This is a genomic window from Streptomyces sp. NPDC001156 (genome assembly GCF_053598275.1).
Window position 1 is genome coordinate 1 of the sequence record NZ_JBSFJX010000007.1, and the last position, 55,318, is coordinate 55,318.

General features: G+C 72.0%; 53 protein-coding genes and 1 pseudogene (1 of these 54 cut by a window edge). 26 read left to right on the forward strand and 28 right to left on the reverse strand.

Annotated features, from left to right (window positions below; all coding sequences use genetic code 11):
* Both ACWDA7_RS05740 and ACWDA7_RS05745 read left to right on the forward strand, forming a co-directional pair.
* Positions 1-207, forward strand: a pseudogene (locus ACWDA7_RS05740) (NF041680 family putative transposase); the annotation flags it as partial.
* A gap of 23 nt (positions 208-230) precedes the next feature.
* Positions 231-365 (forward strand): hypothetical protein, encoded by a 135-nt coding sequence (locus ACWDA7_RS05745; protein WP_450602924.1) that lies wholly within the window; start codon positions 231-233, stop codon positions 363-365.
* A gap of 73 nt (positions 366-438) precedes the next feature.
* Here the strand turns inward: ACWDA7_RS05745 and ACWDA7_RS05750 are convergent, their stop codons facing one another.
* From ACWDA7_RS05750 to ACWDA7_RS05765, 4 genes are read right to left on the reverse strand one after another with little or no spacing between them, the layout of a single operon-like run.
* Entirely contained in the window at positions 439-837 is a 399-nt protein-coding gene (locus tag ACWDA7_RS05750; RefSeq protein WP_450602925.1) for a hypothetical protein, read from the reverse strand.
* Positions 837-1,121 carry a hypothetical protein gene (locus ACWDA7_RS05755; RefSeq protein ID WP_450602926.1) on the reverse strand — a complete coding sequence of 95 codons (285 nt, stop codon included), beginning with the start codon at positions 1,119-1,121 and terminating at the stop codon, positions 837-839. Before ACWDA7_RS05755 ends, ACWDA7_RS05750 begins: the two co-directional genes overlap by 1 nt.
* Positions 1,122-1,162: 41 nt before the next feature.
* On the reverse strand, positions 1,163-1,537 hold the full coding sequence (locus ACWDA7_RS05760) for a PIN domain-containing protein (protein ID WP_432929260.1): 375 nt from the start codon (positions 1,535-1,537) through the stop codon (positions 1,163-1,165).
* The gene (locus ACWDA7_RS05765) at positions 1,537-1,779 is read right to left on the reverse strand and encodes a type II toxin-antitoxin system Phd/YefM family antitoxin (protein WP_355131919.1); all 243 of its coding nucleotides are present in this window, start codon (positions 1,777-1,779) and stop codon (positions 1,537-1,539) included. Before ACWDA7_RS05765 ends, ACWDA7_RS05760 begins: the two co-directional genes overlap by 1 nt.
* A gap of 212 nt (positions 1,780-1,991) precedes the next feature.
* On the opposite strand from ACWDA7_RS05765, the gene ACWDA7_RS05770 reads away from it, so the two are divergent.
* Entirely contained in the window at positions 1,992-3,461 is a 1,470-nt protein-coding gene (locus ACWDA7_RS05770; RefSeq protein WP_450602927.1) for an O-antigen ligase family protein, read from the forward strand.
* On the opposite strand, the gene ACWDA7_RS05775 is transcribed toward ACWDA7_RS05770, so the two are convergent.
* Complete coding sequence (locus ACWDA7_RS05775; protein WP_450602928.1) at positions 3,368-4,969, reverse strand: FadD3 family acyl-CoA ligase; 1,602 nt, start codon at positions 4,967-4,969, stop codon at positions 3,368-3,370. The two genes, ACWDA7_RS05770 and ACWDA7_RS05775, sit on opposite strands and share 94 nt — an antisense overlap.
* Positions 4,970-5,075: 106 nt before the next feature.
* Between ACWDA7_RS05775 and ACWDA7_RS05780 the strand changes: the two genes are divergently transcribed.
* The 3 genes from ACWDA7_RS05780 to ACWDA7_RS05790 are packed head-to-tail and all read left to right on the forward strand — an operon-like array spanning position 5,076 to position 7,481.
* Entirely contained in the window at positions 5,076-6,239 is a 1,164-nt protein-coding gene (locus ACWDA7_RS05780) for a lipid-transfer protein (RefSeq protein ID WP_450602929.1), read from the forward strand.
* Between the two features lie 37 nt (positions 6,240-6,276).
* Positions 6,277-6,705, forward strand: a complete 429-nt coding sequence (locus ACWDA7_RS05785) for a Zn-ribbon domain-containing OB-fold protein (RefSeq protein ID WP_450602930.1) — start codon at positions 6,277-6,279, stop codon at positions 6,703-6,705.
* Positions 6,702-7,481 carry an enoyl-CoA hydratase/isomerase family protein gene (locus ACWDA7_RS05790; RefSeq protein WP_450602931.1) on the forward strand — a complete coding sequence of 260 codons (780 nt, stop codon included), beginning with the start codon at positions 6,702-6,704 and terminating at the stop codon, positions 7,479-7,481. The genes ACWDA7_RS05785 and ACWDA7_RS05790 overlap by 4 nt, the downstream gene beginning before the upstream one ends.
* 284 nt (positions 7,482-7,765) lie before the next feature.
* On the opposite strand, the gene ACWDA7_RS05795 is transcribed toward ACWDA7_RS05790, so the two are convergent.
* A complete protein-coding gene (locus ACWDA7_RS05795) occupies positions 7,766-10,093 on the reverse strand; it encodes an outer membrane protein assembly factor BamB family protein (protein ID WP_450602932.1) in 2,328 nt (775 codons plus the stop codon).
* A gap of 950 nt (positions 10,094-11,043) precedes the next feature.
* Here ACWDA7_RS05795 and ACWDA7_RS05800 point away from each other — a divergent pair.
* Positions 11,044-11,691: a TetR family transcriptional regulator gene (locus tag ACWDA7_RS05800; RefSeq protein ID WP_359394072.1), complete on the forward strand. Its 648-nt coding sequence runs from the start codon at positions 11,044-11,046 to the stop codon at positions 11,689-11,691.
* 116 nt (positions 11,692-11,807) lie between these two features.
* Here the strand turns inward: ACWDA7_RS05800 and ACWDA7_RS05805 are convergent, their stop codons facing one another.
* Positions 11,808-12,269 carry an Lrp/AsnC family transcriptional regulator gene (locus tag ACWDA7_RS05805; RefSeq protein ID WP_450602933.1) on the reverse strand — a complete coding sequence of 154 codons (462 nt, stop codon included), beginning with the start codon at positions 12,267-12,269 and terminating at the stop codon, positions 11,808-11,810.
* A gap of 82 nt (positions 12,270-12,351) precedes the next feature.
* Between ACWDA7_RS05805 and ACWDA7_RS05810 the strand changes: the two genes are divergently transcribed.
* The gene (locus tag ACWDA7_RS05810) at positions 12,352-12,978 is read left to right on the forward strand and encodes a LysE family translocator (protein ID WP_450602934.1); all 627 of its coding nucleotides are present in this window, start codon (positions 12,352-12,354) and stop codon (positions 12,976-12,978) included.
* Between the two features lie 9 nt (positions 12,979-12,987).
* Here the strand turns inward: ACWDA7_RS05810 and ACWDA7_RS05815 are convergent, their stop codons facing one another.
* The gene (locus tag ACWDA7_RS05815; protein ID WP_450602935.1) at positions 12,988-13,461 is read right to left on the reverse strand and encodes a nitroreductase family deazaflavin-dependent oxidoreductase; all 474 of its coding nucleotides are present in this window, start codon (positions 13,459-13,461) and stop codon (positions 12,988-12,990) included.
* On the reverse strand, positions 13,458-14,633 hold the full coding sequence (locus ACWDA7_RS05820) for an acyl-CoA dehydrogenase family protein (protein ID WP_450602936.1): 1,176 nt from the start codon (positions 14,631-14,633) through the stop codon (positions 13,458-13,460). The genes ACWDA7_RS05815 and ACWDA7_RS05820 overlap by 4 nt, the downstream gene beginning before the upstream one ends.
* 95 nt (positions 14,634-14,728) lie before the next feature.
* Between ACWDA7_RS05820 and ACWDA7_RS05825 the strand changes: the two genes are divergently transcribed.
* Positions 14,729-15,901: a thiolase C-terminal domain-containing protein gene (locus tag ACWDA7_RS05825; RefSeq protein ID WP_450602937.1), complete on the forward strand. Its 1,173-nt coding sequence runs from the start codon at positions 14,729-14,731 to the stop codon at positions 15,899-15,901.
* A gap of 100 nt (positions 15,902-16,001) precedes the next feature.
* Positions 16,002-16,667, forward strand: coding sequence for a pyridoxine/pyridoxamine 5'-phosphate oxidase (locus ACWDA7_RS05830; protein ID WP_450602938.1), 666 nt, complete (start codon positions 16,002-16,004; stop codon positions 16,665-16,667).
* A gap of 148 nt (positions 16,668-16,815) precedes the next feature.
* Here the strand turns inward: ACWDA7_RS05830 and ACWDA7_RS05835 are convergent, their stop codons facing one another.
* The 3 genes from ACWDA7_RS05835 to ACWDA7_RS05845 all read right to left on the reverse strand — a co-directional run bounded on the left by ACWDA7_RS05835 (position 16,816) and on the right by ACWDA7_RS05845 (position 18,373).
* Positions 16,816-17,424: a GNAT family N-acetyltransferase gene (locus tag ACWDA7_RS05835; RefSeq protein ID WP_450602939.1), complete on the reverse strand. Its 609-nt coding sequence runs from the start codon at positions 17,422-17,424 to the stop codon at positions 16,816-16,818.
* Positions 17,425-17,501: 77 nt separating this feature from the next.
* Positions 17,502-17,924: a Zn-ribbon domain-containing OB-fold protein gene (locus tag ACWDA7_RS05840; RefSeq protein ID WP_450602940.1), complete on the reverse strand. Its 423-nt coding sequence runs from the start codon at positions 17,922-17,924 to the stop codon at positions 17,502-17,504.
* A complete protein-coding gene (locus ACWDA7_RS05845) occupies positions 17,921-18,373 on the reverse strand; it encodes a DoxX family protein (protein WP_450602941.1) in 453 nt (150 codons plus the stop codon). The genes ACWDA7_RS05840 and ACWDA7_RS05845 overlap by 4 nt, the downstream gene beginning before the upstream one ends.
* 339 nt (positions 18,374-18,712) lie before the next feature.
* Here ACWDA7_RS05845 and ACWDA7_RS05850 point away from each other — a divergent pair, with 339 nt between their 5' ends.
* The 3 genes from ACWDA7_RS05850 to ACWDA7_RS05860 all read left to right on the forward strand — a co-directional run bounded on the left by ACWDA7_RS05850 (position 18,713) and on the right by ACWDA7_RS05860 (position 23,110).
* The gene (locus tag ACWDA7_RS05850) at positions 18,713-19,912 is read left to right on the forward strand and encodes a flavin-containing monooxygenase (RefSeq protein WP_450602942.1); all 1,200 of its coding nucleotides are present in this window, start codon (positions 18,713-18,715) and stop codon (positions 19,910-19,912) included.
* A gap of 184 nt (positions 19,913-20,096) precedes the next feature.
* Positions 20,097-22,322 (forward strand): acetate--CoA ligase family protein, encoded by a 2,226-nt coding sequence (locus ACWDA7_RS05855; RefSeq protein WP_450602943.1) that lies wholly within the window; start codon positions 20,097-20,099, stop codon positions 22,320-22,322.
* Positions 22,319-23,110 carry an enoyl-CoA hydratase/isomerase family protein gene (locus ACWDA7_RS05860; protein WP_450602944.1) on the forward strand — a complete coding sequence of 264 codons (792 nt, stop codon included), beginning with the start codon at positions 22,319-22,321 and terminating at the stop codon, positions 23,108-23,110. Before ACWDA7_RS05855 ends, ACWDA7_RS05860 begins: the two co-directional genes overlap by 4 nt.
* Before the next feature lie 3 nt (positions 23,111-23,113).
* Here ACWDA7_RS05860 and ACWDA7_RS05865 read toward each other — a convergent pair whose 3' ends face one another.
* On the reverse strand, positions 23,114-23,284 hold the full coding sequence (locus ACWDA7_RS05865) for a hypothetical protein (protein WP_450602945.1): 171 nt from the start codon (positions 23,282-23,284) through the stop codon (positions 23,114-23,116).
* Positions 23,285-23,371: 87 nt separating this feature from the next.
* On the opposite strand from ACWDA7_RS05865, the gene ACWDA7_RS05870 reads away from it, so the two are divergent.
* Positions 23,372-23,986 (forward strand): flavin reductase family protein, encoded by a 615-nt coding sequence (locus ACWDA7_RS05870; RefSeq protein WP_450602946.1) that lies wholly within the window; start codon positions 23,372-23,374, stop codon positions 23,984-23,986.
* Positions 23,987-23,996: 10 nt separating this feature from the next.
* Here ACWDA7_RS05870 and ACWDA7_RS05875 read toward each other — a convergent pair whose 3' ends face one another.
* Complete coding sequence (locus ACWDA7_RS05875; RefSeq protein WP_450602947.1) at positions 23,997-25,307, reverse strand: MFS transporter; 1,311 nt, start codon at positions 25,305-25,307, stop codon at positions 23,997-23,999.
* Positions 25,308-25,378: 71 nt separating this feature from the next.
* On the opposite strand from ACWDA7_RS05875, the gene ACWDA7_RS05880 reads away from it, so the two are divergent.
* Positions 25,379-26,434, forward strand: a complete 1,056-nt coding sequence (locus tag ACWDA7_RS05880; protein ID WP_450602948.1) for a GlxA family transcriptional regulator — start codon at positions 25,379-25,381, stop codon at positions 26,432-26,434.
* 53 nt (positions 26,435-26,487) lie between these two features.
* Here ACWDA7_RS05880 and ACWDA7_RS05885 read toward each other — a convergent pair whose 3' ends face one another.
* From ACWDA7_RS05885 to ACWDA7_RS05895, 3 genes are all read right to left on the reverse strand, one after another.
* A complete protein-coding gene (locus tag ACWDA7_RS05885) occupies positions 26,488-27,537 on the reverse strand; it encodes a Zn-dependent alcohol dehydrogenase (protein ID WP_450603057.1) in 1,050 nt (349 codons plus the stop codon).
* 21 nt (positions 27,538-27,558) lie between these two features.
* Positions 27,559-28,713, reverse strand: coding sequence for an acyl-CoA dehydrogenase family protein (locus ACWDA7_RS05890; protein ID WP_450602949.1), 1,155 nt, complete (start codon positions 28,711-28,713; stop codon positions 27,559-27,561).
* 63 nt (positions 28,714-28,776) lie between these two features.
* The gene (locus ACWDA7_RS05895) at positions 28,777-29,688 is read right to left on the reverse strand and encodes an SDR family oxidoreductase (RefSeq protein ID WP_450602950.1); all 912 of its coding nucleotides are present in this window, start codon (positions 29,686-29,688) and stop codon (positions 28,777-28,779) included.
* 84 nt (positions 29,689-29,772) lie between these two features.
* On the opposite strand from ACWDA7_RS05895, the gene ACWDA7_RS05900 reads away from it, so the two are divergent.
* Positions 29,773-30,708 carry a cyclase family protein gene (locus ACWDA7_RS05900; protein ID WP_450602951.1) on the forward strand — a complete coding sequence of 312 codons (936 nt, stop codon included), beginning with the start codon at positions 29,773-29,775 and terminating at the stop codon, positions 30,706-30,708.
* A 438-nt stretch (positions 30,709-31,146) separates the two neighbouring features.
* On the opposite strand, the gene ACWDA7_RS05905 is transcribed toward ACWDA7_RS05900, so the two are convergent.
* From ACWDA7_RS05905 to ACWDA7_RS05920, 4 genes are all read right to left on the reverse strand, one after another.
* Positions 31,147-31,638: an ATP-binding protein gene (locus tag ACWDA7_RS05905; protein WP_450602952.1), complete on the reverse strand. Its 492-nt coding sequence runs from the start codon at positions 31,636-31,638 to the stop codon at positions 31,147-31,149.
* 477 nt (positions 31,639-32,115) lie between these two features.
* Positions 32,116-32,997, reverse strand: coding sequence for an acyl-CoA dehydrogenase family protein (locus ACWDA7_RS05910; protein ID WP_450603058.1), 882 nt, complete (start codon positions 32,995-32,997; stop codon positions 32,116-32,118).
* A gap of 5 nt (positions 32,998-33,002) precedes the next feature.
* Entirely contained in the window at positions 33,003-34,157 is a 1,155-nt protein-coding gene (locus tag ACWDA7_RS05915; protein ID WP_450602953.1) for an acyl-CoA dehydrogenase, read from the reverse strand.
* The gene (locus tag ACWDA7_RS05920; protein WP_450602954.1) at positions 34,157-35,356 is read right to left on the reverse strand and encodes an amidohydrolase family protein; all 1,200 of its coding nucleotides are present in this window, start codon (positions 35,354-35,356) and stop codon (positions 34,157-34,159) included. The genes ACWDA7_RS05915 and ACWDA7_RS05920 overlap by 1 nt, the downstream gene beginning before the upstream one ends.
* Positions 35,357-35,522: 166 nt before the next feature.
* On the opposite strand from ACWDA7_RS05920, the gene ACWDA7_RS05925 reads away from it, so the two are divergent.
* Positions 35,523-37,037, forward strand: a complete 1,515-nt coding sequence (locus ACWDA7_RS05925; RefSeq protein ID WP_450602955.1) for a class I adenylate-forming enzyme family protein — start codon at positions 35,523-35,525, stop codon at positions 37,035-37,037.
* Here ACWDA7_RS05925 and ACWDA7_RS05930 read toward each other — a convergent pair.
* The gene (locus ACWDA7_RS05930; RefSeq protein ID WP_450602956.1) at positions 37,016-37,528 is read right to left on the reverse strand and encodes an EF-hand domain-containing protein; all 513 of its coding nucleotides are present in this window, start codon (positions 37,526-37,528) and stop codon (positions 37,016-37,018) included. The two genes, ACWDA7_RS05925 and ACWDA7_RS05930, sit on opposite strands and share 22 nt — an antisense overlap.
* 240 nt (positions 37,529-37,768) lie before the next feature.
* Positions 37,769-38,149, reverse strand: a complete 381-nt coding sequence (locus ACWDA7_RS05935; protein WP_450602957.1) for an STAS domain-containing protein — start codon at positions 38,147-38,149, stop codon at positions 37,769-37,771.
* 359 nt (positions 38,150-38,508) lie between these two features.
* On the opposite strand from ACWDA7_RS05935, the gene ACWDA7_RS05940 reads away from it, so the two are divergent.
* Both ACWDA7_RS05940 and ACWDA7_RS05945 read left to right on the forward strand, forming a co-directional pair.
* On the forward strand, positions 38,509-39,090 hold the full coding sequence (locus ACWDA7_RS05940; RefSeq protein ID WP_450602958.1) for a sigma-70 family RNA polymerase sigma factor: 582 nt from the start codon (positions 38,509-38,511) through the stop codon (positions 39,088-39,090).
* Positions 39,084-40,460 carry a maleylpyruvate isomerase N-terminal domain-containing protein gene (locus ACWDA7_RS05945; protein ID WP_450602959.1) on the forward strand — a complete coding sequence of 459 codons (1,377 nt, stop codon included), beginning with the start codon at positions 39,084-39,086 and terminating at the stop codon, positions 40,458-40,460. The genes ACWDA7_RS05940 and ACWDA7_RS05945 overlap by 7 nt, the downstream gene beginning before the upstream one ends.
* Positions 40,461-40,469: 9 nt before the next feature.
* Here the strand turns inward: ACWDA7_RS05945 and purU are convergent, their stop codons facing one another.
* Both purU and ACWDA7_RS05955 read right to left on the reverse strand, forming a co-directional pair.
* Positions 40,470-41,351, reverse strand: coding sequence for a formyltetrahydrofolate deformylase (gene purU / locus ACWDA7_RS05950; RefSeq protein WP_450602960.1), 882 nt, complete (start codon positions 41,349-41,351; stop codon positions 40,470-40,472).
* 71 nt (positions 41,352-41,422) lie between these two features.
* Positions 41,423-41,923 carry an SCO4402 family protein gene (locus ACWDA7_RS05955; protein ID WP_432929320.1) on the reverse strand — a complete coding sequence of 167 codons (501 nt, stop codon included), beginning with the start codon at positions 41,921-41,923 and terminating at the stop codon, positions 41,423-41,425.
* 116 nt (positions 41,924-42,039) lie between these two features.
* On the opposite strand from ACWDA7_RS05955, the gene ACWDA7_RS05960 reads away from it, so the two are divergent.
* Positions 42,040-43,371 (forward strand): ABC transporter substrate-binding protein, encoded by a 1,332-nt coding sequence (locus ACWDA7_RS05960; RefSeq protein ID WP_450602961.1) that lies wholly within the window; start codon positions 42,040-42,042, stop codon positions 43,369-43,371.
* Positions 43,372-43,469: 98 nt separating this feature from the next.
* Here the strand turns inward: ACWDA7_RS05960 and ACWDA7_RS05965 are convergent, their stop codons facing one another.
* On the reverse strand, positions 43,470-45,104 hold the full coding sequence (locus ACWDA7_RS05965; RefSeq protein ID WP_450602962.1) for a hypothetical protein: 1,635 nt from the start codon (positions 45,102-45,104) through the stop codon (positions 43,470-43,472).
* 373 nt (positions 45,105-45,477) lie between these two features.
* Complete coding sequence (locus ACWDA7_RS05970; protein WP_450602963.1) at positions 45,478-46,863, reverse strand: transcriptional regulator; 1,386 nt, start codon at positions 46,861-46,863, stop codon at positions 45,478-45,480.
* Between the two features lie 404 nt (positions 46,864-47,267).
* Here ACWDA7_RS05970 and ACWDA7_RS05975 point away from each other — a divergent pair, with 404 nt between their 5' ends.
* From ACWDA7_RS05975 to ACWDA7_RS05990, 4 genes are all read left to right on the forward strand, one after another.
* Positions 47,268-47,921 carry a bifunctional DNA primase/polymerase gene (locus ACWDA7_RS05975; RefSeq protein ID WP_450602964.1) on the forward strand — a complete coding sequence of 218 codons (654 nt, stop codon included), beginning with the start codon at positions 47,268-47,270 and terminating at the stop codon, positions 47,919-47,921.
* Positions 47,922-48,043: 122 nt separating this feature from the next.
* Positions 48,044-48,835 carry an ATP-binding cassette domain-containing protein gene (locus ACWDA7_RS05980; protein WP_432929328.1) on the forward strand — a complete coding sequence of 264 codons (792 nt, stop codon included), beginning with the start codon at positions 48,044-48,046 and terminating at the stop codon, positions 48,833-48,835.
* Positions 48,832-50,424, forward strand: coding sequence for a transporter (locus ACWDA7_RS05985; protein ID WP_450602965.1), 1,593 nt, complete (start codon positions 48,832-48,834; stop codon positions 50,422-50,424). The genes ACWDA7_RS05980 and ACWDA7_RS05985 overlap by 4 nt, the downstream gene beginning before the upstream one ends.
* 166 nt (positions 50,425-50,590) lie before the next feature.
* Complete coding sequence (locus ACWDA7_RS05990; protein ID WP_450602966.1) at positions 50,591-51,976, forward strand: PAS domain-containing protein; 1,386 nt, start codon at positions 50,591-50,593, stop codon at positions 51,974-51,976.
* A 37-nt stretch (positions 51,977-52,013) separates the two neighbouring features.
* Here ACWDA7_RS05990 and ACWDA7_RS05995 read toward each other — a convergent pair whose 3' ends face one another.
* The gene (locus tag ACWDA7_RS05995; RefSeq protein WP_450602967.1) at positions 52,014-52,799 is read right to left on the reverse strand and encodes an SIS domain-containing protein; all 786 of its coding nucleotides are present in this window, start codon (positions 52,797-52,799) and stop codon (positions 52,014-52,016) included.
* A gap of 317 nt (positions 52,800-53,116) precedes the next feature.
* Here ACWDA7_RS05995 and ACWDA7_RS06000 point away from each other — a divergent pair, with 317 nt between their 5' ends.
* Both ACWDA7_RS06000 and ACWDA7_RS06005 read left to right on the forward strand, forming a co-directional pair.
* Complete coding sequence (locus ACWDA7_RS06000; protein ID WP_450602968.1) at positions 53,117-53,809, forward strand: metal-dependent transcriptional regulator; 693 nt, start codon at positions 53,117-53,119, stop codon at positions 53,807-53,809.
* 722 nt (positions 53,810-54,531) lie between these two features.
* A protein-coding gene (locus tag ACWDA7_RS06005) for an alpha/beta fold hydrolase (protein WP_450602970.1) crosses the window boundary here: on the forward strand, positions 54,532-55,318 show its 5' portion. 74 nt of this gene lie beyond the right edge of the window; only the first 787 of its 861 coding nucleotides appear in the window; it begins with the start codon at positions 54,532-54,534; its stop codon lies off the right edge, out of view.

Sequence of the window (55,318 nt, forward strand, 5' to 3'; positions counted from 1 at the left end):
ACCCCCGCCCGGGTCCGCCGGGGGTTCCGCCACCTCCGCGTGAAGACCGCCCGGCCCGCAGGAGTGCCCCAACCCTCCCGACCCGGGCCCGGACGCCCACCCGGCTCGAAGAACCGCAGGCCAGCACCACGACACGAGCCCGGGAAGACCGTGAAACGAGCCGAAACCCTCACCGAACACGTCCGCTTGAAACAGCAGCGAGGTTAAACATCAAGCTTAGAGGAGCTGGAATGACTCGTACCAAGAGGATCCTCGTGACCGCCGCGATGGTGGTGGGTGTCACTGCGGGTGCGACAGCCCCCGCCCTGGCTGACATGCACGCCACCGTGACGCCGGACAACACCCACATCACCGCGACGCCCTGATCCCGCACCGGCATTCCACGTCAGCGGGGCCGAGCCAAAGCTCGGCCCCACCGTCGCACACTCAAGGGCGCCGTCACAGCGGGACGACTCGAACCCCTTCCGCGCACAACTTCGTCATGTCGTCCTCGTCGGACGTGTACAGCACCACGTTCCCGCCCAGCCGGCCGGCGATCACCGCCAGCGCCGCGTCGATCGCGTACTTGTGACCATGCAGTCCGGTGTCCCGCAACAAGGCGATCGCGTCCTCGGCGACGTCCCGGGTGACCGGCTCGACGACGATGCGGGACATCGCCCACGCCCAGGCCGCGTGCTGAACCTGCCCGTGATACGCCTCGATGAGGGTCATGGAGCTGGTGACGACACGGATTCCGGAGCGGTGGGCGTCCTTGAGCCGGGCGAGCATCCTGCGGTCACCGCGCACCGCCTTGGACAGTCCCTCGCAGTCCAGTACGTAGCAGGTGACGGCGGCCATCAGCCCGCCATCGGGTACTGGGAGCCGTCGGACGGGCTGCCCTCACGAGCGGCGAAATACCGCTCATGCTCGCGCCGCTCCGTCTCGGCCTCGGCCAGCTCGGCCTCCGTGAGCAGACCGTGCTGCTCCTCCAGCCCGGCCACCAGGTCCCCCAGCCGGTCCTGCTCCCGCTGACGCTCTATCGCCCGCGTGACATAGGCGCTGAACCCGCCGGGCCCCACCTCACGGCGGACCTCCTCGGCAAGCTCCTCAGGCAGCGTCAGGGTGTACTTCTTGGTTGCCATACCACTCACCATACCTACGCCCGCCACCATCGGCCCGCCGGTCACACAGCCATGACCCGCACGTCGTACTCCGGGATCCACTTGTCCCGGGTCACCAGGGTCATGCCCTCGATCTGCGCCTGGGCGACCAGTATCCGGTCGAACGGATCACGGTGGTGCGCAGGCAGCCGGCCCGCCCTCACACCGTGCCCCGCCGTGACGGGCAAGCCGGTGAACTGGCTGTCGCGCACCCGCTCGGCCAGGTCCTCCGGGCCTTCGAGCTTCCCCAGCGACTGCTTGATCGCGATCTCCCACGGGGTCACCGCGCTCACGTACACGCCCGGCTCGGTGTCGAGCAGGTCCTTGACCTCGCCGGGCAGCTCCGGGGAGTCGTCCAGCCACCACAGCACCACGTGAGTATCGAGCAGCAGCCTCATCAGCGCATCCCGAAGGCGTCCGCGATGTCGTCCGGCAGCTCGTCGAAGTCGTCGTGGATGTGGATGTGCCCCCGGAGGGACCCTCGCCCGGTCCGCCTCACCTTCGGGCGGAGCGGGACCACCTTGGCCACCGGCTCCCCGGCCTTGCTGATCACGACTTCCTGCCCCGTGGCGACCTGTTCCAGGATGCGGGAGAAGTGGGTCTTGGCCTCGTGCACGTTGTACTGGCGGACGGGTTCCACGGCGACCTCACGATGTGGTCAGCGAACCAGCGGGTGGACTAACTGATGGACTAAGTGTAATCGACTCCCGTGAGCCGGACCAGGCGGCGCCACGGCGGCCCGGAGGAGGACAGCACGCGGAGAGCGGCGCCGAGCCCCGTCCGTTCACCCTGTGCGCCCTGTTCGCCCGCCCGACACCCATGCGTCGCACCCGGCGGCCACGCTCGGGTGTCATGGCATCCGACCGGAGTGCGTCGGCAGGCCCTGGGCTGTCGTCGGCGATCGTTCAGTTCCTTCCCCTCGCTGTGGTGGCCGTCGTGTTGCTGGACGGCGCCACCGACTTCTTTCCCGACGACCCGATCGTCGGCATCCTGACGCCGACGCGGCTTGCCCTGGTCATCGGGCTGATCGCCCTGGTCGTGCCCGTGCCGGGCCGGCGGCGGGCGCGGCTCGGGGACTTCCGCACGCGGCTGGATCTGCCCATCGCGCTCCTGCTCCTGGCCTCGGGGGCGACCACGTACGTCGGCGGGCATCCCACCGCGCCGCTGCGCGGCCTGCTGACCGTGATCGTCTGCTACTACCTGGTCGTCGGGGTGTGCCGTACCGCGCCCGGGTCGTGGCGGGCACTCGGGTTGCTCGCGCTGGCCGGGGTCGCGGCGGCCAGCACCACCGCCTTCTCCCAGGTGACCAACAAGACCCCGACCGGCTTCTGCCGCACCGGGCTGCTCACCGACGTCGCCTGCGACGCGGGCGGGGACGGTGTGCTGATCCGGGCCACCGGCACCTTCTCCAACCCGAACCTGCTGGCCGCCTTCCTGGTGCTCCTGCTGCCGTTCGCCCTGCTCGCCGCGGTGGCGATCGAAGAGCGCACGGCGCGCACCGCCATCGTCGTCCTGGTGGTCATCGGGTACGGGGCGCTGCTGACCACGTTCTCCCGCGGCGGGTACGTCGCCGGTGCCGCCGGGCTCCTGGTGCTCGCCGGGGCCTACTGGCTGGCGCCCCGGCTCGCCGAGCGGGCACAGCGGCGGTTGTTCGGCTTCCTGGGCATCGCGGCGCTGCTCGCCGCGGCCGCCGCCATCTGGGGCGTGTCCCGGGCCGGCAACGCACTGGGTGTGCGCGGCCAGGCATGGGCGGCGGCGCTCGAGGTCGCGGCCCACAACCCGCTGGGCGTCGGTCTTGGGCGGTCGGGCGTCGTCATATCCGCCACCGCGCCCGGCGACCGGGTCTTCGTCCACGCGCACAACCTGTGGCTGAACTGGCTGGTGGAGACCGGGCCGCTCGGTCTGCTCGCGATCGTCTCGGTGACCGTGATCGTCTGGTCCTCCGCGGCCCGCGCATCCCGCGCGAAGTCGGTCCTCGGGACCGTCGGACTGTCCGCGCTGACCGGGTTCTTCCTGGCGAGCATGCTGGATCACCCGGCCAACCTGGACCGGATCGACGAACTGTTCTGGTTGGTGCTCGCCGCGGTCATGGCCGAAGCCCCGGCCGGTTGGCGCCGTTCCGGCGCCTCCCCCGCTCCGGCCGCCACCGAGCCCACGCAGCCGCGGCACGGTACGCAACGCGTCGGGGCCGGCGCGGCCGTTCGCAGCGCCGCCGTGTCCGGTGCCGGTCATGACCGCCGCCTGAGCTCCCCCTTCACCACCTTGCCGCTCGCGTTCCGCGGCAGGTCCCGTACGAACTCCACCGCCCTCGGCACCTTGTAGTTCGCCATCTCGCGCCGGGACCAGGCGATCAGGTCGTCCCCCGTCAGCACCGCCCCGGGGCGGCGGACCACGTACGCCTTGCCGACCTCCCCGAGGCGGGCGTCGGGTACGCCGATGACCGCCACGTCGGCCACGGCCGGGTGCAGGCCGAGCAGTTGCTCTATCTCCGCCGGGTACGCGTTGAAGCCGCCGACGATGAACATGTCCTTGATGCGGTCCGTGATCCGGAGGTTCCCGGAGGCGTCCAGGACCCCCACGTCGCCCGTCCTCAGCCAGCCCTCCGGAGTCAGGACGTCCGCCGTGGCCCGCTCGTCCTCGAAATAGCCCCGCATGACGTTGAAGCCGCGGACCAGCACCTCTCCCGGCACACCCGGGCCGAGCGGTTCACCGTTCGTGTCCACCACCCGCACCTCCGTTCCCGGGATCGCCCGGCCCGAGGTCGTCGCGATGACCGAGGGCTCGTCCCCCCTGCGGCACATCGTCACGAAGCCGCTCGCCTCCGACAGGCCGTACGCCGTCAGGACCGTCTGCACGCCGATTTCGCCGCGTAGGCGTTCCACCAGGTGGAGCGGGATCACCGCCGCTCCCGTCACCACCAGGCGCAGAGCCGAGAGGTCATGGGCGTCCCTGGACGGGTGGTCCAGGAGGGACTGGTGGAGGGTCGGGGGGCCCGGCAGCACGGAGACCCGTTCGGCCGCGATGTTCGCCAGCACCGTGTCCACGTTGAACACCGGCTGCGGGATCATCGTCGCGCCTCGCATCAGGCACGCCAGCACCCCCGCCTTGTAGCCGAAGGTGTGGAAGAAGGGGTTCACGATCAGATAGCGGTCGCCCTGCCTCAGGCCCGCGAGGCCGGTCCAGATCTCGTAGGCCCGCAGCGACTGCCCGTGCGTGATCACGGCTCCCTTCGGGCGGCCCGTCGTGCCCGAGGTGAAGATGATGTCCGAGGGTGCGGCACCGGTGAGGGATACCGCCCGCTCCCCTGCCTCGGACGCGCCCACCCCCTCCCCGCTCGCCAGGAAGTCCTTCCAGGTGCGGAAGTCGGAGGGGGCGTCGTCCGCCAGGACCACCACCTGCTCCAGGTGCGGAAGGCCCGGGAGGGGGCCGTTGCCTGGTCCGGTCTGCGCGGCCCGCCGCAGCGAGGCGACGTACGACGTCCCCAGGAACGTGCCCGTCACGAAGAGCAGCTTCGCCCTGCTCCGCTCCAGTACGTACGCCGCTTCCGTTCCCTTGAAGCGCGTGTTGAGCGGGACCAGGACCGCGCCCGCCGACACCGCGCCGAGCGCGGAGACGATCCAGTCGAGGGTGTTGGGCGCGCAGATCGCCACGCGGTCGCCGGCCACGACGCCGTTCGCGATGCAGGCCGCCGCCGCGCGCTCCACCCGGGCGCCCAGTTCGGCGTACGAGATCCGGGTGCGGCCCTCGACCACCGCCTCGGCATCGCCGAAACGACGTGCGGCGCTCCGCACCAGTCCCGGAATGCTGCCCCACTCCACGTCACCGCGCACGGCCTGCCTCCCGCACACCCTGAAACCACGTAGCTGACTAACCGTCAGATTAACTGTACTCTGACGGACTGTCAGCAGCCCGTTCTCCGCACGGAGGTGTGCGCCCATGGCAACGACAGGGTTCAAAGGGCTCAAGGACGCCACCGCCGTCGTCGGCATCGGGCAGACCGCCTTCGCCCGCCGGCTCGCCGAGTCCGAGAAGACGCTGGCCTGTCGCGCCGTCCTCGCCGCCCTCGACGACGCAGGGATCGCGCCCGGCGAGGTCGACGCGCTCGCCTCGTACACCATGGAGGAGACCGACGAGGTCGAGGTGGCGAAGGCGGTCGGGCTGGGGGATCTGACCTTCTTCAGCAAGGTCGGGTACGGAGGCGGCGGCTCCTGCGCCACCGTCGCACACCTCGCCGCCGCCATCGCCACCGGGCAGGCGACCGTCGGCGTCGCCTGGCGGTCGCGCAAGCGCGGCAGCGGTCCCCGGCCGTGGCGGAACACGGCCGTGCAACTGCCCACTCCGGCCCAGTGGACGCGGCCCTTCGGGCTGCTCAGGCCGGTCGACGAGATCGGGATGCTCGCCCGTCGCTATATGCACGAGTACGGGGCGACCCGGGAGCACCTCTTCAACGTCGCGCTCGCCTGCCGCAACCGGGCCAACCAGAACCCCGCCGCGATCATGTACGAGCGGCCGCTGACGCGGGAGATGTACATGAGCTCCCGGTGGATCAGCGAGCCGCTGTGCCTCTTCGACAACTGCCTGGAGACGGACGGGGCGCTGGCCTGTGTCGTGGTCTCCGCCGAGCGCGCCCGCGACTGCCGACACCGTCCGGTGTACATCCACTCCGCCGCCCAGGGCCTGCCCTCCCAGCACCACGGGATGGTCAACTACTGGAACGACGACCCCCTCACCGGACCCGCCTGGACGGCCGCACGGCACCTGTGGAAGCACGCCGACTTCGCCCCGGACGACGTCGATGTCGCCCAGATCTACGACGCGTTCACGCCCCTCGTACCGCTCTCCCTCGAGGGGTACGGCTTCTGCGGCAGGGGGGAGGGCGGCGCCTTCACCGAGGGGGGCGCGCTGGAGATCGGCGGACGGCTGCCCCTCAACACCGGGGGCGGCGGGCTGTCCGAGGCGTACGTCCACGGCTTCAACCTCATCAACGAGAGCGTGAAGCAACTGCGGGGGACCAGTACCGCGCAGGTCCCGGGTGCCGCCACCTGTCTGGTCACCGCCGGTGAGGTGGTTCCCACCTCCGCCCTGCTGCTGAGGAACTGACCCGTGCCCGGTACCCCGTCGGCAAAGGAGCCGCCCCATGACCGACACCCTCCTCTCCCCCGTCCGTGACGAGGACGGCGCGCCCTTCTGGGAGTACGCCGCCCGCGGCGAACTGCGCGTCCAGGCCTGCGCCGACTGCGGCGAGCCGCGCTTCCCGCCCCGCCCCTGCTGCCCGCACTGCCGGTCGTTCACGACCGAGTGGCGGCTCACCGGCGGGAAGGGACGGATCTGGTCGTACGTCGCCCCGCATCCGCCGCTGCTCGCGGCCTACGCGGCGCAGGCGCCGTACAACGTGATCGTGGTGGAACTGGCCGAGACGCCCCGCATCCGGCTCGTCGGGAACCTCGTCACCGGCCCGGACGCGCCCCTGGACTCGGTGCCCCCCGACCGGATCCGCATCGGCGCGCGCGTGCAGGCCGTCTTCAGCCGTGACGGGCTGCCCCGCTGGGTTCTGGAGCGCGCGTGAACGGGGGACTGCGGGTCGACGCCGACAAGGAGAGCGGGGTCGCGGTCGTCACCCTCGACCGGCCGGCCAAGCTCAACGCCATCGATCTGCCGACCGCCTCGGAACTGGCCGCGTGCTGGCGGGCGTTGCGCTTCGACGACTCCGTCCGGGCCGTCGTCCTCACGGGCGCGGGTGAGCGCGCCTTCTGCACGGGGTTCGACCGCGACACGGAGGTACCGCAGCCCGACTCGCCCTACATGGTGGACGATCCGCTGCTTCGCATCGGGCCGAAGGCCAACGACCTGTGGAAGCCGGTTGTCGCCGCCGTGCGCGGCATCGCCTGCGGCGGGGCGTTCTACCTGCTCGGCGAGAGCGAGTTCATCGTGGCGGACCCGACCGCGGCCTTCTTCGACCCGCACACCACCTATGGGATGGTCAGCGCGTACGAGTCCGTCCACGCGGCCCACCGGATGCCGTACGGGGAGGCGGCACGGATGGCGCTGATGGGGACCGCCGAGCGGATCTCCGCCCAGCGGGCCTACGAGATCGGCCTGGTGTCCGAACTCACCCTTCCCGGTGGGGCGCTGGACGCGGCAGTGAGCTGCGCCGCCGTCATCGCCTCCTACCCGCCGACGGGAGTGCAGGGGACCGTACGGGCCCTGTGGGCAGCGAAGGAGGCGGCGCGGTCGCAGGCCTTCGCACAGGCGCCCTCGCTCATCGCGCTGGGGAACCTGCCGCCCGAGCGGCAGGCGGAGTTGTTCGCCCGGAGGCGGACGGGCGGGTACCGGGTGCGGTAGCGCACGCCAGTTGTCGGCGTAGGCGTCCGGATCGACCTCGACGTCCACCCCGAACTCGGCCGCGACCGCATTCGGGTTCCGGACCTCGACCGTGGCGTACGGGACCCGTGGGCCGCCGGCTGTAGGTGCCGCCACCGCTGCCGCCGGCGGCGACGTGATGGGGCGCTCCGCCGCGTTCGCCACCGCATGGCACGACGCGCGTACTCGGCGTAGCGTCTTCGATGACGGCCGCCGTCCGGTATCCCTTCCGTCAGGTCCCGTGCGACGGCCGTCCAGAGCCGCTCTCAGGCGGTCCGGGCGGTTCCCGTCCCCTTCTCCGCGTCGAGGGCGTACACACAGCGGTCCTTGCTGCAGGCGTACACCACGCCGTCCTTCACGACCGGCGCACCGGTGATCTCGCCACCGGTCGCCAGCTTCCAGCGCAGCCGGCCGTCGTCGGCCTTCAGTGTGTACAGCAGGTGGTCCGTGGAGCCGAAGTGGATACGGCCCTCCGCCACCGCCGGGGAGCCCACGATCTCGCCGCCGGCCTGGAAGCGCCACTTCGGGGTGCCCGTGACCGCGTCCAAGGTGTACAGACCCTTGCCGCTGCCCACGTGGACGTGCCCCGCCGCCACCAGGACCGGCTCGATCGCGGCCCGCGACTCGGTGGCGATCCGCCAGCGGTCACGGCCGTCCGTCGCGTCGAGGGCGTACACCGTTCCCAGGTAGTCCGCCAGGTAGATGCCGCCGCCCGTCACCGCGGGGCCCGGTACGAAGGTCGGCGGGCACAGGAACACCGCGGGCGCCTCGAAGTGCCAGCGCACCATGCCAGTCGCCACATCGACGGCCAGGACCCTGGTGCCGGCCGAGAGGTAGACATGGCCGTCCGTGGTGTGGGTCAGGCGCACCGGTACGCCGCCGCAGGAGGCCGCGTCCCCGATCGGGTACGACCAGCGTTCCTCGCCCGTGCGCGCCTCCAGGGCCCGCAGCCGCCCGTCCTTCCACACGTACACCGTGCCTTCGTGGACCACCGGCCCGGCTTCCGGCGACTCGAAGTCCGTCTGCGCGCCGGAGATCTCCCACAGTTTGCGGCCGCTGGACGCCTCCCACGCCTGGACGCCGCCGCCGCGGGTGCCGGTGACGACCGTGCCGCGGTCGGCCTTGAGGGAGTAGATCCAGCCGTCCATGGACAGCCGCCACAGGTCCGCGCCCTCGCGGGCGTCCAGGGCGAAGAGCGTGGGGCCGTCGGAGGCGTGGATACGGCCGTCCGCGACCGCCATCGACCAAGCCACGTCCCGCGTCTTGAAGCGGCGGCGACCGGTCGCCACGTCCAGGGCGTGCACCTCGAAGGAGGTGACGTAGACGAGGTCGCCGACGACCGACGGGGTGCCCCAGACATCGTTCGACATGCGGAAACGCCACGGGCGCCAGCCCGAGGCGGTCTCCGGGGGTGCGGCCGGCGGTGCGACCGTGGCGGCCACGCCGTTGACGCCGGGGCCCGGCCGGGACCAGGACGCGACGAGACCCGCCTCTGGGGGAGGCGCCTTCACCGCGGCGGCCCGGGCATCGGCGACCCGCGGCCCCGGCCCGATCGGCACGGCCGCGCCCGCGAGCCGCACCGGGCCGCCGTCGGGCGCGCCGGCCGGCACCGGGACCGGCACCGGGTCGTGCGAGGGCGGCGGGGGCACCGCCGGGCGCCCGCCGCCGCTGCGGCTGGCAGGCGGCTTCGCCGCCGGGCGGCCGCCACGGCGCGACTCGATCAGGCCGACGGCCTTCTCGGGGAGCCACGCCGACGCCGTACCGCTGTCGTCGGAACCGGAACCGAAGAGGTGGGGTGCGAGCTGGGCCTGGAGGTCCGCCGGGTTCGGGCGGCCGGTGGCCTCCATCTGCATGCAGGACTCGATGAGCGGACGCAGTTCGTCCGGGAGGCCCGACAGGTCCGGACCCTCACGCAGCAGCATGAAGACGGTCTCGACGGGGTTGGCGCCGTGGAAGGGCGGATGCCCGGTGGCCGCGAAGACGAGCATCGAGCCGAGCGAGAAGACGTCGCTCGCGCCGGTCACACTGCGCGAGTCCTTCGCCTGCTCGGGGGACATGTACGCGGGCGTACCGACGGCGACGTTGGTCATCGTCAGACGGGTGTTTGACACGCCGGAGGCGATACCGAAGTCGATCACGCGGGGGCCGTCCTCGACGACGAGGACGTTCGACGGCTTCAGGTCGCGGTGGACCAGGCCCGCGCCGTGGATGGACTGCAGCGCCTCCGCGACGCCCGCGGCCAGCCAGCGCACCGCCTGGGCCGGCAGCGGCCCGCACTCGGTCACTATCTCCTCGAGGGAGGGCGCGGGCACATACGCGGTGGCCAGCCACGGCACGGCCGCACGCGGGTCGGCGTCGACCACGGCGGCCGTGTAGAAGCCGGAGACCGCCCGTGCCGCCTCGACCTCGCGCGTGAAACGGACCCGGAAGAGCTGGTCCTCGGCGAGCTCGGTGCGCACCGTCTTGATCGCCACGCGCCGGCCGGACGCCGAGCGCGCGAGATAGACCAGCCCCATGCCGCCGGCACCCAGCCGTCCCAGCACCTCGAACGGCCCGATCCGCCGCGGATCGTGCTGTGTCAGCTGATCCACCACTTGCCTGCCACCTCCCCGTACGGGTCACGTCATCCGCCTTGTGCACGCGACCCCGTGCAGCGTCTCACCACCGCACCGCCGTGGCGGCACGCAGCCCGATTCTCCCTGTCCGCGCCACCGGTTGCGAACCCGGGGGCGGATCGGGGTGTCTCAGGACAAAACCATGCCGGACCGCTCCTCGGGAAGCATCCGCCCGCATGATGAAACGCGGGGCGGGCCCCCGAAGTGCCGCGCCACGGCTTCGGAGTGCCCGGCCACCGCTGCGGTAGGGCCGGAGGACGCCCTCTGGTTGTGCGTGACCACCACCACCCTTCCGTACGAGGTCTCGAACGGTGGTACCTGTCCTTCGCCGCCCGGCCGGCCCACCGCGCACAGGGGCGTCGGGGACGGCGCGGGGCGATCGAGAGTAAGGGAGGGCGTCCCGGGCGGGAAGACGTGCCGCTCGCCGGGGCCTGCACGCGCCGCATCGGTCTGAAGGGACCGGCTCGGGGGTGGTACGGCGCCGAGGGTGTCCAGGGATGGGCGGGACGAGGACGCCGGTGCCCGGATGTGCCCGATCTGCGCGGTCTGCACGGTGACGTCTGGCGTCACGATGTACGCGTGCGGCCAGTGAGCCTCCCCGCCCCTCCTGGGTACCAGCACGGCCACGGGTTCGCCATCCGAGCGCGGCCACCCGGAGGAGCATGCGGCCCGCACGGGACGCCTTCGGGCACGGGGCACCGTCAGGACTCCTGTCATCGCAGGAGACGGCTCCGCCGCCGGGGAGCGCCCGTTCCCATGTGACGGGGGGCGGATATTCGGCCATGACACCGGCTCGAGGGGCTCCAGGACCGCGGGATGCGTCCGCGTACCCCCTTCTCACAGGCCTCGGAAGCCGTCCACGGTACCCCCTGGTCCCCATTTGCAGTCGGCCGAATCGCGCTCCGATCACCCCTCGGTAAGCTGACGGCATGACAGGACAAGTGCGTACCGTCGACGGCCGCGTGGCCGGTCGGCGTGGGCAGGCGACCCGGCAGAAGCTGCTCGACTGCCTCAGCGAGATGCTCAGCTCCTCGCCCTACCGGGATGTCAAAGTCATTGACGTCGCCCGGAAGGCGGGGACGTCGCCGGCGACCTTCTACCAGTACTTCCCGGATGTCGAGGGCGCCGTCCTGGAGATCGCCGAGCAAATGGCCACCGAGGGCGCGGGGTTGACCGCGCTGCTCGAGGGACGCTCGTGGGTCGGCAAGGCGGGGTGGCAGACCTCTCAGGAACTCGTGGACGGGTTCCTGGAGTTCTGGCGCAAGCACGATGCGATCCTGCGCGTCGTCGACCTGGGGGCGGCCGAGGGCGACAAGCGCTTCTACAAACTCCGCATGAAGATCCTGAACTCCGTGAACAACTCTCTCGCGGACTCGATCACCGAACTCCAGTCCAAAGGCAAGGTCGACAAGGACGTGAACCCGGCGGCCGTGGCCGGCGCCCTCGTGGCGATGCTCGCATCCGTGGCCTCGCACCAGAAGGGCTTCCAGTCCTGGGGTGTCAAGCAGGCCGAACTCAAGCCGAACCTCGCCCTGTTGGTGCATCTGGGCGTCACCGGGAAGAAACCGACGAAGTAGCCCTCGCCGCGCGTTCCCCCTGACCTGGTCGGCTGTTCCAGCTCACGTTCTGTCATGCGGGCGGTGGTCCACTCCGGTGGGCCACCGCCCGCTGCCTGCGCCGGCCCACCGGGTCGTCATGCCCGCGTACCGGGCAGCGGGCGGTCCTCCACCACGTGCTTCATCACCAGAGTGGACGTCAGCCGCTGCACGCCCGGAAGGGTCGCCAGCCGCTCGTCGTAGAGCCGCTGGAAGGCGGCGAGGTCGGCGGTCGCGATCCGCAGCAGATAGTCGGGCTCGCCGAACAGCCGCTGCGCCTCCACGACGTGCTCCACCTCGCTCAGCGCCCGCTCGAACTCCGCGACGGTGTCCCGGTCCTCCTGCCGCATCGAGACGAAGACCAGCGCCTCGAAGTTCAGCCCGACGGCGGCGGGGTCCACGACGGCCCGGTAGCCGCGGATCGCGCCGCTCCGCTCCAGCTCGCGCAGCCGCCGGTGGCAGGGCGAGACGCTGAGCCGCACCCTCGCGGCGAGCTCGGTCACGGTCAGTCGCCCGTCCTGCTGCAGCTCGGCAAGGATTTTCTGATCCATGGAGTCCATGGGACAGATTCTTCCCCTGAAACTGCGATCAAGGGCAAATTTAAGGAACACTTTCGCGCCGAACGCGCCTAATGTCCCCGGCATGGATACGGGAGCGGTGTTGTCCTTTCTCGCCGTGGACCTGCTGCTGGTGTGCGTGCCGGGTGCCGACTGGGCGTACGTGATCGCGGCGGGCCTGCGAGCGGGGCCGGTGGTACCGGCGGTGGCCGGCCTGGTCGCCGGGTACGCGGTGCACACGGCCCTGGCGGTGGCGGGGCTCGCGGTCCTGGTGGCGGGGTCGCCGGGGCTGCTGACGGCGCTGACGGTGGCGGGAGCCGGGTACCTGGTGTGGCTGGGGTGGGGGGTGCTGCGCCGCCCCGGCGTTCCGGGGGCGGCCACCGGGGAACCGGCCGACGCCTCCTCGGCCCGTTTCTTCCGCCGTGGCGCCACGATCAGCGGGCTCAACCCCAAGGGTCTGCTGCTCTATCTCTCCGTACTGCCGCAGTTCCTCGTCACGAAGGGCGCACGGCTGCCGGTGGCGGCGCAGACGGGGGTGCTGGGCCTTACGCACATGGTGTGCTGCACGGCCGTCTACCTCACCGTCGGCGTCCTGGCCCGGGCCGTGCTGGGCGCACGCCCGGCCGCCGCCCGGGCGGTCACCCGGACGAGCGGGGCCGCGATGCTCGGCATCGGCACGTTTCTGCTGGTGGAGCGGCTGGCGACGCTCTGAGCGGTGCGCTCAGCGCCGTACGACCCGAAACAGCCGGATCTCCCGCTCCACCCGCGCCTGGTAGGTCGCGTACGGCGGCCAGAAGGCCGACACCGCCTTCCAGGCCGCAACCCGCTCCTCACCCTCCAGCAGATAAGCCGTGACCGGGATGTCCGCCCCCTTCCAGCTGACCTCGGCCTCGGGGCGGGTCAGGAGGTTCGCGGTCCAGGCGGGGTGGCCGGTGCGCCCGAAGTTGGACCCGACGAGGAGCCAGCTGCCGCTCTCCTCCGGCATGCACGCCAGGGGCGTCCGGCGCGGCAGCCCGCTCCTCGCGCCGGTGGACGTGAGGATCACACTCGGCAGCGTCTGCGCGCTGAGCAGGAACCTCCCCCGGGTCAGCCGGTGCACCGCACGGTCGAGCGCGGGCACGACGTGCGGCGCCACCTTCGCGAAGGCGCGTGTGGAGGACACCTTCTGCACGATCCGTACTCCCACGGCCGTCACACGGCCACCTCCCTGTGCTCGAACAGCCGGGCCACGTCGGCGGCGTGCGCCCGCAGCCGGTGCACGGGCCCGAACAGCAGCTCGTCCCCGGCCGCCCGCTTGAAGTACAGGTGGGCGTCGTGCTCCCAGGTGAACCCGATGCCGCCGTGCAGCTGGATCCCCTCGGCGGCGGCGGTCCTCAGTGCCTCCAGAGCCTGCGCGAGGGCGATCCCGCCCACACCCTTCTCGCCGTGTACGGTCGCCCAGGCCGCGTAGTAAGCCGCCGAACGCGCCGTCTGCACCCGCACATGCACATCGGCCAGCCGGTGCTTCACAGCCTGGAAGGACCCGATCGGCCGGCCGAACTGCTCCCGCTGCCCGACGTACTCGACGGTCCGTTCCAACGCCCGGTCGGCGGCTCCCACGGCCTCGCAGGCGAGGACGGCGGCGGCACGGTCCCCGAGGGCGGCGAGCGTCCCGGTCACATCGGCGCCGTCCTCTCCCAGCAATTCCGCCTCCACCTCGCGCAGTTGGACCCGGGCACAGGGGCGTGTGCAGTCCAGAGCGGTCTGCCGCGTGCGCTCCGCGCCTTCCCGTACGAGGAACAACAGCGTCCGCGACCGTGCGAACCCCCCGGCGTGGGCGGCCACCACCAGCAGCCCGGCACTGTGCCCGTCCAGTACCTGGTCCGCCTCCCCGTACAACCGCCAGACGCCGTCCGCCCGCCGCGCCTGAATGCCGCCGGCGCGTCCACCGCCTGCCCAGTCGCACCGGTTGTCGCCGACCAGGGCGAGGGCGGTGGCGAGGGCCGTGCCGGGTACGGCGACGGCGGCCGTCAGCTCACCGGAGGTGATCCGGGGCAGCAGCTCGGCACGCTGGCCGTCGGTACCGAGGGCGTGCAGCAGGGGTGCGGCGAGGACGGCCGTGGACAGCAGCGGGGAGGGGGCGAGAGCTCGCCCCACCTCCTCGCAGGCGAGGCCGAGTTCGGTGGTGGTGCAGCCGACACCGCCGTACGTCTGCGGGAGCGCCAGCCCGGGCAGACCGAGCTTCGCGAGGGTCGTCCACAGGGCGAGGTCGTACCCGGTGCCGGTCCGGACGGCGGCCCGGAGGTCCTGCGGCCCGCACACCCGGGCGAGCGCCTCCCGCACGGTACGGCGGATCTCGTCCTGTTCGACGGTGAAGCGGGCGTCCATGGGCGGCCTCCTTCGTCTGACGATCCGTCATGTTAGGACTGCGGGGTGCCCACGCACAGGCCCATCGCGCAGAAACCTGATGTACCGTCAGGTCCATGAGTGCTGTGACCGGCAGGCAGGCCGCGATCGTCGGCGTGGCGCTGTCCGACTGCGGCCGGGTCGACGAGGCGACGCCGTACGCTCTGCACGCCCAGGCCGCCCGTCGCGCCCTGGCCGACGCGGGCCTGGACCGCTCGGTGATCGACGGCTTCGCCTCGGCCGGGCTCGGCACGCTGGCACCCGCGGAGGTCGCGGAGTATCTCGGCCTCAGGCCCACCTGGGTCGACTCCACGTCCGTCGGCGGCTCCACCTGGGAGGTCATGGCGGCGCACGCGGCGGAGGCCATCGCGGCGGGCCACGCACGGGCGGTGCTCCTTGTCTACGGCTCGACGGCCCGTGCGGACATCCGGGCGGGCCGCCGCACCGGCACCCTGTCCTTCGGCGCCCGCGGACCCCTCCAGTTCGAGGCCCTCTACGGCCACACGCTCATCGCCAAGTACGCGATGGCGGCCCGCCGCCACATGCACGAGTACGGCACGACGATCGAGCAGCTGGCCGAGGTGGCGGTCCAAGCACGGGCCAACGCGGTGGCGAACCCGGAGGCGATGTTCCGTGACCCGATCACCGTCGACGAGGTCCTGTCCGGCCCGGTGATCGCGGATCCCTTCACCAAGCTGCACTGCTGCATACGGTCCGACGGCGGTGCGGCGGTGCTGCTGGCGGCGCGGGAGCTGGTACGGGACTGCCGTACGCGACCGGTGTGGGTCCTCGGGACCGGGGAGTACGTCTCGCACACGACGATGTCCGAGTGGCCGGACTTCACCGTCTCCCCGGCGGCGGTGAGCGGCCGTCTCGCCTTCGGGCGGGCGGGAGTGCGGCCGGAGGAGATCGACTTCGCGGAGCTCTACGACGCCTTCACGTACATGACGCTGGTGACGCTGGAGGACCTCGGCTTCTGTGCGAAGGGCGAGGGCGGCGCGTTCGTCGAGAAGGGACGGCTGCTGGTGCGGGGCGGGCAGCTGCCGGTGAACACGGACGGGGGTGGCCTGTCGGCCCAACACCCCGGGATGCGCGGGCTTTTCCTGCTGGTGGAGGCGGTGCGCCAGCTGCGCGGCGAGGCCGGGGACCGCCAGGTGCGGCTACGGGACGGCGCGTTGCCCTGGCTGGGTGTCGCCTCCGGCACGGGCGGCTGGTTCTGCTCGTCGGGGACGGTGGTGCTGGGGCGTTGAGCCCCGGGCGCCGCTCCGCCCCGATGCGGTCCCGGCCGCGCGGCTTGCTGATGGCGCGGCCTGCCCGGCGCCGTCGGGCCCGGGAGCGATACTCGAAGGCATGGGAACGGATCTTCACGAGCTGCTCAAGACCCTGCGGGTGTGGGACCCGCAGACCACCGAGCTGCCCGCCTTCGACCCGGCAGCGGCGCCCGAGGAGCCACTGGCCCTCTTCCGGGACTGGTTCGCGCAGGCGGTGGCGGCGGGGCAGACCGAACCACACACGATGTCGCTGGCGACGGCGGACCCGGACGGCACACCGGACGTCCGCACCGTGATGCTGCACGAGGCGGACAGGGACGGCTGGGCGTTCGCGACGCACGTGGGCAGCCGCAAGGGCCGCCAGCTGGCGGCGAGGCCGTATGCCGCCCTGGGTTTCTACTGGCCCGTCCAGGGCCGCCAGATCCGGGTGCGCGGCCCGGTAGTCCCCGCACCCGCGGAAGAGGGGCAGGCGGATCTGCACGCCCGGTCGACGGGCGCGCTGGCCGCGGCGCTCACCGGCCGCCAGAGCGAAGTGCTCGGCTCGACCGAGGAGTTGGCGCGGGCCTCGGAGGAGGCATGGGAGCGGGCACAGCGGGAGCCGGATGTCCCGGTCCCATCCTGGACGCTCTACCGCCTCCGGCCGGACGAGGTCGAGTTCTTCCAGGGTGACGCGACACGCCGGCACGTACGGCTCGCCTACCGCCGGACGCAAGAGGGGTGGGCGAAGGACCTGCTGTGGCCCTGACATGCGGCCCCTGTCACGGTGCGGAGTTGTTGCGGAACTCACGCTGCGTGATCGTCTTCATACCCTCTTCGTAGCCCTGCGTGTCTCGATGTGCTACGCCTGACCCAGCTCAACCCGGAGCCCTCGGACATCGGCGGAGTCTCGACGGCTACGGAATCTCCGGCTCCGGGTCGCTCGCGATCCGTGCGTGGAGATGGACGTCGCGGAAGACATCCTTGCGTCCCGCCTCGAACATCGCCCCGCGCAAGGTCCCCTCGAACGGGAAGCCGCACCGTTCCGCTACGCGGCAGGAGGCCTCGTGGCCGAGGGCATGGCCCAACTCCAGGCGGTTGAGGCCCAGGTCGGTCAGGGCCCAGCGGGCGGTGAGGGCGAGTGCGCGGGAGGCGACACCGCGACCGCGGGCCTCGGGAAGGATCCAGTAGCCGACGCGGGCGACGCGCAGGACGTGGTCGATCTCGTTGACGCCGATGTGCCCCAGCGTCCCACCGCCCTCCGCGTCCGTGATCCGGAACGAGGCGTTCGTGCCGTTCGCCACACCCGCCGCCTTCGACCACATCGACGCCAGGGCATCCTCCCAGTTGTCCACGGTCTTCAGCGGCGTGTTCCACTGCCGGAAGTCCGGATCGGTCAGCCCCCGCAGCCACGCCTCGACATGTTCCCGGGACCGGACGTCCCAGGAGCACAGCCGCAGACCGTGGCCGTGCAGTTCGCGGGAGGAGTCAGGGGGCGCCGGGGAGTTCCTCTTGACGTCGGTCATCAGGCCATTGAAACCCCTCATTCCCCGCTCCGCCCCTCGTTTTCGCGGCCGCACTCGCACGAGCGTCGTCCAACGCCTCACCGCCATGGCCGGAACACCGGCACCGACATGCCCCCGGCGCGGCGGAAGGCGACCTGCAGATCCATCCCCACCCGCAGCTCGGCTCCGTCGCACTCCACCACTTCCGTCATCATCCGCGGTCCCTCCGCGAGATCGACCACGGCCGCGGTGTAGGGCGTGCGGTCCGCGAAGGCGGGCAGATCGTTGCGGTGGACGACGGACCAGGTGTAAAGCGTGGCCCGGCCGCCGGCCTGCTCCCAGGTCACGTCCTCGCTCCAGCAGTGCGGGCAGAACTCCCGCGGATAGTGGTGCGCACGCCCGCACGCCGCGCAGCGGCGGATCAGCAACCGCCCCTCGGCCGCCGCTTCCCAGTACGTACGGGTGAAGGCGTCCTGTTCGGGGAGGTCGAAGCGGGGCGGGCCGCCCGGCGTCCCGGTCACCGGAACAACCCGAGCGCGCTGTCCACCGACCACGTCTGCCACGACATCCCGAACAACCCCACCGCCGAGATCAGCGCCATCATCGAGTTCTGTCCCTGCTCGGCCCAGTCGTGGATCATGAGCGTGAAATAGAGGACGTTCAGGAGCAGCCCGCCGACCAGGGCGACGGGCGTCAGGAAGCCCGCGACCAGGCCCAGCCCGAGCGCCAGTTCCGCGTACACGACCACGTACGCCATCGTCCGCGGCCGCGGTGCGACGAGCACGTCGAAGCCGCTGCGCACCGCCGTCCAGCGATGCTTGGCCGCGACGTCCGCGGCCCACGCGATCCCGGAGCCCCGCTCGAACCACGCCTTCTTGTCCTTGTGCCGCCAGCTCTCCAGCCACCACAGTCCGAGGCCGACGCGCAGCACGGCGAACCATTCCGCACCGGTGAGCCAGATCGTGTCCATGCTGCGCCGCCCTCCCGCCGTCCAGCTATCTGACGGTACGTCAGTTCAGCGCACCCGCGGTCCGTCCGCAAGGGACGGGTACGGCCTTACCCGGCCGCGCAGACGAACTCGGCCCGGAAGCCGTGCTGGACCGCGTCCCTCGGCCGCGCCGCCTCAGGTCGCGGCACCGGACATCAGCCCGACCCGTAGTCCGGGACGGCCGCGAGCCCCACCGATCGCCCACATCCGGTCCGTCTACGACACCGGCCCCACCCACTCCTCCTACAGCCGTGATCGATTCGCAACCGATTCCCGTCTTGACCGAAACCCATCAACGCAGTCGCTGGATACGCTCCGCTCATGGCCGACTCCTCCACTGCTTCGTCACATCCCGTGGTTCCGGCTCACGAGGACCGACCCGTGTATGTGATCGGCGGCGGCCCGGGTGGGCTCGCCGCGGCGTACGCGCTGCGCGCCCGAGGTCTGCGGGCCGTCGTCCTGGAGAAGTCCGACCGCGTCGCCGCGTCCTGGCGGCGCCACTACGACCGGCTGCGCCTGCACACCACGCGCCGCCTCTCGGCCCTGCCCGGGCTGCCGATGCCGCGGTCCTTCGGACGGTGGGTGTCCCGTGACAACGTGGTCCGCTACCTGGAGAAGTACACCGAGCACCACCAGTTGGAGATCGTCACCGGAGTCGAGGTCTCGCGTGTCGAGCCGGCCCCCGACGGCACCGGCTGGCTGCTGCACGCGACCGGCGGCCGTGAGCTGACGGGCAGCGCGGTCGTCGTCGCCACCGGCTACAACCACACCCCGCGCGTCCCGGACTGGCCCGGCCGCGACGCCTACACCGGCGAGTTCCTGCACGCCGGCCAGTACCGCAACGCGAAGCCCTACGCCGGCCGCGACGTCCTCGTCGTGGGGGTCGGCAACACCGGCGCCGAGATCGCCGTCGACCTGGTGGAGGGCGGCGCCTCCCGGGTGCGGCTGTCGGTGCGCACCGCGCCCCATATCGTGCGCCGGTCCACCGCCGGCTGGGCGGCCCAGTTCACGGGGATCCTGGTACGGCGGTTGCCTGTGCGACTCGTCGACCGGATGGCCGTGCCGATGGCGAAGATCAGCGTGCCGGACCTGTCGGAGCACGGACTGCCCCGGCCCGGCACCGGGCTGTACTCCCGGGTCAACGAGGGTTCCATACCGGTCCAGGACATCGGTCTCATCGACGCCGTACGCCAGGGGCGGGTCGAAGTCGTGGCGGCCGTGGAGGCGTTCGAGGACGGCAAGGTCGTGCTCGCCGACGGCAGCCGTATCGAGCCCGAGGCGGTGATCGCCGCGACCGGGTACGTCCGCGCACTGGAGGAGCTCGTCGGCCACCTCGGTGTGCTCGATGCCCGCGGCAAGCCGGTCGTGCACGGCGCCCGCTCCCCGCGCACCGCTCCCGGCCTGTACTTCACCGGCTTCACCAACCCGATCAGCGGCATGTTCCGCGAACTGGCCGTCGACGCCCGGAAGATCGCCAAGGCGGCGGCACGCCAGGCGGAGCGGGACCAGGCAACGCGCTGACCGCTGCCGACCGGGCTACTTCGCCCCCGGCACTGCAACCACGACCGCCTGCCGCGCAGTCGATCACCAACACATGAGCGCGAGCTCCGACGAGTACCTGCGGCTCTCTTCCTGACGCTGCGTCAGTTCAGTAACCTGACATTGCGTCAGTTATGCAGGCTGTCACACAGGAGCGGGTGGAACGATGCTTGGATCAACCCACGGCACCCTCACCACCGACTCCCGCCGGGCCCGGATCCTTGCCTGCGGTGAGCCCCCCTCGCCCGTCGTGCACGGCAGGGCCGCGGGCGTCGGCGACCTCGACGTCAGCGGGCGCCCGCTGCACTTCGAAGTCCTCGACCTGGAACGGTTCTTCCGGCCCGAGTCCGTCGCCGTCGTCGGCGCGTCGGACACCGAAGGGCGACCGGGAACCGGCATCACCCGGCAGCTGCTCGCCTGGGCCGAACGGGTCGGCGCCCGGCTGCACCCGGTGCACCCCACCCGCCGGGAGGTCTTCGGCATCCCCTGCTCCCCCTGTCTCGCGGATCTGCCCGAACAGGTCGACCTCGCCGTCCTGCTCGTCTCCGACCCGCTTCCGCTCATCGAGGAACTCGGCGCGGCCAAGGTGAAGTTCGCCGTCGCCTTCGCCTCGGGTTTCGCCGAGACCGGCGAGGAGGGCACCGCCGCCCAGAACCGGCTCGCCGCCGCCGTGGAGCGGTCGGGGGTACGGCTGCTCGGGCCCAACACCAACCTCAACGCCTTCGAGCGGTTCCGGGAGGACCTCGAAGGGCCGGCCATCGCGCTCATCACCCAGTCCGGGCACCAGGGACGGCCCGTCTTCGCACTGCAGGAGCTCGGAGTCAGGCTCTCCCACTGGGCACCCACCGGGAACGAGGCCGATCTCGAGACGGCCGACTTCATCTCCTACTTCGCCGAGCGGCCCGAGGTGGGCGCCATCGCCTGCTACATCGAGGGTCTGAAGGACGGCCGCTCCTTCCTGCTGGCCGCCGACCGGGCCGCCCGGCGCGGTGTGCCGGTCGTGGCGGTCAAGGTGGGCCGCACCGAGACCGGCGCCCGCACGGCGGCCTCGCACACCGGCAAGCTGACCGGCGCGGACGACGTGGTCGACGCGGCGATGCGGCAGTTCGGGGTCGTCCGCGTCGACGGACTCGACGAACTCCAGGACACCGCCACCCTGCTGGCCCGGGCCCGCCCCCCGCGGGCGGACGGCGTGGTCGTCTATTCGATCTCGGGTGGCACGGGCGCGCATGCCGCCGACCTGGCCGCCGAGGCGGGACTGCGGCTGCCGGTCCTGTCGGAGGCCAGGCAGGCCGAGCTGCACCAGTGGATACCGGAGTACCTGAGCGTCGCCAATCCCGTGGACAACGGGGGTCATGCGGTGGGCGACGGGCGCGGCCGGCAGATCATCGACGCGATCCTCGCCGACCCCGAGGTGGGCGTGCTGATCTGCCCGATCACCGGGCCGTTCCCACCGCTGAGCGACCGGCTCGTGCGGGATCTCGTGGACGCGGCGGAGCACACGGACAAGCTGGTCTGCGTGGTGTGGGGGTCGCCGGTCGGGACCGAGCCGGCGTACCGCGAGGTCCTGCTCGGCTCCTCCCGCGTGGCCACGTTCCGCACGGTCGGCAACTGCCTCACCGCCGTCCGCGCCTACCTCGGCCATCACCGCTTCGCCCGCGGCTACCGATCCCCGTTCGACGAGGCCCCCCGCACTCCCTCCCTGTCCTTCAAGAAGGCGCACGCGCTGATGCGGCCGGGTCAGCAGCTCAGCGAGCACGCGGCGAAGCAGCTGCTGCGGGCGTACGGCATACGCGTGCCCCGCGAGCAGCTCGTGACCAGCGCCGCGGCGGCGGTGCGGGCGGCGGGTCTCGTCGGCTACCCGGTGGTGATGAAGGCCTCCGGCGCGCAGATCGCCCACAAGACCGAACTCGGCCTGGTGAAGATCGGGCTGACCTCCGCCAGCCAGGTCAGGGACGCCTACCGGGAGCTGACCGACATCGCCCGCTACGAGGGCGTGGCGCTGGACGGGATCCTGGTGTGCCAGATGGTGGAGCCGGGCGTGGAGATGGTCGTCGGGGTCACGCGCGACGAGCTGTTCGGGCCGGTCGTGACCGTGGGGCTCGGCGGGGTGCTGGTGGAGGTGCTGCGGGACGCGGCCGTACGCGTGCCGCCGTTCGGTGAGGACCAGGCCCGGGACATGCTCACCGAACTGCGCGGCCGGGCGCTGCTCGACGGCGTCCGGGGACGGCCGCCGGCCGACCTCGACGCCCTGGTGGAGGTCGTCCTGCGGGTGCAGCGCATGGCGCTGGAGCTGGGGGACGAGCTGGCCGAGCTGGACATCAATCCGCTGCTGGTGCTGCCCAGGGGACAGGGCGCGGTGGCGCTGGACGCGCTGGCGGTGTGCCGATGAGCGAGCAGGGCGTACGGCATGAGGTCCGCGACCACGTCTCCTTCGTCGTCCTGAACCGCCCCGAGGCCCTCAACGCCCTCCGGCCCGGCCAACGGGACCGGCTCATCGCCTTGTTGGAGGAAGCGGACCGGGACCCGGGGATCCGGGCCGTCGTCCTCACCGGCACCGGGCGCGGCTTCTGCGCGGGCGCGGATCTGCGGGGCGGTGCGGGGGGCGGCGAGCGGGTCGCCGGGGACGTCGCCCGGACGATCCGGCTCGGCGCGCAGCGGCTGATCGCGGCCGTGCTGGACTGCGAGAAACCGGTGATCGCGGCCGTCAACGGTACGGCGGCCGGGCTCGGCGCCCATCTCGCGCTCGCCTGCGATCTCGTACTGGCCGCGGAATCCGCCCGGTTCATCGAGGTGTTCGTGCGGCGCGGGCTCGTGCCGGACGGCGGCGGTGCCTATCTGCTGCCCCGGCTGGTCGGCCCGCAGCGCGCCAAGGAGCTGATGTTCTTCGGCGACGCGCTCCCCGCCGCGGACGCCGAACGGCTCGGGCTGGTCAACCGGGTGGTTCCGGACGGGGAGCTGGACAAGACGGCCCGCGAATGGGCGGCCCGCCTCGCCGCCGGCCCCACCCGGGCGCTCGCCCTGACCAAGCAGCTCGTCAACGCCTCCCTCGGCACGGAGCGGGCCGCCGCCTTCGCCGCCGAGGCCGCCGCGCAGGAGGTCAACATGACGACCCAGGACGCGCGGGAGGGACTCACGGCCTTCGTGGAGCGCAGGAGCCCGGAGTTCCGGGGCCGGTGAGGCTCAGGCAGCGGCCACCCGCTTGAGGATCCACAGCCCGCCCGCATCCGGGTCGCTGAAGAACACGAACAGTCCGGGCTCGTCCTCGGCGCCGCCGACCGACCAGTGGGTGTCGTCGTCGCAGTCACCGTGGAGGCGTACGAGCACGCCGTCGCGCCCGGCCTCTTTCTCCACGCCATGCCGGACGCCCGGACACGGCTCTGCCGACGCTCGCCGCACCCCTTCCCATCTGACGTATCGTCAGATTCAATGGACGGTGTGATGGGACACGTAGGGATGGCGGCCGCCGCCGTCCGTTACCTCAGGCCCGCCGAGCCCCCGGCCGCGGGGACCGTCGAGGCGCTGCCGCGCCCGGAGCTGCGGTGCGTCCGCGCGGACGAGCGGGCGCCGGTCGACCAGGGCGAGTTCCGCCGAGTGCTGGGCGGCTTCGCGACCGGGGTGACCGTGGTGACGGCCCCGGCCGCCGACGGCGCGCCCGCCCCCGCCGGGTTCGCCTGCCAGTCCTTCTGCTCCCTCTCCCTCGCCCCGCCGCTCGTCGCCTTCATGGTGGGCCGTACGTCGGCGACCTGGCCGCGCATCGCCCGGGCGGGCGTCTTCTGCGTCAACGTCCTGGGCGCCGGTCAGGGCGAGCTGTGCCGCGCGTTCGCGGTGAGCGGTGCGGACAAGTTCGCGGGCGTGGCGTACGACGCGGCGCCGGTCTCCGGGTCCCCGCGGCTGGCGGGTGCGGCCGCCTGGGTCGACTGCACGATCCACACCGTGCACACCGGCGGCGACCACCTCATCGTGGTGGGCAGGGTGGACGCCCTGGGCACGGGCGAGGCCGCCGGCGGGCCGCTGCTGTTCCACCGGGGCCGGTTCGCGCGGCTGGCGCCCTGAGGGGAGAGCCTCAGGCCGGTACGACGGCCGGGATCACCACCGGGCGCCGCCGGATCACCAGCACCATCAAGGCAGCGGCCGCGCACAGCGCGCCCGACGCGTACCAGACCACATCGTAGGAGCCGAACGCGTCCCGGGCGACACCGCCGAGGAAGGCCACGAGCGCGGCGCCGACCTGGTGCGAGGCGAGGACCCAGCCGAAGACGATCGCACTGTCGTCGCCGTACTGCGCGCGGCACAGGGCGACGGTGGGCGGGACCGTGGCGACCCAGTCGAGGCCGTAGAAGAGGATGAAGAAGAGCATCGGCGGGTGGACGCTCGGCGCCAGCAGCATGGGCAGGAAGAGGAGCGAGACACCGCGCAGGGCGTAGTAGACCGCGAGCAGGCGGCGCGCCTCGAAGCGGTCGGTGAACCAGCCGGAGGCGATCGTGCCGACGACGTCGAACACGCCGATGACCGCGAGCAGCGAGGCCGCCGCCGTGACGGGCATGCCGTGGTCGTGGGCCGCGGGCACGAAGTGGGTCTGGATCAGGCCGTTGGTGGAGGCTCCGCAGATCGCGAAGCTGCCGGCCAGCAGCCAGAAGGTGCCGGTGCGGGCGGCCGAGGAGAGGACCGTGACCGCACGTCGGGCGGCGCCCCGGGCGGGCTCCGGCTTCGGCACGAACTCCTTGGCCCCGTACGGCTTCAGACCGACGTCGGCCGGGTGGTCGCGCAGCAGGAGCCAGACGAAGGGGACGACCGCGAGGGCGGCGAGGGACACCGTGACGGCGGCCGGGCGCCAGTCATGCGTCTCGACGATCCAGGACAGCACGGGCAGGAAGATCAGCTGCCCGGAGGCCGAGGCGGCGGTGAGGATGCCGGTCACCAGGCCGCGGCGCTCGGTGAACCAGCGGTTGGTGACCGTCGCGGCGAAGGCCAGCGCCATCGAACCGGTGCCGAGGCCGACCAGCAGACCCCAGCACAGCAGTAGCTGCCAGGCGGAGTCCATCCACACCGTCAGGCCCGAGCCGAGCGCGATCACGGTCAGGGCCACGGCCACGATCCGGCGGATCCCGAAGCGGTCCATCAGGGCGGCCGCGAAGGGGGCGGTCAGCCCGTACAGCGCGAGGTTGATGGAGACCGCGGCGCCGATCGTGCCGCGTGACCAGCCGAACTCCTGGTGGAGCGGGTCGATGAGCAGTCCCGGCAGGGAGCGGAAGGCGGCGGCGCCGATGATCGTCACAAAGGTGACGGCGGCGACGAACCATGCCCGGTGGATGCGGGGCGGCTTCTTGTCGGTCCGGAACTCCGCTGCGGCCGCGGCGTCGGTTGTCTGCGTCACGTCATAGAGGATCCGGGCCGGAGCGGGCCGATACGAGTGGCCCGGAGGACAGCCTTCGCTAGGATCGGGCCATGACTCCTGGGTCCCCGTTCCGGCCGCACCGCGTCGTCGTCCTCGCCCTCGACGGGCTACTCCCGTTCGAGTTGGGCATCCCGCACCGGATCTTCGGGCGCCCGAAGGACGCGGCTGGACGGCATCTGTACACGGTGGTCACCTGCTCGGTCCGGCCACCGGGGCCGGTGCAGACCGATGCCGACTTCGCCATCCACGTCGAGAACGGCCCGGAGGCACTGGCGACCGCCGACACCGTCGTCATCCCCGCCTCGTATGAACTCGGCCCGGTCTTCGAGGAGGGCGTGCTCACCAACGAACTGGCCGCCGCCCTCGCGCACATCCGGCCCGGCACCCGGCTCGCCTCCATCTGCACCGGTGTCTACGTCCTCGCGGCCGCCCGCCGTCTCGACGGGCGGCCCGCCACCACGCACTGGTCCGACGCCGAACACCTCCAGCGGCTCTTCCCGCGGATCAGGGTCGACGCGGACGTGCTGTTCATCGACGACGGCGACGTCCTGACCTCGGCCGGTGTGGCGGCCGGGATCGATCTGTGCCTGCACATGGTGCGCCGTGACCACGGCACCGCGGTCGCCAACGAAGTGGCCCGCCACACCGTCGTACCACCTCATCGCGCCGGCGGTCAGGCGCAATACATCCACCGGCCGGTACCGGATCCGCAACTGGCGACCACGACCGGCGCTCGCGCGTGGGCGCTCGAGCGCCTCCACGAGCCCCTTCAGCTCCGGGACATGGCGGAGCAGGAGTCCATGTCGGTGCGCACCTTCACCCGCCGCTTCCGCGAGGAGGTGGGCGTCAGCCCCGGCCAGTGGCTGACCCAGCAGCGCGTGGAGCGGGCCCGTCATCTGCTGGAGTCCACCGATCTGTCGGTCGACCAGGTGGCGCGGGACGCGGGATTCGGCACGGCCCAGTCGTTGCGGCAGCACCTGCAGGCGGCGCTCGGGGTCACCCCCACCGCCTATCGGCGGACGTTCCGCACGGATTCCCCGGACCCGGCGGCCGACCGGACCAATGGTGCCGGCGGCCGCCAGTCCCTCGCCGTCAGCAGGGGATGAGGACGGGCATCGCACGCTTTCGCCCAGGGCACCCGCCGCCGTGAGCGCCCGGGTCAGAACGTCAGTACGGCCCTCGCCACCCTCCCCGCGTGCGCGTCGGCGGCCGCCTTCTCGTAGTCCTCGACCGGGTACGTGGCCGTCACCAACTCATCGAGGAGCAGGCGGCCTTCACGGTAGAGGCGGGCGTACAGCGCGATGTCGCGCTGGGGGCGGGAGGAGCCGTAGCGGCAGCCCAGGATGGACTTGTCCAGGTACATCGAGGAGACGAGGAACGTCGCCTCGGCCGTCGCCGGCGGCACCCCGAGCAGGACAGCCTGGCCGTGCCGGTCCAGGGAGTCGATCGCCGCGCGGATCAGCTCGACGCGGCCGACGCACTCGAAGGCGTGGTCGGCGCCGGTGGGCAGCAGGTCCCTGATCCCGTCCACCGAGGTGAGGAAGTCCGTCGCGCCGAACCGGCGGGCCATCGCCTCCTTCTCCGGGTTGGCGTCCACCGCCACGATCCGTGAAGCGCCCGCGATCCGCGCCCCCTGAAGGACGTTGAGACCGACGCCGCCTGTGCCGATGACGAGGACGGTGTCGCCCCGGTCCACCCGGGCACGGTTCAGCACGGCGCCCACACCGGTCAGGACGCCGCATCCGATCAGCGCCGCCGACGGCAGCGGGATGTCCTTCGGGATACCGACCGCCTGGACCGCCTTCACCACGGTCCGCTCCGCGAAGGCCGAGTTGCAGGCGAACTGGTGGACGGGCCGGCCGCGATGCGTGAACGGCCGCCCCGGGCGCCCGATCGCCTGCCGGCACATCGTGGGCCGCCCCCGGTCGCACTCCGCGCACGCCCCGCAGTTCGCCAGGGTGGACAGGGCCACATGATCCCCTGGCCGGACATGGGTGACGCCTTCGCCGACCGTCTCCACCACGCCCGCGCCCTCATGGCCGAGCACCACCGGAACGGGGAAAGGTATGGTCCCGTCCACCACGGAGAGGTCGCTGTGGCACAGCCCCGCCGCGCGGACCGCCACCCGCACCTCGCCGGGCCCCGGGTCCCGTACCTCCAGATCGTCCACGACCTGCGGCTGCGTTCCGTCGTAGAGCACGCCTCGTATCGCACCTGGCATCGCAACTCCTCAGCCCTTGGGTCCCCTGGGTTCCTTCGGCAGGCCGAGCACGCGCTCGGCGATGATCGTGCGCTGGACCTCGTCCGAGCCGCCGTAGATGGTGTCGGCCCGGCTGAACAGGAACAGGTGCTGGAACCGGTCCAGTTCGTAGGGCGACCGCGGCGACCAGTCGTCCGGACCCACTGCCCCCGCCGCGCCCCGTACCTGCACCGCCAGCTCGCCCAGCCGGCGGTGCCAGCCGGCCCACAGCAGTTTGGCCACGCTCGGGGCGCCCGCTCCCGCCGTGCCGCCCAGCGTGCGCAAGGCGTTCCAGCGCATCGCGCGCAGTTCGGCCCACAGCGTGACGAGACGGTCCCGTACGACGGGATCGTCCGCGGCCCCTGTGGCCAGGGCCGTGCGCACGACGTCGCCCAGCTCCTTCGCGAATCCGATCTGCTGGGCCAGCGTGGAGACGCCTCGTTCGAAGCCGAGCAGGTTCATCGCGACGCGCCATCCGTTCCCCTCGCCGCCGACGACGTGTTCGGCCCGGGCCGTCGCACCGTCGAAGAACACCTCGTTGAACTCGCTGGTCCCGGTGAGCTGGCGGATGGGCCTGACCTCGATCCGGCCGGGCTGGTCCATCGGCACGAGGAGGAGGCTGAGGCCGTGGTGGCGGCGCGCAGCCGGGTCGGTGCGGGCGAGGACGAAGCACCAGTCCGCCTCGTGGGCCAGGGAGGTCCAGATCTTCTGGCCTGTGATGCGGTAGGTGTCCGGGGTGTCGCGTACGGCGGTGGTGCGGAGCCCCGCGAGATCGGAGCCGGCACCGGGTTCGCTGTAGCCCTGGCACCACAGTTCCTCGCCGCGCGCTATCGGAGGCAGGAAGCGGGACTTCTGGCCGGGTGCGCCGTGTGCGAGGAGGGTGGGGGCGAGGAGGTTCTCGCCGATGTGCCCGGAGCGGGGCGGCGCCCCCGAGCGGGCGTACTCCTCCGCCCATGCGACCTGCTGGGTGAGGGTGGCACGGCGGTTGCCGTGACCGTCCTCGGGCCAGCCGAGGCCGATCCAGCCGGCGCGCCCGAGCGTGCGTTCCCAGTCGCGCCGGGTGGTCCGGACCGGAAGGTTGGCTTGCAGCCAGGCTCTTGCCTCACTTCGGAAGGCCTGGTCCTCGGGATCGGGGCCGAACTCCACAGTTGCCGCCTCACATCGGTGTCCTGGCATTTCACGATCGGCTGTGCGGGCCGGAGTACAGCCCTACGCATTGGGTCGGGTCCCCTCCCGCGCCGCCCTCTCCATCGCCTCCAGTTGCTGGATCATCGGCATCGGGTCCGTCCCCACCGAGCCCGGCAGGAATTCCGCGATCCGCTCCGGGGTCCAGGAACCCTCCGCGTACGCCGCCCGTACTTCCCTCGGCTGCGCCCAGACCGCCAGCTTCGGGCCCGCGATCGTGTACACCTGGCCCGTGATGCCTTCCTGCCGGGCGCGATCGGACAGGAGGTACACCACCAGCGCGGCCACGTCCTCCGGTTCGCCGATCTCCTTCAGCTCCATGGGCACGTTCGCCGACATCCGCGTCCGGGCCACCGGCGCCACGGCGTTCGCCGTCACCCCGTACTTGTGCAGCCCGAGCGCGGTGCTGCGGACGAGGGAGATGACGCCGCCCTTCGCCGCGCTGTAGTTGGCCTGCGCCACCGAGCCCTGGTGGTTGCCGCTCGTGAAGCCGATCAGCGTGCCCGAGCGCTGGGCGCGCATCACCGCCGCCGCCGCGCGGAACACCGTGAACGTGCCCTTGAGGTGGGTGGCGACCACCGGGTCCCACTCCTCCTCGGTCATGTTGAAGAGCATCCGTTCGCGCAGGATGCCCGCCACGCACACCACGCCGTCCAGACGGCCGTACGAGGCGAGCGCCTCGTCCACCACCCGCTGTCCGCCCGCCATCGTCGAGATGTCGTCCGCCACCGGGACGGCCTCTCCGCCCGCCGCCTCGATCTCCTTGACCACGGCCTCGGCGACCTCGCTCGTCGGGGAGGCGCCCTCCACCGACACCCCGTGGTCGTTCACGACGACCTGCGCGCCCTCCGCCGCGGCGGCCCGTGCCACCGCCCGCCCGATCCCGCGGCCCGCGCCCGTGACGGCGACGACCTTGCCTGCCAAGAAGTTCCCCACGCCCGGCCCCTTCCCGCAATTTCTGACGGTCCGTTAGATTTTATGGCCCGGCAGACGGCCGGAGACAAGCCCCGGGGAGGATTCATGTCGCTGCCAGCACTGCATCCGGCGTTCCATGAGATCGCCAAGCGCGTGAACAACTGGGGTCGTTGGGGCCGTGACGACGAGATCGGAACCCTGAACCTCATCACCGACGAGGTGGTCAGACAGGCCGCGGCCTGCGTGCGCAGCGGCCGACGCATTCCCCTCGCCCTGCCACTGCAGCAGGACGGCGTCCAGACCGGGGTCATCCCCGGCCGCGTCAACCCTTTGCATGTGATGGTCCAGATCAACCAGGAGATCTTCGGCCCCGGCACCATCGCATGCAGCGACGACGCCGTGACCATGGGCCTGCAGGCGGCCACCCACTGGGACGCGCTCACTCATGTCTCGCACTCGGGGAAGCTCTACAACGGCCGCCCGGCCGACACCATCACGCCCCACGGCGGCGCCGCGTTCGGCGGCATCGACAAACCGCGGCACCTCGTCTCCCGCGGGGTGCTGCTCGACGTGGCCCGTGCGCTCGGCCGGGACCGGCTCGACGGCTCGCACGCCGTGACTCCGGAGGACCTCGAGGCGGCCGAGGAGTTCGCCGGTACGCGGGTCCGGGCCGGCGACGTCGTCCTGGTGCGGACCGGACAGATCCAGACCTATCTCGCGGGCGACAAACAGGCGTACGGGTATCCGTCACCGGGGCTGTCCGTGCGCACTCCGGAATGGTTCCACGCGCGCGATGTGGCCGCCGTCGCCAACGACACGCTCACCTTCGAGGTCTTCCCGCCCGAGATCGAGGACCTGTGGCTTCCCGTGCACGCCCTCGACCTGGTGGAGATGGGCATGTTGCAGGGCCAGAACTGGAATCTCGAAGAGTTGTCCACAGCCTGTGGAGAAGAGGGGCGCTACACCTTCCTGCTGTCGGCGATGCCCGAACCCTTCGTCGGCGGGACGGGGACACCCGTGGCGCCGGTCGCGGTCCTCTAGGGGAGTCCGCACCGAGAGGGTCGGGTGGCGGCGCGCCGGCCCCACTCCCGGCTCCGCTCACGCGGGAGGTGCCCCCTCCTCACCCGAGCACGGCACCGCGCACCGCCATCCGGCTCGGCGTACCCGCCCCTCCCCGGGACGGTCCCGTGGACCGCCTGCGAGGAGCCGACGCCGAAATCACGATCCGCGCTCGTCGAGGGCTCCCGTCACCGGAACCCTCGGCGTCCCCTCACGGCGAATCGCTGCCCACAAGCAGTGATCAGCTGAACTCCGTGCGTCAACAGCGGTCAGGGGATTCCTCACTAATACCCTTTTTGTGACGGCGCGCGCAGAGGCACGGTCGGGCGCATTGCCACGCGCCCGACCCCACAGGGCCTGAGCCCGTGCGGCCTCGTGCTCAGGCGCATGCACTCGTGCCCCGGACGTCGGGGCACACGGCTACACCACGCCGAAGGCGAACTCCGGGGACAGCGCGCCCATCCGGTACTCGGCGAGCCGGTCCGCGGCCCCCGCCGCACAGCGATCCACCTCGCACCAGATGCGTTTGCCCAAGCCCTCCGGGTCCCACCCCCAGCGGTCCGCGAGCCCGTCGACGAGCTCCAGGCCGCGGCCACCCGTCTCGTCACCCTCGGCGTGCCGGGGCGCCGGCGGGCGGGTGCTGGCATCGGCCACCTCGAGGCGAACCGTGCCGCCCGGAGTGCCCGGGGCACCCTCCCGCACTCCCGTCAGCAGCAGCCGCAACACGGCCGGACAGCCGGTGTGCACCACCGCGTTGGTGACCAGCTCGGAAACGAGCAGCACCAGCGTCTCGGCCAACGGCTCGTCCGCCGCTATCCCCGACCCGGCGAGCCGGGAACGCGCCCATCGGCGGGCCCGCCCCACCTCCGCGGGGTCGGGCCGGATCTCCAGCTGCACTTGAAGCACCTGCACCGCTCACACCATCCGAACCGGCGGACACATCGCCTCGCGCCTCGCAAGCGCCACGATCGTGGTCATCGTCTGCATGGCAGGAACCAGGGTCACGGACCGTGATTCCCTTGCACGACAGCATGGTTGACGTACAGTCACCCCAACAAGCGCTTCGGGCATATTCCAGCGCGAAGGAGTACGCGTACGGCATACTGTGCGGCGCCTGTCGAGACGAGTCGAGCAGGCAGGTACGGAGGTCCTCCCTGCCCTGCGGGCGGTACGCAGCGCCGGATCCGGCGCCGCCATAGGGGCCGCACCGATGTGGTTCGGGCTCGGAACCGCTCGCATCCCACACAAGGTACCGGAGCCCCCCACCGACTCCAGTCCGTGACAAGTCACGCATAGGACACAACCCGATATCAACGCTCTGTGATGTCGGATCGCCACGTTCCGCGATATTCACGCCGCCCGCCCCGAAGAGTGCCTGTACAGAGGCGTTTAGACCGCTTTCGGCAACAGGTCCACGGCAAGCAGTTCGTCACTGTACGCAGTCGGCCCCGTGCGCTGGGTCCGCACCCAGGCCCGCTTTAGATACAGGTGTACGTCCGCCTCCCATGTGAAGCCCATGCCGCCGTGCACCTGCAGACAGTCGCGGGCGCCGCGCACGGCGGCCTCGTCGGCGAGCAGACGCGCGGCCGCGATGTCCAGGGGATCGGCGGTGACGGCGGCCGCGTAGACCGCGGCGCGGGCCGTCTCCACGCGCACCAGACTCTGCGCGCACATGTGCTTGACCGCCTGGAAGGCTCCGACCGGCTGTCCGAACTGCTCCCGCGTCCGCGCGTGCTCGACGGCCAGTTCGCAGGTGCGGGCAGCGCCGCCGAGTTGTTCGGCCGCGGTGAGGAGGACGGCGACGGGGCCGGGGCCGTCGCCCGGGTCGCCCGGCAGCCGGTGCAGCGGCGTCAGCGGGTCCACCGATGCCATCGGTACGGCGCCGGTGACGTCCCCTTGTACGGCGTCCGCCTCGGCCAGCCACTCCACGAGCCCGCCGGAGGGGGCCGTGACCACCGTCTCGCCGGCCGCCGCGCCCACCACCCGCCCGGCCGCGAGATGCGTGGCGACCAGCGGTCCGGGCAGCAGCGCCCGGCCCGCCTCCTCGAAGACGAGCACAGCCTCGGGCAGTCCGAGTCCGGCACCGCCCTCCGCCTCCGGCAGTCGCAGCGCGAAGAAGCCCGCCCGGCCCAGCTCCCGCCACAGCGCGCGGTCGAGCACCCCGGGCCGGCCGGCGGCGGCCCGCAGCGCCTCCCGGCCGAAGCGGCGCACGAGCAGTTCGCGGACTCCGGCCCTCAGCGCCCGCTGGTCGTCGGTCGGCTGGAAGTGCAAGCGAGTCACCGCCCCTTCGGCAGCCCGAGGATCCGCTCGGCCACGATGTTCCGCTGGATCTGGGAGGTCCCGGCCGCGATCGTGTACGACAGCGACGACAGCCGGTCGAGCACCCAGGGGCGGCCGAGGTCGAGGCAGCCGGTGCCCAGCACCTCGGCGGCGGTGTCGTACAGCTCCTGACGGGCGTGCGAATAGCTCAGTTTGAAGACCGAGCCCCCGGCGCCCGGCACTCCCCCGGCGCTCTCCGCCGCGCTCACGTTCCACTGCGTGAGCCGCCACAGCGCGCGGAAGTGCGCGTTCAGCCGGCCGAGTCTGCGCCGCAGCGGAGCGTCGTCCCAGCGGCCGTTGCTGCGGGCCTCGCGGGCCAGTTCGCCGAGGACGCGGCGGCAGGCCACCACCTCGCCCGCGAACGCCGTGCCACGTTCGAAGGAGAGCGTCACCATGGTCACGCGCCATCCGTCGTTCTCCGCGCCCACCCGGTTGGCCACCGGCACCCGCACCTCGTCGAGGAACACCTCCGCGAACTCGTTCGACCCGGCGAGCGTCCGCAGCGGCCGCACGGTGATGCCGGGGGCGTCCATGGGCATCGCGAGCCAGGTGATGCCCCGGTGCCTGGGTGCCGAGGGGTCTGTGCGCACCAGCAGTTCGCACCAGTCGGCGACTTCGGCATGGGAGGTCCAGACCTTGGACCCGCTCACCACGTAGGTGTCGCCGTCCCGCCGCGCGCGAGTGCGCAGCGAGGCGAGATCGGAGCCCGCGTCCGGTTCGCTGAAGCCCTGGCACCAGACCTCCTCGCCGCGCAGCACCGGCGGCAGCCAGCGCGCCCGCTGCTCGGGCGTGCCCTCGGCGGCGATCGTCGGACCCGCGTGCAGCAGCCCGACGAAGTTGGCCCCCACGTAGGGCGCGCCCGCTTTCTCGGTCTCCTCCAGGAAGATCAGATGCCGGGTGGGGGTGGCCCCTCTTCCGCCCGCGTCCTCGGGCCAGTGCAGGCCCGCGTACCCGGCGTCGTACAGCATCCGCTGCCAGCCGAGGTCGTAGGCGCGTCTGGCCGGCCAGTCCTCAGGGGACGGCTTCGGGGGCAGAGTCGGCAGCACCTTCGCCAGCCACTCCCGCAGCCGGACCCGGAACTCGTCCTCCTCGGGGGAGTCGGCGAGATCCACTAGCGGTCCCGGTCCATGTCGAGACCGAGCATCCGGATCGCGTTGCCCCGCATCAGCTTGTACACCGTCTCGTCGTCGAGCCCCTTCACATGGTCGAGGGCGACCTCCTTGGTGTGCGGGAAGGTCGAGTCGACGTGCGGGTAGTCGGTCTCGAAGGTGGCGTTGTCGCGGCCGATCACGTCGAGGGACGCGACGCCGTGCTTGTCGCGGAAGAAGCAGCAGAAGATCTGACGGTAGTAGTACGTCGACGGCGGCTCGGGGATCAGGTCGCGGACGCCGCCCCAGGCGCGGTGCTCCTCCCAGACGTCGTCGGCGCGTTCGAGAGCGTACGGGATCCAGCCCATCTGCCCCTCGGAGTAGGCGAGCCTGAGCCGCGGGAACTTCACCAGGACACCGCTGAACAGGAAGTCCATCATCGAGGCCATCGCGTTGTTGAAGGAGAGCGAGGCCTGCACGGCGGGCGGGGCGTCCGGGGAGGCGGCCGGCATCTGGGACGACGAGCCGATGTGCATGTTCACCACGGTGCCGGTCTCCTCGCAGACCGCGAAGAACGGGTCCCAGTGGCCGGAGTGGATGGACGGCAGCCCGAGGTGGGTGGGGATCTCCGAGAAGGTCACCGCCTTCACGCCGCGGGCGGCGTTGCGCGTGATCTCGGCGACGGCGAGGCCGACGTCCCACAGCGGGATCAGGCACAGCGGGATCAGCCGGCCGCCGCTGTCGCCGCACCACTCCTCGACCATCCAGTCGTTGTACGCGCGCACGCAGGCCAGCGCGACCTCCTTGTCGTGGGCCTCGGCGAAGGTCTGACCGCAGAAGCGCGGAAAGGTCGGGAAGCACAGGCTGGCCTCGACGTGATTGAGGTCCATGTCCCTGAGCCGCTCGGCCGGGTCCCAGCAGCCGCGCCGCATCTCCCCGCGGGTGATGCCCTCCAGGGTCATCTCGTCGCGGTCGAAGCCGACGGCCGCGATGTTCCGCTTGTAGGGGAACTGCAGGTCCTCGTAGATCCACCAGTCGGTCGGCGGGCCATCGGGGTCCATCGTGATCCGGTACTTGCCGCCGACGTAGGCGAGCTCGCCGATTCCGGCGATGAGCGGCTTGGGGCCGCGGTCCCGGTACTTCTGCGGCAGCCAGGTCTCGAAGAGGTGGGCGGGTTCGATCACATGGTCGTCGACGCTGATGATGCGGGGCAGTTCGGTCATGAGTCCCCTCCGCCGGGCAGCGGCTCCCTGACAGCCGCCAGGTTGATCTGATGGCCCGTCAGGTATACGGTCCCCAGCAGGCTAGTCCCGCACCCCTGGACCGACAAGGCGGTGAGGCCTACGCTCTGCCCACTATCTGACTTACCGTCAGAACACTGGGGGCCTCATGAACGAGACCGCGCACGCGCTGGGCACATCCCGCACGCTCTGGGAACTGGTCGCCCGGCGCGCCTCCCTCACCCCCGACCGGCCCGTCCTGCTCCAGGACGACCGCTCCCTGAGCTTCGGGGAACTGCGCGACCGCGCCGAGCGGGTGGCCGCCGGGCTCCACGGCATGGGCGTGCGCCCCGGCACGGTGGTCGCCTGGCAGCTGCCCACCCGTATCGAGACGGCCCTGCTGTCCTTCGCGCTGGCCCGCCTCGGCGCCGTGCAGACACCGGTCATCCCGTTCTACCGGGACCGCGAGGTGGGTTTCGCGCTACGGGAGTCGAAGGCGGAGTTCTTCGCGGTGCCGGGCACCTGGCGGGGCTTCGACCACACGGCGATGGCGCGCCGGCTCGGCGCGAAGGGGGTCTTCGAGGCGTACCACGGCGACGGCCTGCCCGACGGCGATCCCCGTGTCCTGCCCGCGCCGCCCGCCGACGGCACCTCGGTCCGCTGGATCTACTGGACCTCGGGCACCACCTCCGACCCCAAGGGCGTGCTGCACACGGACCGTTCGCTGATCGCGGGCGGCTCCTGCCTCGCGCACGCGCTGCAGCTGTCCGAGGACGACGTGGGCTCGATGGCCTTTCCCTACGCCCATGTCGCCGGCCCCGACTACACGGTGATGCTCTTGCTGTACGGCTTCCCCGCGGTGATGTTCGAGCAGTTCGCGCTGCCGGAGGCACTGGAGGGTTACCGCAAGCACGGAGTGACGGTGGCCGGCGGCTCGACGGCCTTCTACTCGATGTTCCTGGCGGAGCAGCGCAGACAGCCGGGTGTGAAGGTGATCCCGACCCTGCGGCTGCTGGCGGGCGGCGGCGCGCCCAAGCCTCCCGAGCTCTACCACCGCGTCGTCCGCGAGATGGGCGTGCAGCTCACCCACGGCTACGGGATGACCGAGGTGCCAATGATCACCATGGGGGCCCCGGACGACTCGGCGGAGAACCTGGCGACGACGGAGGGCCGGCCGCCCGAGGGCATGGAGATACGGATCGTGAACGGCGAGGTGCGCCTCAGGGGGGAGGCCGTCTGCCACGGGTACCTGGACCCGGACCGGACGGCGGAGGCGTTCGACGAGGACGGGTTCCTCCGCACGGGAGACCTCGGCCGTCTCACCGGCAGTGGCCATCTGGTGCTCACCGGACGCCTGAAGGACGTCATCATCCGCAAGGGCGAGAACATCTCCGCCCGGGAGATCGAGGACCTGCTGCACCGGCACCCCGCGGTCCAGGACGTGGCCGTGATCGGGCTGCCCGACGAGGAACGCGGCGAACGGGTCTGCGCGGTGGTCGAACGAGCTCCGGCGGCCAGCGAGCTGACCCTGTCCGCGGTCACCGCGTACCTGCGCGCGGAAGGACTGTCCGTACACAAGCTGCCGGAGCAGCTGGAAGTGGTGGACGGCCTCCCGCGCAACGACACCCTGCGGAAGGTACTCAAGTACAAGCTGCGCGAACGCTACTCGGGAACGGTGAAGTAGCGCGCGAAGGCGGACACGATCTCCGCCTCGCCGACCTTGCCGTCGCCGTCCGCGTCGAGCGTCGCGGCGGCCGCCTGGGCGATGTCCTCGTGCACGCCGAGGGCCTTCAGGACGCGGACGGTCTCCTGGACCGTGGCCACGCCGTCGCGGTCGGCGTCCGCCACGGCGAGCGCCGCGTGCAGGAAGGGCCGGGCGATCTCGGCGAAGCGGTCGGGGTTGTCGCGCAGCCGCTTGACCGCGCTCCCCACGAACTCCTCGCGCGTGATGCGCTGGTCGCCGTCCCGGTCCGCTATCCCGGCCATGCCCTGCCAGAAGGCCTCGCCGCCGGCGTACAGGGCCTGCCCCTGCTCCGAACGGGCGGTGGTGCCGAACTCGGTGAGGACCGCCTTGGCCGCCGCGCTGAAGTCCTCGCGGTCGATGTAGCCGTTGCCGTCCTGGTCGAAGGTGGCGAACCTGGCGGCGATCCTGCGCTCGTATTCGGTACTGACCATGTGCTTCGGGCCGCCTTACGTGACGTCGGGGGTGTCTCGCAGGGAGCGTACGACGAGCCGGGGCTCATGAGTGACGGAAAACGACGCTTGTACCAAGATCGCAGGAATTCTGCGACGACAGTGTGTCTGTCCTGCGACTTTCCCTGGTACGGGCGTGCCCCGGGTGTGGGACGGGCCACATGCCGGGCGGCGGGATCCGGTCGGCGCGAGGCCGTACGGACCGCGCCCGGCCGTGCGGGGCTACGCGCTCAGGGGTCTGGAGTCCTCGTCGATGGCCGCGGTGGCGTCAGGGTATACGTCGAAGAGGCGTCGCACGCCGAGGGCCGCGAGGACCCGGTTGACGTGGGCCGCTTCGACCCCCTCGGGCCAGGGCAGGATGAGTCTGAGCCGGCCCTGACAGGAGCGGATCAGCCGGCGGGTGGCGATCAGTACGCCGACCCCGCTGGAGTCGCAGAAGACGACCTCGGAGAGGTCAAGGACGACGTGATGACGGCCGTCCGCCACCGCGTCGTGCACCCGCTGCCGCAGCACTGGCGATGTCACCAGATCCAGCTCGCCCGCCACTTGGAGCACGGCCCACTCGCCGTGCTCCGCGAAGGTCACTTTGAGTGTCACCGCCACGCCTCCTGCTTGCCTGCACCTGATCGAAACGGAAACGGTCCCTACGCTTCCTTCAGGCGCGGCTGCCCCAACACACCTCCATGAAACACCGCACTTTCGATCGAAAGTACGTATGAATTGAGCCAATTCAATCCGCAACGATCGTGTTCGTTCATGTCTGATCGCCAGATATGCGTCGAGGGCGCCCTCGCCCGATCCACCAGTCCCGTCCGGGCGCCCTTACCACCAACGGCTCGCCAAGGGGCGCACATTGCGCCAAAGGGGCGTGCGTTGTCCTACGTGCCGACTACATTCGAGGAGGCAGGGGACGGAGGCTGGACCGGGACAGGGCCCGGCAGGGCCGGGGACGAGGGGGCCGCATGGCGAAGAAGGACGCACCGCCCCGCTGGGACCGCCGGATCCAGCAGCGGCTCGCCCGGGGTGAGGCCGCCGCGCTCGGTGAGTGCTACGACCGGTTCGCCTCGCTCGTGCACGGCCTCGCCCAACGCGTGCTCGGGGACGAGGAGGCGGCGGACGGCATCACGCGTGAGGTGTTCGTGCAGGTCTGGGAGAACCCCGAGGCCTACGACCCGAGGCAGGGTCCCCTGCGGACCTGGGTCGCCACGCTGACCCACCGGCTCGCCGTGCAGCGGCTGCGCGCCGACGAGACCGCAGCGCTCACCCGGAGCGGCGGGGGCACCCGGGAGGACCTGGAGCGAAAGGTGCGCCGCGCCTCGGTCGCGGCCCGCGCCGACTACATCGCCACCTCGATGCCCATACCGCTGCGGGCCGCGCTCGAGCGGGCCTACTTCCAGCGCCGGGACTACCGCCAGACCGCCGTCGACCTCGGCATCACCCAGGACGAGGCCCGCCGCAGGCTCCGCCTCGGCCTCCAGCTGCTGGCCACGGCCCATGAGACCGGCCCCTCGGGCGTCCCTCCCGAACCGGGAGCGGTGTGGTGACCGGCCCCGACAACCGCGAGCACGGCGACGACCGGCACAACGGCACGAACGGACCCGACCGCCCGAGCGGCGCCGGGCCGGGCGGTCCGGACGCCCCCGAGGACGGCGACGACCTGCGCGACGGCACGGACAGATCCCCCGGCGGCTCCCAGGGCCCCGGGGGCGAGCGCGGACCGGTGCCGCCGGCGCACGGTTCCGCCGAGGAGACCGGGCTGCCCCTACCCGATCCCGAACCGTCCCCCACGCCTTCGGACCCGCTCGCGCTCGAGCACCGGGAGCTGAAGTCGTTGCTCGGGGCGTGGGCGCTCGCCGCCTGTTCGCTCGAGGAGACGGCGGCCGTCGAGGCCCACCTCGGCGACTGCGGCGCGTGCGCGGACGAGGCGCTGCAACTGCGCGAGGCCGTGGGCCTGCTGCAGCGTCTGGAGAGCCTCGACCTCGACCCCGCTCTGCGCACCCGCGTGCTGGAGGCCTGCCTCGACCGGCGTCCGCCGCGCATCCCGGTGCCGGACTGGGTGGCGCCGTACGACGCGGAGGCCGCGCGCCTCGACGCCCTGCTGCAGGACATAGGCGACGCCGAGTGGCACACGCCGGTGCGCCTGCGGTGGTTCGACGGGACGGGCCCCGCGAGCCGTCGCACCACCGTCGCCGGTGTAATCGCCCATCTGCTGTCCGTGGACGGGCTGGTGGCGGTGTCGCTGGGGCTCGAGGACCCGCTCGGGGACGTGACCGTCGAGGACGGCACACCGGAGGGCCGTACGGAGGCGTACTGGCGCACCTCGCACTTCCCGCCGACGCGGTCCGTGCGGAACCGGTGGCGGGACCAGAGCCACAACCTGGTGCGGACGCTGTCCTTCACCGACGGGGGCTCCGGGAAGCCCTCGGTGTCGTACGGGAGTTTCGCGCTGTCGCTGCGCGACGCGATGGTGGACCGGGCCTTCGAGTGCTGGGTGCACGCGGAGGACATCGCGGGCGCCATCGACTATCCGTACGGGCCGCCGGCCCCGCGCCTTCTGAACAGGATGATCGACCTGGGGGCGCGGATGCTGCCCGGGGTTCTGGCGGCGCGGCGGCAGGCCGGGCTCGCCGCGCCCGGCCGCACCCGCCACCTCGTCCCGGCGGGCGAACCGGGGCGCACCCTGCGCCTGGAGATCGAGGGCGCGGGCGGCGGCGAGTGGCTGATCGCCCTCGACTCCCCGGGAGCGGTCGCCACCGCCGAGCGCGAAGTGGCGCACGTCGCACTCGACGCGGTGGAGTTCTGCCGTCTGGCAGCGGGCCATGTGCCGCCCCAGGAGGCGGCGGCGGGGCAGGTCGGCGACCGCGAGGCGATCAGCGACGTGCTGTTCGCGGCGGCGTCACTGAGTCGGATGTAGCCCCGGGTCTCAGGCGAAGACGACCGTCCGGCGGCCGTTCGGCAGGATCCGGCGCTCGGCGTGCCACTTGACCGCGCGAGCCAGAGCCTGGCACTCGACGTCGCGCCCGATCGCGACGAGCTGGTCGGGGGTCACGTCGTGGCCCACGCGCTCGACCTCCTGCTCGATGATCGGGCCCTCGTCGAGGTCGGCCGTCACGTAGTGCGCGGTGGCGCCGATCAGCTTCACACCGCGCGCGTGCGCCTGGTGGTACGGCTTGGCGCCCTTGAAGCTCGGCAGGAACGAGTGATGGATGTTGATGATCCGGCCACTGAGCTGCTTGCACAGGTCGTCCGAGAGCACCTGCATATAGCGGGCCAGCACCACCAGCTCGACGTCCCGCTCGTGGACCAGCTCCAGAAGCTGTGCCTCGGCCTCCGGCTTGGTGTCCTTCGTCACCGGGATGTGCTGGAAGGGGACGTTGTACGAACCCACCAGCTCGGCGAACTCGGTGTGGTTGGACACCACGGCCGCGATCTCGACGGGGAGCGCCCCGATCCGGGCGCGGAAGAGCAGGTCGTTCAGGCAGTGCCCGAACTTGCTGACCATGAGGACGACCCGCATCTTCTCGTCGGCCCGGTGGATCTGCCACTCCATGTGAAAGGAGTCACCGATCGCCGCGAAGCTCGCGCGCAGCTTGTCCACGGTCACCGGCGACTCCGCCGAGAAGTGGACCCGCATGAAGAACAGTCCCGTGTCGCGGTCGCCGAACTGCTGGCTGTCCTCGATGTTGCAGCCGGTCATGAACAGGTAGCTCGACACGGCGTGCACGATGCCCTGCTTGTCCGGGCAGGAGAGGGTGAGGACGTACTGGTCGGCGGGGGCCGCGGCTCGGGTGGACTGCTCACTCATGCCGGCCAGGGTCTCATGACCGCGGGCCTGCACGGGGCGACGTTCCGCCACCCGGACCGCGCGGCGACGGACTAGGCCGACCGGGTGAGGATCCGCAGCACCTCGAGCGTCCGTGGCGGCGCGTCGGGGTCCTCACCGTCGCTCGTCGCGAGCCGTACATGGGCGTCGCGCGCCGCCCGCACCGCCTCCGGCCACCCGTGGTGGTCCATGTAGGCCTGGACCGGCGCGTCCGGGCCGACCTGGTGCATGATCCGCAGCACCCGCAGCACGGCCGTGTCCACGAGCGCCGCCTCCTGCGAGTCGCGGAAGATCGTGCCGACGTATTTGTCGGCGGACCAGTTGTCCAGCCAGGTGTCCTCGACCAGGCGGTACACGGCGTCGGTGACGTCGCCGTACCCCTCGGTACCGGCGAGCCACACGTCCCGCTGGAACGCCTGGTCGGAAAGCATGTGCAGCGCCGAGCGCACATTGCTGCGCCAGCGCCACCACGGCATGTCATTCAGGGGCATGTCGCCCATGGTGGAGTAGCGACGGCCACGACGGGAAGAGTTCTCCGAACCTTGCACGGTCATCGATCGTACGTTCCCTGTGAAAACCGGATCATCGGCCCCCGCAATTCACCCCTACGACACCTGTCATTGACCACCGGGCATACACCGGTTAGTGATGTGGCGGAATCGTGCACGCCATGACCGGCAGTCGACGCACCAGTTCCTCCCCCACCAGCCCCAGCATCACGGGCGCCGTCCGAAAAGCGGGCAGCCGCCGCGTCCGGAACGCCCTGCTCTCCGCGGGCGCGGTGGTGGCCTGTGCGTCGATGGCCGCCGCCTGCGGCATCGTCCCCGGTACCACGGGGGGTTCCGGGGACTCCATCACCGTCATGACCTGGGCGCCCCAGGACACCTCCGCGACCAACAAGCCGGGCATGCCGGCGATGGCGCGGGCCTACGCGCGCTGGATCAACTCGCACGGCGGGCTCAACGGGCACAAGCTCAACGTGCTCACCTGCAACGACCACAACGACTACGTCAGCGCCGCGAAGTGCGCGCGGATCGCCGTCAAGAGGAAGGCCGTCGCGGTCGTCGGCTCCTACAGCCAGTTCGCGTCCTCCTTCCTCTCACCGCTGGAGTCGGCGGGCATCCCCTACATAGGCGGGTACGGCCTGACCGACGACGAGTTCAAGAGCGTGCTCTCCTACCCCGTCAACGGTGGTCAGCCCGCACTGCTGGCGGGCCTGGGCGAGGAGCTGGGCAAGAACTGCGGGGGCGTCGCCCTGGTCCGCCCGGACACCGTCGCCGGCGACCAGCTCCCGGTGCTGCTCGACGCCGGGCTCACGGCGGGCGACCACTCGTCCGCCGCCGACGTGCGCGCCGCCGAGGACGCCACCTCGTTCGACGCCCAGGCCCAGCAGGCGCTGCAGAAGGCGACCACGGACCAGCAGAAGAAGGGGTGCGTGGTGCCCTCGCTCGACGAGCGCACCGGCACCTTCATGGACTCCTTCCGCCGTCTGAGCACGGAGTACCCCGCGGTGCGCACCGGCTCGGTGCTCGGCAGTGTCGACCAGTCGATCATCAACCAGTCGGGCGGCGCCTCGAGCCCCTACGAAGGGGCGTATGTCACCAGCTGGTATCCGGAGGCGACGGACCCGCACTGGGATCCGATGAAGAAGGTCATCCGCGAGGAGGCGTTCGGTGACAACCGGATCGACCCGGCGGACGCGGGCGTGCAGACCACCTGGATCGCGTACACGGTCCTGAAGAAGGTCGTCGAGTCGCTCGGCGGCGGCGAGGTGAGCGCGAGCACCATCCGCTCGGCCCTCGACAACGGCCTCCAGGTCGACACGGGCGGCCTCACCCCGCCCCTGCGCTGGCGCTTCCAGGACCTGACCGTGGTCATCGGCTACCCGCGTCTGATCAACTCCGACGTGACCCTCCAGGTGGTGCGCCAGGGGCAGCTGGTGGCGGCGACCAAGGGCTTCGTGAACGTGTCGAAGACGCTGGAGAGCACCGCGCTCCAGTAGGGCGCACGGGCCCTGGGCCCGGACTGGACGGTCAAGGTGTCACCGGGTGTGCGCCGCCGCGGTGCCGAACGGCTCCGGAGCGGCGCACACCGCTGTGTTCACAGCTGGGTCGGCTGGCGCTGGGTCAGGCCGTACTTCTGGGCGATGGCGTTCCACAGCCGCGCGGCCTTCGTCTTCTCGGCGCTGGCCGTGCCGCTGTCCCGGTTGCCCGCCCCCGTCTGCCCGGTGGAGCGCGCCTGCCCCCTCTTGCAGCCCTTCTTGTTGGCCGCGACCTGGTCGGCCCAGGCGGCGTAGTGGGTGTCGGCGGACGCGGACGCCTTCCAGGCGTTGGTGAGCGCCGTGGTCAGCTCGCCGTGGTTCGGGAGCTTGTCGACCGCGAGCCCGGACAGCCGGGTGACCAGGCCGCTCCGCTGCTGGGCCGCGTTGCGCAGGTCGGTGGCCGCCTGGCCGAGGTTCTGGCAGACCTTGACCTCGGCCACCGCCTTGATCACGGAGCCGCGACTGTTGCCGCTGTCGGCGAGGAGCTTGTCCAGCGCCGCGGCCTGCTGCTTGGCGGCGTCGCCGGACCCCGGCTCCGAGGCGTTCGCGGCCGGGCCGGTCGCCGAGACGTTCTTGCTGTTGTCGCTCTTGGGGTCGTCACCGCCGCCGCTGAGCAGGGCGCCCGCTCCGATGCCGAGGACGACGATGCCCACGCCCACGGCCGCGATGACCGCATTGCGCGGGCGGCCACGACCACCGTCGTCGCGCCGTCCGGCCGCCCGGGTACCGGGGACGCCGGGCCCGTCCGCGGCGTCGAACCGGGGCAGATACTGGGTGGCGGGCGCGGCGCCGTCGTGGCGGAAGAGGTTGTCGAACTCCGCCGGCGTCTGCCGGTCGCCGTCGGGCGGCATCCCGTACGGCGCGGGACCCGGCTGCCCGGGCACGGGCGGGAGGTACTGCGTGGCCTGCGCGTCGGGACCGGCGGCCGGGGAGCCCCCGGTCCGGCCGAGGAACCGCGTCGCGTCGTCCGCGGGCATCTCCGTCGGGAGCGCTCCCGGCCCGACCGGAGGTATGTACTGGGTCGCCGCCTCCTGGGCGGCGACGGGCGGGAGGTACTGCGTGGCCTGCGCGTCACCGGTGGCGGGCACCGGCGGGATGTACTGCGTGGCGCCCTCGTCGGCGGGCGGCAGCGGTGCGGCGTGTGCGCCCTGCTGGAGGCGGTGTGCGCCCCCGGGCGCACCATGTCCGTCCACACCGTACGACGACGGCTGCGCACCCTCGGGCGGCAGCGGACCCGCACCCGCGCCCATCGGGGCGTGCGGCGGCATCGGCTGCCCCGGCGCCGCGTGCGACTCGTGGACGGCGGGGGCCCCGCCCCAGCCCGACTGCGGATCCGAGGACTCCCAGGAGGGCTGTGCGCCCGGGGAGTCCCACGCCGGTGCGGGCGCGGCCCCGGGCTGCTGGTGCTCACCCCAGTGCTGCCCGGCGTCGCCGCCCCAGCCCTGACCGGGCTGCGGTGTCTCGGACTGCTGGCCCGGACCCCACGGCTGACCCCAGGCCTGACCTGTCATGGGCGCGCCCTGACCGCCGGAACCGCCCACCGGGGCGGCACCACGGCCGCCCGCCGGAACCGCGGAACCGTTCGCCCCGCCCGCCTGGCTCGGCAGCAGGGGCTCGCCGCCGTCGGAAGGCAGCACGATGCCTTCGCGCGCGGTCCGCGCCGAGGGCTCCTCGCCCTGTCCACTCTGCGTCACCGGGACTCCTACGAATGGGGGACTTTCGGAATCGTCGGCTCACGCTACCGGGTCCCCACAAGCTGGTGCCACGCAGCACAGGGCCTGACCTCCTACCCATGTGACCGCCGTAACAAAACCGCGTCGCCAGGCGCTGTTTACGTCACCCCTCGGACCCTCACTTGTCGATCACCTGGCATTTCCCGGGCCTTCATGCCGGGGCGGCCACCCCGTAAGGAGGGTTCACGCCCCGGTCACGGGGACCGCCCGGGCGATCCGGAGCGATCGTCGGCGGCCACACCGCTTCACCTCATCGCGGATCTCCCGGGCCGGGGCGAAGACCCTTGCCGGCACCTCCCGCCCCGCACCCCCGACGGCACCCGGCGCGATGCCCCTACGCCGCGGCCGCCAGATCCAGCCGGGCCCCGAACTCCCGCACCGCGGCCTCCTCCTGGAACGGCTCCAGCCGCTGCTGGAGGTCCTCCAGATACTCGGACCCGCGATTCGAGCGCAGCGTGCCGAGCAGTTCCATGGCCTTCAGACCGGTGTGGCAGGCCTGTTCCACCTCGCGCTGCTGCACCTGCGCCGTGGCGAGCAGCACATAGCCGATCGCCCGGCGCCGGGCCCGCGACACGGGGTGCCCGGCGAGGGACTCCTCCGCCCGCCGCGCAGCAGCCTCGGCCTGCCCGAGGTCGCGGTGGCAGTGCGCCAGCTCGTCCGCCAGATAGGCCTGGTCGAAGTGGGCGATCCACATCGGGTCGTCCCCGGACGCCGCGTCGGCCGCCTCGAGCGCCGCGACCGCGCGCCCGGAAGCGAACTGGGCGGCGCGCACGTCGCCCAGCAGCGCGTGCCCCCGCGCCTCGGCGGCGTGGAACATCGCCTCCGCCCGCGGCGTCACCCGCCCACGCGCTCCCTCCTGGGCCGCGCGCGCCAACTGCGCGATCTCCCGCGGGTTTCCGAGCTGCGCCGCGAGATGGCTCATGGAGGCGGCGAGCACATAGCCGCCGTACCCGCGGTCCCCCGCTGCCTGGGCGAGGCGCAACGCCTGGATGTAGTACCGCTGGGCAAGCCCCGGCTGCCCGGTGTCGATGGCCATGTACCCCGCGAGTTCCGTCAACCGGGCCACGGCGGCGAAGAGTTCGCGACCCACGGCGTCCCGGTAGGAACCGGCCAGCAGGCCCGACACGACGCTGTTGAGGTAGTGCACGACGACCGGCCGCACATGTCCGCTGCCGAACTGGTGGTCCAGCTCGACCAGTGCCTGGGTCATCGCGCGCACCGCGGCCACGTCCGAGGGCCCCACCCGGGGCCCTGCCGAGCGCGACACCTGCGAATCCGGCGCGGAGATCAGCCAGTCCCGGCTCGGCTCGACGAGCGCGGACGCGGCGACCGAGGAACCGGACAGGAAGTCACGGCGACCGACGTCGCTGCGCCACAGCTCGCAGACCTGCTCGATGGCGCCGAGCACCGTCGGCGAGAACTGCAGGCCCACGCCCGAGGCGAGGTTCTTGCCGTTGGCCATCCCGATCTCGTCGATCGTGACCGTACGCCCCAGTTTGCGGCCGAGCGCCTCGGCGATGATCGCCGGCGCCCGACCCCTCGGCTGCTGACCGCGCAGCCAGCGGGCCACCGACGTCTTGTCGTAGCGCAGATCGAGACCGTGCTCCGCGCCGCACATGTTGACCCGGCGGGCGAGCCCCGCGTTCGAGCAGCCCGCCTCCTGAATGAGCGCTTGCAGCCGTTCGTTCGGCTGCCGCGCGACGAGAGGCCTTGCGGCCATGCGCACCCCCATATCCATGGCTCGGTTCGCCCGGTGACTGCGGTGACTGCTCCCGCACCGAGTTGACGTGTCTTCAGCGGCCGGACTCCCGGGAACACCCTTGGTGTGCACCGAAAAGTTCCGGTCGTGAAGATCGATGCCCAGCGGACATACCTCTGATGCGAGACATGCGCGGATTGCCGGGGTAAAGCCTGATGCCGTGCTCCTCACCTGACTACCCGGCCCCTGTCGCCGTTCCTCTTGCGCGCCCCCGACCGTGCACCCGTGCGCCCCGCCGCCGGGAACGGTGCTCCTCCCCGCGCATGTAGGGCAAAAAGGGCAAGCCCAAAAACCGCCCCCGGCCCGGACGGTCGCACCGCGGGAGCGGGGCGTAACCCCCCGTGACCGCTAGAGTTGAGCTCATCGTGGAAGAGACCATCGCGGGCCCCGAAACTGCCCACATCCCGAAGCAGCGCGGCGATTCGCTCCTGGAAGCCGCCGTACGTTACGCCGAGGAACGACACTGGGACGTGTTCCCCGGGACCTGGCTCGAAGCCGTGGACGGGATGCAGCAATGCTCCTGCGGTCGGTCCGCGTGCCCCGTGCCCGGTGCGCATCCGGCTCGCGACGACTGGGCGACACAGGCGAGCGGCAGCGCGACCGTCGCGCGCCGTCTGTGGACCATGCGGCCGACGGCGTCGATCCTGCTGCCCACCGGGCGCACCTTCGACGCCGTCGACGTCCCGGAGACCGCCGGCTTCCTCGCCCTCGCGCGCATGGAGCGAATGGAGCTGACGCTCGGACCAGTGGCCCTGACCCCGGACCGGCGCATGCAGTTCTTCGTGCTGCCCGGCGCCTCGGCGAAGGTCCCCGACCTGGTTCGGAACCTGGGCTGGTCGCCCTCCTCGCTCGACCTGCTGACGCTCGGCGAGGGGGCGTATGTGGCCGCACCTCCCACGCGGTACGGGTCGCGGGGTGCCGTGCAGTGGGTCTGCCGGCCGACGCCCGCGAACCGGTGGCTGCCGGATGCGGAGGAGTTGATCTCGCCGCTCGCGTACGCCTGCGGCCGGGAGCGGTAGCCGACCGCGGTCGCCGGCTGCGTGACGGATGGCGTCCGGCGGCCGTGCCGTGGGGTTCTCCGTTGCCGCTCATGCGGTTCCCCGCGCCCCGTTCGGTGCGCTCCTCCCCCTAAGGTGCTCGTATGACCGAGGGAGCAGGGGCGGTTGTGGCCGCCGTACGGGTGCAGGGGCTCTGGAAGCGGTTCGGGGAGCAGGTCGCCGTCGCCGGCATCGACCTCGAGCTGCCCGCCGGGCGGTTCATCGGGCTGGTCGGCCCGAACGGGGCCGGGAAGACCACCACCCTGTCCATGGTCACCGGACTGCTGCGGCCCGACCAGGGCACCGTCGAGGTGGTCGGGCACGACGTGTGGCGCGACCCGGTGGCGGTGAAGGCGCGCATCGGCGTCCTCCCCGAGGGTCTGCGGCTCTTCGAACGCCTCTCCGGCCGGGAACTGCTCGGCTACATGGGCCGGTTGCGCGGTCTGCCCGGCGCCGAGGTCGACAAGCGGGCCACGCAGCTCCTCGACGTCCTCGACCTGGCCGGCGCCCAGCACAAGCTCGTGGTCGACTACTCGACCGGCATGCGCAAGAAGATCGGGCTCGCCGTCGCACTGCTCCACAATCCAGAGGTCCTCTTCCTCGACGAGCCGTTCGAGGGCGTCGACCCGGTGTCCGCCCAGACCATCCGCGGTGTCCTGGAGCGCTACACGGCCTCCGGCGCCACCGTCGTCTTCTCCTCCCACGTCATGGAGCTGGTCGAGTCGCTGTGCGACTGGGTGGCGGTCATGGCCGCGGGACGCATCCGCGCACACGGCCCGCTCGCCGACGTACGCGGCGAGGCGCCCACCCTGCAGCAGGCCTTCCTGGAACTGGTCGGCGCGCACGGCCGTACCGCCGGCGCGGACCTCGACTGGCTCGGCGGCGGCGCCCGATGACCGCCCCCGGCCTGACCCCCACCGTCGTACGGCTCAAGCTGTCCCTGCTGCGCAACGGGCTGCGGCAGTCCGCCGGGCGCAGGGCCGCGTACGTGACGTCCGTCGTCTTCGTGCTCCTGATCGCCGCCCTGCAGCTGATCGGCCTGATCGCCCTGCGCGGCAACGCGCACGCCGCCACCATCGCGGTGCTGCTGACCGAGATCCTGGCGCTCGGCTGGGCGGTGATGCCGCTGTTCTTCCCGAGCGGCGACGAGACGCTCGACCCCACCCGCCTGGTGATGCTCCCGCTGCGCCCGCAGCCTCTCGTACGGGCTCTGCTCACGGCCTCCTTGGTCGGTCTCGGCCCCCTCTTCACCCTCTGCCTGTTCGTCGGCGCGGTGATCTCGATGGCGCACGGAGCCGCCGCGTACGGCACCTCCGTGGTCGCCGTCGTCCTGGCGCTGCTCGTCTGCGTGGCGCTCGCCCGCGCCGTCGCCGCCGCCAACATCCGGCTGCTGACCAGCCGCAAGGGCCGCGATCTTGCCGTGCTCAGCGGGCTCGTCGTCGCGGTCGGCGCGCAGCTCGTCAACTTCGGCGCCCAGCGGCTCGGTTCGGCGGGGCTGTCCCCGCTGGACCCGGTGGGCGAGGTACTGCGCTGGGTACCGCCCGCGTCCGCCCTCGGTGCCGTGGACTCCGCGAGCCGCGGTTCGTACGGCACAGCCGTCGCCCAACTCGCGCTGAGCGCGGCGGCCCTGGCCGGGCTGCTGGCCCTGTGGTCGCGCAGCCTGACGAAGCTGATGACCTCGCCGGACCAGTCCACGCTCCAGGCCGCCGAACCGAGCGCCCGGGAGCGCACCTCGACGGGCCTGTCCCGGCTGCTGCCCGCGGGCCGCACCGGCACGGTGATGGAACGCAGCCTGCGCTATGTGTGGCGCGATCCCAAGACCAAGGCGGCATGGGTGACCTCGCTCGCGATCGGGCTGATCGTCCCCGCCTTCAATGCCCTCCAGGGCACCGGCTCCATCTACTTCGCCTGCTTCGCGGCCGGGATGCTCGGCATCCAGATGTACAACCAGTTCGGGCAGGACACGTCCGCGTTCTGGATGGTCGCGACAACGATCTCCTCTCCTCGGGACGCCCACGCCGAACTGCGCGGCCGGGCGCAGGCGCTGCTGCTGATCACGCTGCCCTACGCCACCTTCGTCACCGTCGTGACGACCGCGCTGCTCGGCGCCTGGCCGAAGCTGCCCGAGGTGCTCGGTCTCTCCTTCGCGCTGCTCGGCGCGATGCTGGCCACCGGTGCCTGGACCTCGGCCCGCTTCCCCTACTCCATTCCGCAGGAGGGCTACAAGAACGTGGTCCCCGGCCAGGCGGGACTCGCCTGGATCTCCATCTTCGGCGGCATGATCTCGGCCGCTCTGCTGTCCGCGCCCGTCATCGCGGCGACGATCTGGCTGAACGTCGCCGCGGGCGGCGACGCGTGGACCTGGCTGCTGCTGCCGGCGGGCGCCGCGTACGGCGCGCTGATCGCCCTGCTCGGCCTGCGCCTCGCGGCGCCGCGCACGGCCCGACGCCTGCCGGAGATCCTGACGGCGGTCAGCAAGGGGTAGGCCGGCACCCTCCGGTGCGGCCGCCGGGGGAGAAAACCGGGCGCAACGATTTCCCCCAATCTTTCCGGAAGCAGATGTGTGCTGTGTCACGTTCGAGTTGAATGATGGCGAGTGAGCGGAAGAACGCGCCGTACGTGCGGACGCAGCAGCCTGCAGGGGGGTCCAGGTGAGTGCTTCCCGGCGTAGTGGGACGACGGACGAGCTGGGGCCGGGTGAGCCCGAGCGGGACGGTTCGGATCTTCTCGCCGCGCTCCTCGACGGCATGGACGCGGCCCTGTGCGCCCTGGACGCCGACGGCGTCGTGACCCACTGGAACCGGGAGGCCGAGCGGATCCTCGGATGGTCCGCAGCCGAAGCAGTGGGGCGGCGCGGATTCGCCGGATGGGCCGTGCGCACCGCCGACGCCACCGAGGTCGAGGCGCGGCTGATGTCCGCGATGGACGCACCCGGGCGCCAGGTGCACGAGTTCGCGCTGCTGACCAAGGAGGGCGGGCGGGTGCTCGTCCGGACCCAGTCGGCGGCGGTGCGAGGACCCGACGGGAAACCCGCGGGGGTCTACTGCGCCTTCAGCGAGGTCCATGCGCAGATCGACCTGGAGCGGTCCATCGCGCTGAGCGAGGCCCTGTTCGAGGACGCGAGCTGGGGGGTCGTGCTCGTCGACGCGGACCTGCGGCCGGCCGTCGTCAACGCCCACGCCGCCCGGGCCCTCGGCATCGGGCGGACCGCCGTGCTCGGCCGTCCGCTCGGCGATCTGCTCTCCCAGGGGGTCGAGGAGCTGGAGAGCGCGCTGACGCATGTGCTTGCCGAGGGGGCCCCGCCCGCTCCCGCCGAGCTGTGGGTGAGCGTCCGGACCGCCGACGGCGAGAAGCGGCGGTGCTGGCGCAGCGGGTTCCTGCGGCTGTCCTCACCGCTCGCGGAGGAACCGGTTCCGCTGGGCGTAGGATGGCTCTTCCAGGACATCACCGAGGCCAAACAGACCGAGCAGGAGGCGGCTCTGCTGCGCTTCCGCTCGAACCAGCTGCATCGCGCCGCCCGCGCGGCGGCCGAGTGCGAGGACCCCCTGGAGGCGGCCACCGTCCATCTGGACTTCGCACTGGCCGGATTCGCCGATCACGCGCTGATCGACCGGGTGGCGGGCGGCTCCATGGCGGACGGGGAGAGCCCGGTGCGCCTGGTACGCGCCGCCGAGACGCCGTCCGGCGCGCCCGGGCCGAGCGCGCTCACCGGCAAGGCGGGGCTGCCCGTGCGGTACGCCGAGGGACATCCGGCCCTGCAGTGTGTGGCGCGTACCGGATCCGTACGGGCCGGCGCGGGAGACGTGGACTCGGAGCAGGCACACCGCTGGGCGCTCGACCGGCGGTGGCCCGCGGACGCGGTGCACGCGCTGTGCACGGTGCTGCGCAGCCGGGGCCGGACGCTGGGCGTGGTGACGTTCCTGCGGGCGGCAGGGCGGAGCCGGTTCGAACGGGCGGACGCGGTGTACGCGGAGAGCGTCGCGGCACGGATCGCCGCCGCGCTGGACCTGGCCGACATGGCGGCCCCGGAGGCATAGCCGCCCTTCCGGCCTCTGCTCCCGGGGACGCGGCCGGCTACTGCCGGTAGAAGATCCGGTCGCCGTACTCCCGCATGACCCGGCCGTTCCACTCGTGGCCGCCGTCCACGTTCCCGGACCTGAGCAGGGGCGGTTCGATGCCGCGGTCCGCAAGGGCGCCCGCGGCCTGGGCCATCACCGCCTGGAGCAGGGCGGTGGTCACCACCGTGGAGGCCGGGGCGAAGGGGGCGGGGATGTTGCCGACGCTGAGCTCCGCGTCCCCCACGGGGATCTTCGAGTCGAGGACGATGTCGCAGTGGTCCTTCAGATAGGTGCCTGAGGCGTGCCGGGACTTCGTCTCCGAGGCGTACGCCACCGAGGTGACCCCGATGACCTTGACGCCGAGGGCGCGGGCGTTCGTCGCCATCTCGACGGGGAGCGCGTTGCGGCCGGACAGGGAAATGATCACCAGCAGGTCGCCGGCACGGAGCGGGCTGGAGTCGAGGACCGCGCTCGCCAGCCCGTCGACCCGCTCCAGGGCGGAGCCCAGGGTCGCCGGCATCACATCGACGCCGACGACGCCGGGGACGGCCAGCAGGTTCATCAGGGCGAGGCCGCCCGCGCGGTAGACGAGGTCCTGGGCGGCCAGCGAGGAGTGCCCGGCACCGAAGGCGAACAGCCGGCCGCCGTCGGCGACGGTGTCCGCGATCAGGTTGCCCGCGGCCGCGATCTGCTCCGCGTCCTCGTCCCGCACCCGGCGCAGCAGCCCGATCGCCGCCTCGAAGAACCGCCCGGCCAGCTCGCTACCGCTGCGCGGCTTGCCGCCGCCCGGCTCGTCACTCATCGGCGACGCCCCTTCGAAGTCTCGGTGTCCCGTTCCCGACGGACGGCTGACGCACGGCGCACCGCCACGCACCGGCGTCCGTGACGGTCCGTGTCGCGGATCACGTTGCGGTCTGGACCAGTGCCGTGTCAATACGGTCGGTGGGCCCCCAGGACGGCCACGCTGTCCCGGGGGCGCGGCGGTCCTTGCGAGAGCCGTGACCCCTGGTTCGGCCGGCGCTCCACGGTTGTCAGTGCGATGCGTCAGAATTGAATCCAGGGCCAGCGCACACGCCGGTGAGCCGTCGAGCCTCCGGCAGATCTCATCGAGGGGCACGTATGTCCGGACTGATCGACACGACGGAGATGTACCTCCGCACCATCCTCGAGCTCGAGGAGGAAGGCGTGGTCCCCATGCGCGCCCGGATCGCCGAGCGGCTCGACCAGAGCGGCCCGACGGTCAGCCAGACGGTGGCCCGGATGGAGCGCGACGGACTGGTGTCGGTCGCCGCGGACCGCCACCTGGAGCTCACGGACGAGGGCCGCCGCCTGGCCACGCGTGTCATGCGCAAGCACCGCCTGGCCGAATGCCTGCTGGTCGACGTGATCGGTCTCGAGTGGGAGCAGGTGCACGCCGAGGCGTGCCGCTGGGAGCACGTGATGAGCGAGGCGGTCGAGCGCCGCGTCGTCGAGCTGCTGCGCCACCCCACCGAGTCGCCCTACGGGAACCCGATCCCGGGCCTGGAGGAGCTGGGCGAGAAGGACGGAGCGAACCCGTTCCTGGACGAGGGCATGGTCTCGCTGGCCGAGCTGGACCCGGGCTCGGACGGGAAGACCGTCGTCGTGCGGCGGATCGGCGAGCCCATCCAGACGGACGCACAGCTGATGTACACGCTGCGGCGCGCGGGCGTGCAGCCCGGTTCCGTGGTCAGTGTGACGGAGTCCGCGGGCGGGGTCATGGTCGGCAGCGGCGGCGAGGCAGCCGAGCTGGAGTCCGAGATCGCGTCCCACGTCTTCGTGGCCAAGCGCTAGGGTGGCGCCGTGAAGGCCCAGGGTCGCCCCTGGGCGCGCTCGGCCGTGCTCCGGCGCGGAGCCGGGGCCTCCGCCACCGCCGGAATCGACGGCTCCGGATGTCCTGATCATCCGACGATCCGTCAAGCGGTGTGACCCCTGTGCCTGCTGTGACGGCCCCGCGATCCGGCCCGAAACCAAGATTCAGTGTGCGGAATCGCAGCGCTCGCGCCGTCGGCATGCGAGGCTGTCGCATGAGGCATATGACCTGAGAGCTCTTGGCCAGCGGGTGACACCCATATCCCCTGGTCAGGGAGGGGGCGGAGGGATGTGCCGCAGACATGGGAAGGGCCCCGGCGCCCCAGGGCGCCGGGGCCTGTCCTCCCCTGTTCCGACCCGGAGCCCCGAGCTCTCAGGGTCGTCCCCCGCGGACCGTTTTTCCCCGAGCGGTCCGCCTCTCGGTGAAGATCTCCCCCCGGAATCGGCGGCCAACCCTCGAGGGAGGTCACTCGAAGGTGGGGTGTTGCCTCCAGAAGCAGCATTTTCGAATAGCCATTCGATAGCGTGGGCGTGACGGTCCCACCGGACCATCGCTGCACCGACCGGCACGAGCGCACCAGGACGACCACCCGGTGACAGCGGTGACCGGCAGGAGCAGCACGACAGCGGTAGCAGGACCAGCGAGTGGACCAGCCGCTCCGGGCGAGCGGGCGGTCCGGGCCGAGCAGGGGGGTGCCAAGAGGATGGTGCGGCGCATCGACGTCACCGGAGCCGGCGGCTTACGCCTCGCCGCGTGGGAGTTCGCCGACCCTCCGAAGACCGGAGAGGGCGAGGGGGCACCGGGCGTGCTGTTATTGCACGGGCTGATGGGGCGCGCCTCCCACTGGGCGTCCACAGCCCGCTGGCTCTCGGGGCGGTACCGCGCCGTGGCGCTCGACCAGCGCGGCCACGGCCAGAGCGACAAGCCCCCCGAGGGGGAGTACACCCGCGAGGTCTACGTCGAGGACGCCGAGGCCGCCCTCGAACAGCTCGACCTCGCCCCGGCCGTTCTCATCGGCCATGCCATGGGCGCACTGACCGCCTGGCAGCTCGCCGCCAAGCGCCCCGATCTGGTGCGCGGCCTGATCATCTGCGACATGCGGGCCTCCGCGCTCGGCGCCGCCTCCCAGCGCGAATGGGAGAAATGGTTCAAGTCCTGGCCCCTGCCCTTCGCCACGATCGCCGACGTCCGGAAGTGGTTCGGCGAGGACGACCCCTGGGTCGAGCGCCCGAACCGGGCCCGCGGCGAGTTCTACGCCGAGGTGATGACCGAGTCGGAGGACGGCTGGCGGCCCGTCTTCGAACCGGAGCAGATGCTGAAGTCCCGCCAGACCTGGGTGTACGACGCGCACTGGGAGGAGCTGGCGCAGGTGCGCTGCCCTGCCCTGGTCGTCCGCGGCCTGGACGGCGAGCTGGGCCGCGCGGAGTCCCAGGAGATGGTGCGTGTCCTGCCCCGCGGCCGGTACGCGGAGGTCGCCGACGCCGGACACC

Bases quoted from the DNA above. Each gene is read 5' to 3' on its own strand.
- ACWDA7_RS05925 (WP_450602955.1), top strand. From the start codon at position 35,523: ATGAACGAGACCGCGCACGCGCTGGGCACATCCCGCACGCTCTGGGAA.
- ACWDA7_RS05980 (WP_432929328.1), top strand. From the start codon at position 48,044: ATGACCGAGGGAGCAGGGGCGGTTGTGGCCGCCGTACGGGTGCAGGGG.
- ACWDA7_RS05985 (WP_450602965.1), top strand. From the start codon at position 48,832: ATGACCGCCCCCGGCCTGACCCCCACCGTCGTACGGCTCAAGCTGTCC.
- ACWDA7_RS05830 (WP_450602938.1), top strand. From the start codon at position 16,002: ATGGGAACGGATCTTCACGAGCTGCTCAAGACCCTGCGGGTGTGGGAC.
- ACWDA7_RS05755 (WP_450602926.1), bottom strand. From the start codon at position 1,121: ATGGCAACCAAGAAGTACACCCTGACGCTGCCTGAGGAGCTTGCCGAG.
- ACWDA7_RS05855 (WP_450602943.1), top strand. From the start codon at position 20,097: ATGCTTGGATCAACCCACGGCACCCTCACCACCGACTCCCGCCGGGCC.
- ACWDA7_RS05860 (WP_450602944.1), top strand. From the start codon at position 22,319: ATGAGCGAGCAGGGCGTACGGCATGAGGTCCGCGACCACGTCTCCTTC.
- ACWDA7_RS05745 (WP_450602924.1), top strand. From the start codon at position 231: ATGACTCGTACCAAGAGGATCCTCGTGACCGCCGCGATGGTGGTGGGT.
- ACWDA7_RS05770 (WP_450602927.1), top strand. From the start codon at position 1,992: ATGGCATCCGACCGGAGTGCGTCGGCAGGCCCTGGGCTGTCGTCGGCG.
- ACWDA7_RS05940 (WP_450602958.1), top strand. From the start codon at position 38,509: ATGGCGAAGAAGGACGCACCGCCCCGCTGGGACCGCCGGATCCAGCAG.
- ACWDA7_RS05800 (WP_359394072.1), top strand. From the start codon at position 11,044: ATGACAGGACAAGTGCGTACCGTCGACGGCCGCGTGGCCGGTCGGCGT.
- ACWDA7_RS05760 (WP_432929260.1), bottom strand. From the start codon at position 1,537: ATGAGGCTGCTGCTCGATACTCACGTGGTGCTGTGGTGGCTGGACGAC.
- ACWDA7_RS05880 (WP_450602948.1), top strand. From the start codon at position 25,379: ATGACTCCTGGGTCCCCGTTCCGGCCGCACCGCGTCGTCGTCCTCGCC.
- purU (WP_450602960.1), bottom strand. From the start codon at position 41,351: ATGAGTGAGCAGTCCACCCGAGCCGCGGCCCCCGCCGACCAGTACGTC.
- ACWDA7_RS05820 (WP_450602936.1), bottom strand. From the start codon at position 14,633: ATGGACGCCCGCTTCACCGTCGAACAGGACGAGATCCGCCGTACCGTG.
- ACWDA7_RS05805 (WP_450602933.1), bottom strand. From the start codon at position 12,269: ATGGACTCCATGGATCAGAAAATCCTTGCCGAGCTGCAGCAGGACGGG.
- ACWDA7_RS05835 (WP_450602939.1), bottom strand. From the start codon at position 17,424: ATGACCGACGTCAAGAGGAACTCCCCGGCGCCCCCTGACTCCTCCCGC.
- ACWDA7_RS05920 (WP_450602954.1), bottom strand. From the start codon at position 35,356: ATGACCGAACTGCCCCGCATCATCAGCGTCGACGACCATGTGATCGAA.
- ACWDA7_RS06000 (WP_450602968.1), top strand. From the start codon at position 53,117: ATGTCCGGACTGATCGACACGACGGAGATGTACCTCCGCACCATCCTC.
- ACWDA7_RS05780 (WP_450602929.1), top strand. From the start codon at position 5,076: ATGGCAACGACAGGGTTCAAAGGGCTCAAGGACGCCACCGCCGTCGTC.
- ACWDA7_RS05900 (WP_450602951.1), top strand. From the start codon at position 29,773: ATGTCGCTGCCAGCACTGCATCCGGCGTTCCATGAGATCGCCAAGCGC.
- ACWDA7_RS05870 (WP_450602946.1), top strand. From the start codon at position 23,372: ATGGGACACGTAGGGATGGCGGCCGCCGCCGTCCGTTACCTCAGGCCC.
- ACWDA7_RS05850 (WP_450602942.1), top strand. From the start codon at position 18,713: ATGGCCGACTCCTCCACTGCTTCGTCACATCCCGTGGTTCCGGCTCAC.
- ACWDA7_RS05810 (WP_450602934.1), top strand. From the start codon at position 12,352: ATGGATACGGGAGCGGTGTTGTCCTTTCTCGCCGTGGACCTGCTGCTG.
- ACWDA7_RS05960 (WP_450602961.1), top strand. From the start codon at position 42,040: ATGACCGGCAGTCGACGCACCAGTTCCTCCCCCACCAGCCCCAGCATC.
- ACWDA7_RS05930 (WP_450602956.1), bottom strand. From the start codon at position 37,528: ATGGTCAGTACCGAATACGAGCGCAGGATCGCCGCCAGGTTCGCCACC.
- ACWDA7_RS05750 (WP_450602925.1), bottom strand. From the start codon at position 837: ATGGCCGCCGTCACCTGCTACGTACTGGACTGCGAGGGACTGTCCAAG.
- ACWDA7_RS05955 (WP_432929320.1), bottom strand. From the start codon at position 41,923: ATGACCGTGCAAGGTTCGGAGAACTCTTCCCGTCGTGGCCGTCGCTAC.
- ACWDA7_RS05970 (WP_450602963.1), bottom strand. From the start codon at position 46,863: ATGGCCGCAAGGCCTCTCGTCGCGCGGCAGCCGAACGAACGGCTGCAA.
- ACWDA7_RS05995 (WP_450602967.1), bottom strand. From the start codon at position 52,799: ATGAGTGACGAGCCGGGCGGCGGCAAGCCGCGCAGCGGTAGCGAGCTG.
- ACWDA7_RS05845 (WP_450602941.1), bottom strand. From the start codon at position 18,373: ATGGACACGATCTGGCTCACCGGTGCGGAATGGTTCGCCGTGCTGCGC.
- ACWDA7_RS05825 (WP_450602937.1), top strand. From the start codon at position 14,729: ATGAGTGCTGTGACCGGCAGGCAGGCCGCGATCGTCGGCGTGGCGCTG.
- ACWDA7_RS05785 (WP_450602930.1), top strand. From the start codon at position 6,277: ATGACCGACACCCTCCTCTCCCCCGTCCGTGACGAGGACGGCGCGCCC.